This window comes from Anaerostipes stercorihominis (genome assembly GCF_057535655.1).
This window is the reverse complement of record NZ_BAAJCL010000002.1, coordinates 53,945-111,615: the sequence shown is the minus strand read 5'-3', so window position 1 is coordinate 111,615 and position 57,671 is coordinate 53,945. Positions and strand designations below refer to the sequence as shown.

Here is a 57,671-nt window from a genome sequence, read left to right as displayed (position 1 = left end):
TTTCCTGTTCATCAAAACGCTCCTTTGAGATCTCAATTCCCGCAATCCTTCGGGAATATGCCATAATGCGAATGCCCAATTCTTTCAGAACCTTCGCTGCCACAGCGCCTGCCGCAACCCTTCCGATGGTTTCCCTTCCCGAAGACCTACCGCCGCCTCGATAATCCCGAAATCCATACTTCATATCATAAGTATAATCTGCATGTCCCGGCCGGTAAATATCCTGAATATTCTTATAGTCTTTGGATCTTTGATCTTTATTATATACGACCATAGAAATCGGAGTTCCGGTTGTCTTTCCCTCAAATACTCCTGACAATATTTCCACCGCATCCGTTTCTTTTCTCTGCGTTGTGTATCTCGACTGTCCGGGTTTTCTGCGATCCAAATATTTCTGCACATCTTCCTCACAAAGAGACAGTCCCGCCGGACATCCGTCAATTACAACTCCGACGCCTGCTCCATGGGTCTCGCCCCAGGTGGTAATCCGAAAATTTGTGCCAAAACTTGATCCTGCCATGTGTCATCCTTCCTACAAATTAATTTTTGCCAGCAGATCGCCAAGACTGGTTCCTGCTGCTTCCTCAGTATACTCTACACCGACTTCTTTTGCTCTCTCCGCTGCCTGTGCATCTTCTTCCAATGCCTTCATGCTCAGGCTAACTTTGCCATTGGAAACCTTGATAATCTTTACTGTAACTTTCTGTCCTTCTTTCACAACCTCTTCCGGAGTTTTCACTCTTTTCTGGCTCATTTGTGAAATATGAATCAATCCGCTGATTCCATCTCCAATCGCAACAAACGCTCCATAAGGCATCAGATTTTCCACCGTACCCTCTACAACTGTTCCGACTTTTAAATCGTTGATCTTCTTTTCGCGCTCCATACGCTCTTTCTCTCTTGCTACGGCTTTTGCGGACAATACCAGACGTTGATTTTCCGGTTCCACGGTAATAATTTTAGCCTCCACTTCTTTTTGAAGCCAGGTATTTAAATCTTCCACATATTTTGTAGATAATAAAGACGCCGGGATAAATCCGCGGATTCCCTCTACATAAACGATCACTCCGCCGTTTACAACGCCTCCCACAGTCAGAGACAAAATATCGCCGTTTTCTTTCATCTGTTCCAAATGTGCCCAAACGGCATCTTCATTTGTTTCTGCTTTTTTCAATGATTCTTCCAATTGTTCTTCAAACTGCTCCATTGTTTCTTTTACTTCTTCTGCCATAATCTTCACTCCTCCACACTATTCAAATACATACATGAACAGTATTATAGCATAGAATTCCAAAGATTATAACCTTGTTCTTTTCTTTTTTATCATTCCAACCAAAAAAATAATGGAGAAACACCCCAGCAGCCAAGCAAAATCATTTTTCTCCTGCCTGTCTTGTTTTTTTGCAGAAGCCGAGTCTGTCTTATTTAAAATCTCCTTCACCGGATCTGGAACTGCTCGGGTTACTGTAAACCTTATCCGCTGTCTCAAAACGTTTCCTGCCTCATCCACAGCTTTGATAAAGAACTTATGATCCCCCGGCTCCAGTCTCCTGAAAATCGCTTTATTGTTTGAAATCTCTGCCTCTGCGCCGTCGATTTTCACAATCCGGATACGATCTCTCCGGTTTTGCAAAGATACTTCCAGGGTGGTTCCATATTCACATGCACTCTTTTGATCCAGCCCTCGAATGACCACGGAAGGTTTCTTTCTATCATAGATTAAATGAATTGTTTCTGAAGATTTTTTTGTCCCGTTGATGTCTTTTAAATGAAGCTGTACTTTGTAGACTCCGTCATCTTTCACCGGCTGTAACGTCGTAATCTGCTTTCCTTTCCACATATATTCTACTTTTTTGCCGTTTAATAAGAAACCTGCCACCTGCACCGGCTCCAGACTTTCGACAAGAAATGTCGGCTTTAAATTATCACTGGTTACATATTTTCCCTTTTTACCTTTCTCAAGAAACTGAATTTGGATTCCCTTTTGATTTAAAGTAAAATTCCAAGATTTTTCCTTTTGATTTCCTGCCAGATCCTTTGCAGTAATTTTTAAATGATAATGCCCATCTTTACGAATTTTTTGAGGTTTCCACCTTTTGTTGTTTAGAAAAATTTCTGTCGCCTCCGAATCCAAATGGTCATCTGAAATTTTTATTTTAAGCTTCATTGCTCTTTGATAGGACATTCGATGCTTCACCCCCGCTACAAATATTTGCGGCTTTATCAAATCCGTCTCAAAATTTTTTCCTTCCTGCTTTGTCTGATTCCCTGCAGCATCCTCTGCCTGAATTTCAAGATGATGTTTTTTATTTCCTTCAAAAAAAAGTTCTGTCACATAACCGTCCCCCTGTTTTTTCCAGGAACCTTTCCTCCTTCCCGTCGTATCCATCTGAATCTGTTCTGCATTCAAATTGGCATCGAAAATCCAAATGGCTGCTTTTTGACGCTTTAATATATTGTTCTTAGGAAATGCCTTCTCATACTCGATAGAGATCCTTGGCTTTTTTGTGTCTACGCAAAAAAGATACGAAACTCTTTCAGAAGCATTGCCCGCCTGGTCAACGCTCCATGCCAAAAGTTTATAGTTTCCATCTCTTTGAATCTTTGGTATCTGATTTATTTTCGTCCACTGATCCTTGGATGATAAATCCAGCAAACGAAAATATACATCTGCCGGCGGTCCCTCCCGGTTTTTTGAAACTGTAAAAGAAAGCTCCGGATTCTCTTGATACCAATATCCTTTTTTAGCGATTTGTTTGCAAATAACCTTGGGTTTCCCTGGAGATTTTCTCCACAATTTTACCGGAATTTTTAGAAGTTCTCCCTCCCTTCCTGCTTTGGAAACCGCACGCACAGACACCAGTTCATCCATATTTTCACAGAACGAAATTTTTGCCTCTTTCATTGTGTTCCATCGTCCGCTTCCAACTTTGTACTCATATTTTTCAATTCCGGAAACCGCACATGAGCCATAAGCAGAAATACAAATCTCATCTCCACTCCAGCTTCCGGGACGATACTTCCCCAAGCTGACCTTCGGCACTATCGGATTTTTTAATTCTACGATCGCCTCCTGCAGGTATACACATGTTCCTTTATATTCTATTAGAATCTGGTATTTTCCCTCTTCCTTACAGTAAACTTTTGCACGTTCTCCATACTTCCATTCTCCTTCCCACTGTCTTTGATTCACAAAGATCTTAAGATCCCGATGTCTCACGTTCTCCTGTAACGAAATTTCGAGAATTGCACTTTCCCGAAATATATGCTCTCTGCCCTCTCCGATCCATTCCACTTTTATAGGATTCGGATTTGCAAAAGTATCTTCTTTTTGAATCCACACAGCAGAGATCAACAATATTCCAAAGACCAGTAATATCATAGCTTTCTCTTTCATAACCCTAATTTCCTCCTCAATCCTTCAGCCTGTTCCCCCATTAATTTCGTATTCTGCCTTCCCTCCTGAAACACTACTTTAGCTTTCTCCCATCGCTTTTCTCTGCACAAATAGATCACATACTCCAAATAGCACTCAGGTACATTGGAATATTTCTTTAGAAATTCCTCATAATATCTGTCGACCTTCTGATGTTTCTCATCAAAATACAATATTTTTCTCCGATATAATTGCCATGCTTCCAAAGGGTCCATTGTCTCATGCAGCGGACGGCTTGTTTCCTGAAGAAACTCCTGCGCTTCTCCCTGTTTTGCGCGGTATTCATAAAGTTCCAAACGCTCCTGCTGCCAGAGCCGTCTCTGTTTTTCGTCCTTCGCAGTCTTCTCCATTTTGCACAGAAGTTCCCATGCCCTTCTCCATGACTCTTTTTCATCCGGCATCCGATCTGCCCAAAAAATGTATTGCCCCATAAAAAAACGCATCGCCCCTATGGATTTTGCATCTTGCTCACAGTATAAAAGATCCTTCCACATCTGCTCTCCTTCTGCTATGTTTTGTCTCCGAATTCCTTGGAGAATCCGAAGGTATGCACTTTCTTTCTCATCCGGCTTTCTTATCATTGAAAAATATTGACAGGCCAGATCATAATCTGCCGGTTCTCCATTCTCCCCAAACAGATAAGAAGTTCCCTTCTTTCGCAGCACACGATTCTCCCGTTGATTTTTCACAGCCTTTTTTTCTGCAACCTCCACCCCTCGCTCCAAATGCCTGCTTTGTTCTCCCTTGTAAAAAACACACGAAGCCGCAGCAAGAATTCCTACCATTCTTCCGGTCTTCTCCAGTTCCATCCAAAAAAACCTCTTTCTCAGATCATTGATAAGCTCCCTTACTGATCCATATCTTTCACCGGCGTCCTTCCCGGTACACCGTTTTATCATCTCCCTCACTCTGCCGGAACAAGCTTTCCCTCCGCAAAATTGCATCATCTTCCCAAGGCTGTATATATCCATCCTTACATCGGCACTCACCCCTTTTTTCCTTTGCTCCGGAGCTGAAAAGTCTTTTGTGCCATAAGCTTCTATCTCCTCCCCAATTTGTGCGGAAATTCCGAAATCAATAAGAAAGATCTCTCCTTGCGGCTTTATCAGCACATTTTCCGGTTTTAAATCCATATGAACCATTCCACAGGCGTGGACGTTTCCAACAATCTCACAAATTCTCAGCATCCATAAAAATAATTGCCGTTCTCCCGGAATTCCCTTCTGCATCATCCATTGCCGGATCGATGTTCCCTGAATATACTCCATTACCAGAATCCAATATCCCAGTTCTTTTCCGCTTTTCAATATATTAGGAATTCCCGAATACTGCATCATTTTTTCCAAAACCTGTTTTTCGCGCCGCCAGTGTTTCTCTTCCGAGACCATCTTCATTACCAATTTCTGACCGGTCACACAATCCGCGCAAAGGCAAACGGTTCCCATGCCTCCTTCTGCCAGTTTCGTTAACATTTGATATCGTCCAAGCCATAAATGATTTATGATTTTTCCGGTATCTTCACCAGAATGCAGGACAGATTGTCCAACTCTCCTCTTTCTTTTACTTTTTGAAAACAATTCTGCACCCACACTTTCATCTGCTCTTTTGATGCCTCCACCTGATAAATTTCTTCCTCCTCCAAATGTCCATAAAATCCATCGGTACACAATAAAAATTCCATGCCCGGCTTTAGTCTCCCCTGATAACAGTCGACACAAATATCCTTTGTAACCCCGACACACTGAATGAGAATATGTCTTCTAGGATCAGTCCTTGCCTGCTCCTTCGTTAAATGCCCTGCCTTCACTTCGAGCTGAACCAGAGTATGATCGGTTGTTACAAATTTTCTCTGACGGTCAAACCAATAAGTTCTGGAATCTCCTACGTTTAACACAAAAAATTTCTCTCCGGCTACAAAAAGTAAAGTCAGGGTGCTTCCCATAGATTCCTCTGTTCCCTGACTCATTAATAAAAGATTATCATTTATTTTTTGAATTAATTGTATTAGATTTTTCTGAATTTCATCTATATCCTTTTCTTTGAGCCCGGCGCAAAGAGTGTCATCAAACCACTGTTTCAATACTTCAATAATATAATGACTGGCAATCTCACCTCTGCGCAGTCCTCCCATTCCGTCACAAACCGCAGCCATCAAATATAGCTTCCCCCTTTCCTCTTTCTGGCGCATTAAATATGCATCTTGATTCGATGAACGTCCATTCCCAATGTCCGTCATTCCAATTGTATCTATCATATCTTCCTCCCTGCCTTCATCTTACTGAACAAAAATTTTTCATTTCGCAGCCTTCTCCCGTACATCATGTGCATCCCACAAAGCGTTTTTATAACATAGGGAAGTCAGAACTTTCCTAGTATTATAAAGAAAGACCCTGCAGCTCATCCTGTGCAGGGTCTTCTTTCTATTCTTCTGTATCATCGTCCAGCGGTTCCTCACCGTCAATCTCTTTTTGGAGCACCTCAATATCTCCGCGAAGTTTTTCAATCAGATTAAACAAATCAATGTAATCTGCCTGTGGATAATCCATCTGGTCTTCAAAATATTTTTCTCCCACCTGGCGATACAGATCGTTCAACTGTTTTTTTGCGATCCGAAGATCATTGTGACGTTTCGCAGAATCTGCAACCTCTTTTGCCTTCTGCGCCGCTGCCTTTCCCGTGGTAGAAATTGTCTCCTCAAGCCTTCCAAAAAAATCTTTTGACATATACGCTCACTTCCAATCGTTTTTCTTTAGTATACCTTACCTGAAGATGCAAGTCCAGTGAAATTGTTATCCTTTCCTGCGACATTTTCTATAGATAAAAAATCCCATTCCCGTTCCCGAAATTGCAAAGAACAGCCACCATTTCTTCTCTCCTGAATCTCCTGTTTGAGGAGCACCTGTCGCAGAGCTGTCGGGGAGATCTGCGGAACCCTTCACCCCCTCATCTCTCTTTGCAATCTGAATGGTCTGCTGTGCTGATACCGGATCTGCGTTATCTGCTCTGGATTTTGCCGTATTTTCGACCTTTTTCCCTGCAAGCTTTTTGGATTTTACTTTCGTTTGATATTTGACCGTAATCTCCTCGTCATAAGAAAGATGTCTGTTGGTCGCAATTTGAAATGCCTGGTCAGTCAGCTGGATGGAACACTGATCTGTAATATTTTTTCCGTCCGGTCCGATGACTTTTATACCATTTCCTAAAATCTCCACTCCTTTCTGTGAAAGCTGGTCTTCGATGACCACCTTCTTTGCAACTGCATCTTTCACTGTCTGCGTCACTTTCAACTGATAATCGCACACATCACCAACCTGATAAACTGTCTGCGCAGTTTTTTTCATCATCGAGAGCCTTGGAATCACCGTTTCCATCACCACAGTACAGTCATCTCTGCACGGAGCTGTATCTTCACTGGAAGCCACTGCCGTATTTTTAATATCTCCGGTTATCATCTCTGCAAACTTCACTTGATAAACCACGATAATTTCATCTTGATCACTGAGGTCCTTTCCCGTGATAATCTGAAATTGCCGATTTCCTTCTTCCATAAGAATCTCACATTGGCTTGTGATATTCTCCCCATTATATTTAACGCGAATTCCTGAAATTTCCATCCCTTCTTTTTCAAAGGCATCCGCAATGACAACCTGATGCGCCGTCATTCCCTGATTTTTCTCTGTTACACGAAGCTCATAGGTTCCGATCTGTCCTTCTTTATATACTTTATGATCCGATGATTTCAAAAGATTCAATACTGGAGGTTTTAAAACAATGATATTTTCATCCTGATCCTGAGGAGTATTTTCACTTTGTACCACCGCTACATTTTTTACGGCACCGTCTATTTTTTTCTCAAAAAACACTCGATAGCTGACTTCTAAAATATCATTTTCACCTAAGTCCTTCCCTGTCTCGATATTAAAATGATGATTTTTTATCTCTATCTTACATTCCTTCGTAATATCCTGCTCATTAAAAAAAACTTTTAAATCCGTAATCCTCATTCCTTCTTTTTCAAAGGCGTCGGTTATCTTTACATTTTTTGCAGTTAACCCTTCTTTCTTTTGCGTAATTTGAAGTTGATAGGTTCCGGTTTCTCCCACACTGTAAATTTTTTTATCCGATTGTTTCAAAATCTGAAGCTGCGGCGCCTTCACTTTGACCGTTTCCAGTGCTTCTCCTCCTCCGGACGGAATTTCCGGGTCATCTCTGATTACGTTCTGATTGCTGTTCTTTGTTGCCTCAGCTTTTACGATATTTTCAATTACTTTTCCCTCCAGGCCTTCCTTCTCTATCACCGCCTGATAACTAACCTCAATCTTATCTGTCAGAGAAAGCTCCTCGTAGTGCCCCGTTTCCTTCCCAAAAGAAGATTCAAGAGCCGGAATTGCTCCATTTTTCAATTCCAGCGGGGTCCTGATCTTATAGCTGCGCCCGTCATCTCCAAATGTAATCTCACAATTCTTTGTGACATCCAACCCGCCGGAAACTACGCAAAGAGTTCCGGGAACTATTCGGACACCCGCTGTTTTCATTTCGTCTCTGATCACCAAATCTCTCATAAAGGTCCCTTTATTTTGATTGGTCAGCGTAATTTGGTAAGAAATAGTATCTCCCTTTTTATAAATCTTCTGAGGCGCATTTTTTACCACATCGGTTTTCGGTGAATTGATGTATACCTGTTTCTGATCTTTGGTGTCCGGAACCCCTGCTGCCCATGCGGACGCCTCATTATCTATAAGAGTTCCATTGGATAAAACGCTCCCCCTCACCGTATAGGAAATCACTACTTGGTTTCTGTAAGGCAGTGCATAATCTCCTCTGGACTTTAAAATCCATCCATTTTTCTCCTTCTTCAAAACATAATTTTCCTTCTCTATTCCGCTGACTTTCACCGAACTCAGATCCAGCTCTGCTGCTTTCGGCAGAGAAAGATCCTGAATTGTAAAATAAGCAGTCTCCGCCTTCTCATTTTCATTCTTTACTGTAACTTGATATTTCATTTGATCTTTCACCTGATATTCATAGGCTTCCACCTGTTTTTTTATCAACAGACCGGGGGAATCCCCCTTCTGTTTCGGCAGTTCTATTTCACAGACAACTTCATTGGTCGGCATATTTTTACCGTCAACGATCGTTTCTCCCTGATTTTTCTCTGTTATCACCGTTTTTACTTCATTATAATGCCCATGCTCCTGCCATTTCTTTCGCAGTACATTCAACTGCTCCTTTGTGGCATTTTCCGGAATATCCATGCGCACTTTTATGCGCAGCACATATTCTCCTCGCTGATAAAATTCTGAATCTTTCGGATTTTTAAGCGTTGCCTTCACCAGATTTCCTTCCTTGGAAATATCAAATTCTCCGCTGACATCACTGCCATCTCCATAAACTTTTGCTTCTAGAATTTCCAGACAGGATTCTACCTGATCCCGAAATATGAAATTTTCATAGTAATGAGCCTGCGGAATACCGTCAGCGATGGTCTGTCGAACTTCAAAATCCCATATTTCTGCCAAATGTTTTGCCGTATAATGTTCTGTTTCTGTCCCCTCCGGCGTTCTAATTACTTTCTCCGGAGCCGAAGTATCAAACCGCACCATATTCTGTCCTGATCCCACATATTGTTCCTGCCCGGTCGGCACCCTCTCCAGCTTTCTTCCAAACGTATACTCAAAGGAATCTGACACAAACGTAAATCCGACACAAGTAAAATCCTCACTGGAATAATTTTCATCAAAGTCCGCATAGTAAACACTGGAGGTTCCTGACTTCCCATAACTGAGCTTTGTATTTTTGGAAACATATTCTCCATGAATCTTATCTGCCTTCATACCAACATACTGTCTTGTGTCAAGATCCTTTAATGTGATATTGCTCCGAATGGTTACCGGCGTATTTGTTCCCGCTTTGTAGAAATGACTTTTCATCGTCATTTCCTCAATTCCCACATAGGCACACCCGCAGACGCCCGTTCCAATTGCAATATAGCCATCCTCCTGATGATATTTTTCAAAATCTGTTACTGTCATAACCAGATCAAGCTTCTCCCAACGCCCATTGCTTCCATCGGATTCACATTGATAAATCAGCAAATTGGTTTTACGAATTTGGATTTCTCCCGGTGTATTATTTTGTGTTTGAAACCATGTGTATTTTTTTAAAAATGCCGGCATGTTCACTGCCGGAGGTTCCTTGGAAGCCGTTCCTTTTTCAATCCTTGTTTTGGTCTGCTGCGTTTCTTGAATCTTAAATCCATACGCAGCATCCACTTTGAGCGCCTTCGTATCATCAAATGATGAAAATTTATGTGTCTCATCAGCCCATCCGCTCCCAATTGGCACTGCGTTTTGAACGCTTAATTGTGCAACTGCTTCTCTGTGACACAAGATCGAAAACAAGATCGAAAGCATCAAAGAAATCGCTGTCCAAAATAACAAAGACCCTCTTTTGATTTTCCTCATAATTTACTCTCCTTGTCTTTTCATATCCATCGGTTTCCCCTCATTCTCCAACAGACAAATTGTCTCATAGCCTCCCGGCTCCCCTCATTCTGATGACAGGCTGCACTCACCTCCATGACCATGCAGAAGTCTCATTATCATATTCTTTTATCGCTCCCCGCTGCAGATAACGGCTCCTGGCGGAATATGTCCTTTCGGAATGTATTGAAAAATGGTCTTATTCAGTTGTCAAACATATTTGGATCATCCATCGAATCATTAGAATTGGTTATAGAATCATAAAGCAGAGTTGTTTCTTTAAAATGTATTTATTTCCAATTATTTCCTATCTTAATTTTAATATAGCATGAAAACACAAAAAAAGCAACCCACTTTCATGAATTGCTTTTCTCAGAATATTTGTCAAAATTTAAATATTTAAAATTTTCTTTACTTCATCTTCCATTGCCGCAGTTTCACATACGGTCTGATGAATCACCGGAGCTGTCCTGATTTCTTCAATTGCCTTCGGGATTTCTGTTTTTGAAATCACCTGAAGCTCGTCCACCAACTGAAAATCTGTTTTTTCATCATACTTCGGATCAATTGCATTCATCACACTTCTGGTAAATTTATACGGACTGGCTGTGGATGCAATCACAGTCGGTGTCTCGTCCTTAGTTTCCTTCACATACTTATCATAGGCAACTGCTGCAACTGCCGTATGTGTATCCATGACATATCCTTCTGATTGATAAACTTCCTGAATTTTCTCTGCAGTTTCCTGTTCATCGCCATAAGCTCCGTAAAACTCTGAAAGCTCGTCTTTCATTGCCTCTGTGATCGTATAAACACCTTCTGCTGTCAGAGCCGTCATAAACTCCGCACATTGCTTCGGATCATTTCCTGCAATACGATAGATCAGGCGTTCCAGATTGCTGGAAATTAAAATGTCCATGGATGGTGAGGTTGTCACATAAAAATCACGGTTTCTGTCATAAGTTCCGTTTTGGAAAAAGTCGAACAGTACTTTATTTTTATTGGAAGCACAAATGAATTTGCCAATCGGAATTCCCATCTGCTTTGCATAAAATGCCGCAAGAATATTTCCAAAGTTTCCCGTTGGAACTACAACATTCATCGGTTCTCCTGATTTTACCGCCCCTGATTTTAATAGATCAGCATATGCTTTCACATAGTAAACAACCTGGGGAACCAGCCGTCCGATATTAATAGAATTGGCAGAAGAAAATTGATAACCGCTCTGATTCATAACCTTCGCCAGCTCTTTATTTGAAAACATCTTTTTAACGCCGGTCTGTGCATCATCAAAATTGCCATGAATTCCAATTACATATGTATTTTGACCTTTCTGCGTTACCATTTGCTTTTCCTGAATCGGACTGACACCAGATTTTGGATAAAATACAATTATTTTTGTTCCCGGCACATCAGCAAATCCTGCCAATGCCGCTTTCCCGGTATCCCCGGAGGTTGCAGTTAAAATTACGATCTCATTTTTCACCTGATTTTTTCTTGCGGAAGTTACCAGCAAATGCGGAAGAATGGATAATGCCATATCTTTGAAGGCAATGGTTGCTCCGTGAAACAGTTCAAGATAATATACATTCCCTATTTTCTTCATCGGCGCTATTTCCGACGTGTCAAACTTACTGTCATAAGCGTTCTGAATACAGGCTTTCAATTCTTCCTCTGTAAAATCTGTAAGAAATTCTTTCATCACTGCATATGCAATTTCCTGATAAGACATTTTCGTTAATTCTTCCAGCGTCACCTGAAGCTTCGGAATTTCATTGGGTACAAATAATCCTCCGTCGCTGGTCAAACCCTTTAAAATTGCTTCTGACGCAGTGGCTGTTTCTTCTCCATTTCTTGTGCTGTGGTATACTAAATTCATATTTCCCTACCTTTTCTTCTATGGTTTTATGTACTTTGTTCTCCGGTGGCGCGCCGCCACAGCAGCGCCTCCCATTTAATTTCTGATTATATCATATGTTTTTTTCTGCTACAACTGATTTTCTTGCTCTATATCTCATACATAGGCAAAAACCAACATTAGACGCAAACCTGCGACGAGAGCATCTTCATTGAAATCAAACTGCTCATGATGATTGGGATATCCTTCTCCGCCTCCCACAAAGGCAAAGCATCCGTCCATTTCCTCCAAATAATTTGCAAAATCTTCTCCCAACATCATCGCAGGAACTTTCACCCATTCCCAAGGTTCAAAAACATCCTGCGCTCCCTTTAACACTTGACTCACAACTTCCTCGGAATTTACCAACGCCGGATGACTGGACGGCTGAAAATCAACGGAAATTTCTGTCTGATACATTTTCTCTGCCGCCTGTGCAATTTCTTTCATCCGTCGCTGCACCAATTCCTGTGCTTCTATGGAAAAAGTTCGTACGGTTCCTTCCAGCAGCGCTTCCCCTGCAATTACATTTCGTGCAGTTCCCGCCGTCATCTTTCCAATGGTTAGAACTACAGGCTCCAGCGGATCCAAATTCCGACTGATAATGTTCTGTAAATTTATGACCAGAGAGGATGCAGCGACCGCTGCGTCCGCACATTCGTGAGGTTTCCCGGCATGCCCTGATTTTCCGGTAATCCGAATGGAAAACCAATTGGTTGCCGCCATTCTTCTGCCCGGCTCCAAAGAAATCCTCCCAGCCGGAATTCCGGAAAAAATATGCAGACCCAAAATTTTTTTGACATCCTCCAGCAAACCTGTTTTCAACAGCATTTTCGCGCCCTGTGCGATTTCCTCCGCCGGCTGAAACAGCAATAAAATTCTTCGGTTCAGTTCTTTCTCGTGCTGCTTTAAAATCTTTGCGGCTGCCATCAAAATCGCCGTATGTCCATCATGAGCACAGGCGTGCATACAGCCATGATTTAATGATGCGAAATCAAGACCGGTTTCCTCTTCCACTTCCAGTGCATCCATATCTGCCCGCAGCGCAATTGTTTCTTTACCTCCGCTTCCAATCGCTGCGATGATTCCTGTAGGGTCCAACAGTCGATATGAAATTCCCCATTGTTCCAGATGCTCTCTGATGTATTCCATCGTCATCATTTCATGAAAGGCAGTTTCCGGGCATTGATGCAGCGCCCGCCGAAACTCCTCCAGATCTTCCCGCATGCCATTGGCCTCTTGATTAATATCCATTGCCGCCTCCTTCTATCTTTCTCTCCAACGTCCAATTAGATAAATGACCAATCCAATTGCCAAAATTGGTCCTAAAAACATAAAAAATAATTTAAACACGACAAATAAAATCAAAAGCAATAGAATTCCCACAAGAAAACATCCTATTTTCAGACCTCTGGAATTTACCGTATAAACTCTGTTCTTTCTATATGACGTTTCTGCTTTCACATCCCCGGAAGCATCATCATAGTATGTCTGCTCTTCTGAAACTGCATCTGCCTCCGCTGCATCCACAATGGTTTTTGCAATTAATCGCGGACTTCCCAGCTCCCGAAGAATCTCCTCCTGAGATCTTCCATTCTTTTCCTGCTCCCAAATAAATTTTTCATAGTACTGTACATTTTCTTTCACCGCCTCTTCCGGTATCATACCTTCCAACGCCAGTCGAAGTTCCTCTAAAAATTGTTGTTTTGTCATATTTATCTCCGTGATCTCTAGATTGAATAGAAAATTCTTGACTCTTCTATTATGCGATACTTATGATCCGCAATTTCTACAATCGTCACTCCACAATTTAATTGTCTCGGCTCATGCCAGAAATCTTTGATTTCTCTCTGATACATATAAGTAAGCATCCCGTGAATCATAGCTCCATGAGAAAAAACTGCAATATTTTCATATTTTTTCTCATTTGGAAGGATTCTATCCTTCAAAAACTCTTTCCCTCTTAAAATGACCTCTTCGTGGTCTTCACATCCCCCTGCCTTCACAAATTGCTCCGGCGCATCAAAAAATCTCAAAACAGGATCTCCTTCTTCAATTAAATCGGCCTCTGATTTTCCCTCATAAATTCCAAAATCGACTTCCGCAATTCTCTCATCTTCATAAAGGGCAATATTTCTTCCTCCTAATACAATTTCCCCTGTCTCTCTGGCTCGTTTCAGAGGACTTGTATAAGCAATATCAAATGGAATTTTCCGCAATCCTTCTCTGGTAGAGAATGCTAGCTCCCTGCCATATTCATTTAAAGGAATATCGGAACTTCCCTGTATCCGTCTGGATTTATTCCAATCGGTCTCACCGTGTCTGATTAAATATAGCTTCAAACCATTTTACCTCCGTTTTTAGGACATTATACCATAATTTTTCAAGAATTATGAAAAAACTATGGTATTTTTATCGAACTTTGCTATACTATGGATATGATATATTATAAAAAGTTTGATTGGAGAAAAGTATATGAACATTCATGTTGGAGATGAAATTGTACTGACAGAACAGGTCGTTCCGGAAAACACTGCTGAGAAATGGGGAAGCGGCAGTCTTCCTGTCTATGCGACACCCGCTATGATTTCTCTTGTTGAACAGGCGGCTGTCAACCTGCTTGCCGGAAAACTGGATGAAGGCACAACTACCGTAGGAACAAATTTAAATATTGCTCATGTCTCTGCCACTCCGATTGGAGGCACCATTCAATGCCACTGCACCTTAACTGAAATTGACCGCAAACGTCTTGTCTTCCACGTGGAAGTCACAGATAACAAAGGCCGCGTCGGAATCGGTACACACGAGCGTTTTATCGTGGCTTCAGAACCATTTATGGAAAAAGCCAAGAAAAAATTAAATGATGCATAAGTTTTATTTTCCACTCACCAAACGTGATAAGAGGCAGATGACACCATATCATCTGCCTCTTAGATTTTTTAACGGTTGGTTCCTTTTAAAATCGGTGAGATTCTTTTGTATATAAAAAACGTAATCACAACACTGCACATTCCTTTGATAAACGTAAACGGCATATTAAACCATATGAGTGCATCCCACAAGCTGGTTACATTCTTATTGATTGCCTGATATGCACCAAGAATTGCCTCCATCGGCATAAAATTGGTGTAAACCGGATATACAATAAAATAATTGGAAAAGACACTCAGCACAGACATCAGCACCGCTCCAAACAATGCGCCAAGCATTGCTCTTTTCTGTGTCTTTTTCTTCTGATACAACAAACCGGCAGGCAACACAAAACACACGCCTAAAATAAAATTTGAAAGCTCTCCGACTCCGCCGGTCTGCGTGTGAAGCAGATTGATCGCATTCTTAATAAAGCATACTGCAATTCCCGACACCGGTCCCATAGAATATGCCGCCAACAGCGCCGGAAGTTCCGAAAAATCAAACTTAATAAACGGTGGAATCAACACCGGAATGGGAAATTCCAAAAACATCAAAATTGTCGCCAATGCCCCCAACATTCCAGTCATTGCAATGGTTCTCACATTCACCTTGTTTGTCTTCATTGTCATTGTTTCTCCTGCCATCATCATATTCTCCTTTTTAATTTATTTAAGAACAAAATGTTCTCAGAAAATGAAAAAGACCTTATCGTTTACCGAAAACGACAGGGCCCAAAACCTAGATGATGCACCATTACATCACCCGCTACTTCTTTCATCCAGACTATACTGTTGGTTCGGGATTCTAACCCAATCAGCTTGCGCTCGCGGACTTATCCTTTCAAAAGCATCACCGCCAGTCGAGAATTGATATTTGAAAATATCTCACTCTGCCCTGAAGTTGGAGAATTTTTTCTCTACTTCAATATTCAATTTTACAGAAAATGAAAGTGTTTTCTGTTTACGTTCTTATTATAGTCCTTCTTTCTTCCTTTGTAAAGCAATATTTCACATTTCCTTTCTTTACACCAACATTATAATTTGTTAAACTATAAAAAACTAAATACTTTACTTGTATGAATAAAGGAGAGAGAAACTATGGGAATGCACAGAGTTGCCAAGATGCCTTCTCCGGAGGAATTAAGGGAAGAATTTCCTCTGAGTGAAGGGGCAAAAAAAATAAAAGAACAACGAGATCTCGAAATCCGTAATATTTTTACTGGAAAGTCAGACAAATTTATCGTCATCATCGGACCTTGTTCTGCTGATAATGAATCTGCCGTTATGGATTATCTCGGACGTCTCGCAAGAGTTCAGAAGGACCTTTCCGATAAACTTTTAATAATTCCCCGCATCTATACCAATAAACCACGCACCACTGGTGACGGCTATAAAGGAATGATTCACCAGCCCGATCCTGAAAAAGCACCGGACATGGCAAGCGGTCTGCGTTCCGTCCGCAAACTCCACATGGATGCTTTGGAGGAATTTCATATGCCTGCTGCCGATGAGATGCTTTATCCAGGAAACTGGCCATATATGGAAGATATCTTATCTTACGTTGCCGTCGGCGCACGTTCCGTAGAAAATCAACAGCATCGCTTAACCGTCAGCGGATTTGACATTCCTGCCGGCATGAAAAATCCAACAGGAGGAGATCTGACCGTTATGATGAATTCCATCACTGCCGGTCAGCACCAACATGATTTTATTGCCAACGGATATGAAGTCAAAACAGATGGAAATCCTTTAACCCATGCCATTCTGCGTGGCTCTGTCAACCGCCATGGAAATAATATTCCGAACTATCACTATGAAGATCTGACTCGTGTTGCATACATGTACGAAAAATTTCAATTGAAAAATCCCGCTGTCATTGTAGACGCCAATCACTCCAATTCCGGAAAACAATGGGATCAGCAGCCGCGCATCGTTCAGGAAGTTCTTCACAGCAGAAGCTTTCTTCCGGAAATCCGCTCTCTGGTCAAAGGAATCATGATTGAGAGTTATATCGAAGACGGATGCCAGTCCATCGGAAATGGAGTTTACGGGCAGTCCATCACAGACCCTTGCCTTGGCTGGGATAAGTCTGCTGCTCTGCTCTATCGCATGGCTGATTATGTATAACAGTTAAATTTTATTTTAATAATTTCAGTACTCCGGACATGATGCTTGGATTTACAAAACTTTCCATGACACATCCAAGGACTACAAATATAATTTCAAATTGCACACTGTAATTGCGAAAGAAGGAATGTTTTTCATAATACAACATTTCTTCTTTTTCGTTATCCCGAAGATTTCTGCGAAACATTAAAATTCCGGAAACCCCATAGCACAGGAAGTGCGGAAAAAAGCTAAACAATACCAAAAGCATTCCTTTTAATCCTGTCTGAATCACCTGAAGAGACAAAATAGACCCCAAAAAAAATGCCATGCAGAACATTCCACCGTACAAAAACACCAACGGCTGCAGCAAATATCCTGCCAGAAATGCAATTCCATATTGTTTTCCCCGCTTAAATAATATGTACGGAAATAAACTGGCGCTGGAGACATAGAGATCCTGATTGCTGAGAACCAGAGAATCCATCTGTCCTCCATACGCCAGATAATCCTTATATACAAAATTAGTAAAGATGCTTCCCAAAATCAGGCCTGCCATCACAAATAACCCGGTAAAAAATTTTTTTCGATCCAACGTCCGCTCCTCTTCTTGTTTTTTATATTCCGATTTAGTTTATTCTATGCGGCGCTTGTCTCATTTATTCATTTCCCCAGAGAATACTTGTCCATATATCCCAAAATACCGGAAATTGTTTTGGCGTCTACAATTTGTCCATCAAAGATCATCTCTCTGACGATCTGAAGAGAATACTCTTTCACATCAATAAATTCATCCTCGTCCAGATGCTGATCTGACGGCTTTAAATCAGTTGCCACGTAAATAGGAATTTTCTCATTGCAGAAACCTATGGCAGTAATGATCGTCATCAAATGCTCCATGTTCCCAGCCCGATATCCTGTCTCTTCCTCAATCTCTCTCCTAACACAATCCAGCGCGGTTTCTCCAGGCTCAATTCCCCCTGCCGGAATCTCCAGCGTATCACAATCTAAAGCATTGCGGTACTGTTTCACCAGAAGCACCGTCCCTCTGTCTGTCACCGGAATCACCGCAGCAGCTCCTCTATGCTTCACCAAATCCCATGTGACGACTTTTCCATTGGGAAGCTTCACAATATCCTCGTAAAAACTGACCACCTTTCCTTGATGAACTAACTTTTGTTTGATCTTTTCATAACCCTGCATCACTGTCTTTCCTTTCTCTGATCCATCTAAAAATAATCCTGTTCACAGGACTCTGTGCCTTTGGCAGGACTCCAAAGCGGCAATCTTTCACTCCGCAGCAGCATGATCCTCACAATGCGTTTTTGCGATATGGAAAAAAAGTTTTCCTGTATCGTTAAAAAAACGATAGATTTCTCTATCGTTTTTTGTTATTTCGCATAATCTACAACTCGTGATTCTCTGATTACATTGACCTTGATCTGACCAGGATAATCCAAATTTTCTTCCACCTGATTGGAAATATCTCTGGCTAATAAGATCATATCGTCGTCACTGATTTGCTCAGGAACTACCATCACACGAATTTCCCGACCTGCCTGAATTGCAAAAGTTTTATCAACACCTTGAAATGAGTCTGCGATCTCTTCTAATTGCTTTAATCTCGTTGTATAACTCTCCAGCGTTTCGCTTCTCGCACCAGGACGAGCTGCAGAAATCGCGTCTGCCGCCTGTACAATACAAGCGATCAAAGTTTCCGGCTCAGCATCCCCATGATGAGATTCTACCGCATTGATTACCACTGGATGTTCCTTATACTTCTTACATAAATTAACACCAAGCTCCACATGAGAACCTTCTACTTCATGATCGATCGCTTTTCCTATGTCATGAAGCAGTCCTGCCCGCTTGGCAAGCCTTACGTCAACTCCGACTTCCGCCGCCAACAGACCGGAAAGCTGTGCAACTTCCATGGAATGCTTCAGCGCATTCTGCCCGTAGCTTGTCCGGAACTTCATCCTTCCAAGAAGTCTGACGAGCTCCGGATGAATTCCGTGAACGCCAAGCTCTAATGTTGCAGCTTCGCCTTCTTCGCGCATCATAGTTTCAACTTCCTTCGTGGCTTTCTCAACCATCTCTTCTATGCGCGCCGGATGAATTCTTCCGTCGACAATTAATTTTTCCAATGCAATTCTCGCAATTTCTCTGCGCACTGGATTGAAGCTTGACAGCACAACAGCTTCCGGGGTATCGTCAATAATCAATTCTACTCCGGTAATGTTCTCGATCGAACGGATGTTGCGGCCCTCTCGGCCGATAATCCTTCCTTTCATCTCATCGTTTGGAAGCTGTACAAGGGAAATTGTCGTCTCTGCCACATGATCTACCGCACATTTCTGAATGGCAGTTACCACATATTCTTTGGCTTTCTTTCTTGCCTCTTCCTTTGCCCTCGTCTCCATCTCCTTGATGTACATTGCTGTCTCGTGTTTCACATCTTCTTTTACTGCTGATAATAATTGCTCTTTTGCCTGTTCAGAGGTCAAACCAGAAATTCTCTCCAGTTCCTGTAGATGTTTTGACTGCAGTTCCTGCAGCTGAGCTTTCTCTGACTCGATATGCTTTTCTTTTGCTGTCAAAGATTGTTCTTTCCTTTCCAGCGCAGTTGATTTTTTATCTACCGCCTCTTCTTTTGAAAGAACTCTCTGCTCATACTTCTGCAGCTCTGCCCTGCGTTCCTTTGTCTCTTTTTCAAAGTCATGTCTCGCCTTTATAGTTTCTTCTTTGACTTCCAAAGAAGCTTCCCGCTTTTTCGCGTCAGCCGCTTTGATTGCTCCATCTATAATATCTCTGGCTTTATCTTCTGCATTTCCAATGGTAATTTCCATGGCTTTCTTGCTTCTTTGATTGGCAACATAAGCAGATATTGGAATTGCAATGACCAAAGTTGCGATAATGGCTATTATTATACCAAAATCCACAGGTCTCCTCCTTATTCAATTTTTTGTGCTTTTACACTTCTTTAATTTTATATGTTTTTTACTGAAAAGTCAAGAAAGGGATACCTCTTCTGTACGAATCAGCCTTGCCGTTTTGGAAGGAATCAAAAGTCCTCCTCCAAAATCTATGGTTTCTCCCGTTATCAGATCCATACCGGTCCCTGCCTGCGCATCAAAATGAGCTGTAAATGCACTCTCTCCGCAATTTACAGCAAAGATCACCCGATCTCCCTGTCCTTTTCTCTGGAACACCAGAACCTCCGGTGCAGTTGCCAGCGGAAGATAATCTCCGTATTTCAAAGCCGGACTTTCCTTTCTGATCTTTGCAAGCTTTGAAAGATATTGCGTCAACTCATTTTCTTTCAAATCCTCCACTTTCACTCTCGGACGCAGACTGTCGTCGCTTCCCTGTTCCTTTTTTCCTTCGATTCCCCACTCACTTCCATAATAAATCCCCGGAATTCCCGGCATTGCAAATTCCATAGCATAAATTAGCGGCAAGTGCTCTGCATCCTCCAGTCGCGTTGCAATTCTTTCCACATCATGGTTATCCACAAAATTATACAATGGAATGCCCCGATATAAGGCCCACTCTTCCGGTCCGAACTGCCGATTCAGAGAGTATCCGATCTCATGCATATTATGGGTGTTAAAGCTGGAATACAATCCTTTATAACACTCATAATTTGTCACTGAATCCAGAAGTTCCGGATTCGCAAGTTCGTTGTAATCTCCATGGAGCATTTCCCCGATCATAAAAAATTCAGGATTTTTACGATGCACAAACTCTGCCAGTGATTTCATAAAATTTCGATTGAGCATATACGCAACATCTAGGCGCAGCCCGTCAATTCCAAATTCATTCATCCACATACCCACCGCATTCAGAAGATAGTTGCGAACTTCCTCATGATCCAGATTTAACTTTACCAATTCGTAATGCCCTTCCCATCCTTCATACCAAAAGCCATCGTCATAAGGACTGTTTCCATCAAAATGAATATAAAACCAATCTTTATACGGGGATTCCCATTTCTTTTCCAAAACATCCTGAAATGCCCAAAACTCACGTCCCACATGATTAAACACCCCGTCTAAAAAAATGGCAATTCCTTCTTCCTTTAGTTTTTTACACACTTTCACAAAATCTTCATTTGTTCCAAGCCGTTCATCAATCCGACGAAAATCTTTTGTATCATATCCATGATTTGAAGAAGAAAATATCGGTGAAAAATAGACCGCATTCATTCCCAATTTTTTTATATGGGGAATCCATGTCTCCGCTTCCAAAATTCCATGAGATATTGTTCCGTCAGAGAAAGCTCTCAATGGGAAAATCTGATAAATCATTAATTCATTTATTTTCATAGTTTTTGTTCTTCCTTTCTACTCTGTACTTTTTAACGATTCCACCATATTAATTTTGCGCAGTTGAAAATACATCAGTATATTCACAAATACAGCAAAGCCGATGGTTAATAAAGTGCTGTAAATATAGCTTGGAACATAAATACTTCGTCCAAACATAATCAAATCCACTTCTGTGGTGAAAATAACATATCGATGCAGCGCCGTCCCCATGATAATTCCTGCCAAAATTCCCAGGACTGTGAGCAGAACATTTTCTCTGTACACATAAGCATGCACCTCTCCATCGTAGAACCCCAGAACCTTCATAGTCGCAAGTTCCGCTCTCCTTTCCGCAATATTAATATTATTCAGATTAAACAATACAACAAAGGCCAGCAGTCCGGCGGAAACAATCAATACCACGACGACAATGTTCAGGTTATCTACCATATCTGACATTGTTTTTGCCTCATCACTTGAAAACGTAACAGACGCCGCTTCCTCCCTTTCAAGAATTTCTCTCCTAATCTGATTCATTCCTTTTTTGGAACCATCCGTTTTTACACAATACATTCCGCTTGCAGAAGCTTGTTTTCCATAAAGCTTTTCATAAAGAGTCTTGGTCATATATACCTTATGCATCATATAGTTTTCAGTGACTGCACAGATTTTTACTGAAACTGTTTTTTCTCCCGATTCCCTGATCTGAATTTTGTCACCTGCTTCCACACCCAAAAGCACAGCAGCTTTTTCCGTTAACACAACGCCTTCATCGTTCATGGAAAACGAATTGCCTTTGACACGGTCTTTCAATGTAATGTATCCTGAAACGTCTGACTGTGATATTGGCACAATTCTGGATGCTTCCTGCTCCTCATTGTTTGCGCAAATTGTCACCGCAGCTTCATTTACTTCCATCGTTTTTTTAAGATCTGATCTCTCTGATATCCAATGTTTTAATTTTTCTCGATCTTTCCTGGCAGCGCCATCTTTATAGGCAACTGAAAAATCATATGTTATAATTTTTTTATATTGATTTTCAGAAATTGCCGAAATTGAATCTTTGATTCCAAATCCCACAAGAAGCAACGACATACAGCCTCCGATTCCAAAAACAGTCATAAAAAATCGCTTTTTATATCGGAAAAGATTTCGCATCGTAGCCTTCCAGATAAAGCTCATTCGATGCCAAAATACCGGTATCCGTTCCAACAAAATACGTTTTCCTTCTTTCGGTGCCGTAGGGCGCATTAACTGCGCCGGTTTCTCCCGAAGCTCTTTGTAACATGCCGATAATACTGCTGCTGTCACAACACCTACTGCCAGACATGCTGCCATGACAGAATATTCCAGATCAATTGGCGTTTGGATCACTCCAAGTCCTATATACATCATTTTATAAGCGGTTATAATAATCCACGGCAACAGCTTTTCTCCAATCACAACCCCCAGTATGCTTCCCGATACGGTTGCTGCCAATGCATAGCTTACATATTTTATTGCAATGTCCACACCACGATATCCCAAAGCTTTGAAGATGCCAATTTGGGTTCTCTGTTCTTCCACCATTCTGGTCATTGCAGTTAAACTGACCAATGCGGCAACCAAAAAGAAGATAACCGGAACTACTTTACTCAATGCCGCGATACGTTTGGCTTCCTCTCCGTACTCTACATAAGATTGTGTCTTTTCCCGATTTAAAATATACCATTTCCCGGATTTTAAATTTTGTATATCTTTTTTAGCATCTTTTATCTTTTTTTGTACTGCTGACAACTCTTTTTTTACTTTCTTCTCAGAACTCTGCAGTTTTTTTCGACCTCTCAGCCATTCTTCCTGTGCGTTTTGAATCTCTTTTTTTCCTTCTGTAAGCTGTTTCGCACCGGATTTTAATTGCTCCTCTGATCGGTTTAAATTCCTCCTTGCCTGCTTTAATTCTTTTTCTTTTAGAGCTATTGTCTCTTTTGCGGCAGCAAGACTGCTTTTCGCTGTTTTGATCTCCTTTTTTCCTCTGGAAATATTTTTCTTTTGAGAAGCCAGTTCTGTTCTTCCTGAAGACACTTGCTTTTTGGCTGCCTGCATCTTTTGATACTCCCGGTTCAGAGTTTTTTTTCCCTCCGCCATCTTCTCTTTTCCCGTCCTCAGCTGCTCTTTTAACTTCTGCACAGTCGGATGATCTGATCCAAGACTTTGTTCATAGCTTTTTATCTGATCTTGCAGGTCTTTTAATTTTTCCTCCTGCTGTTCTAGTTTCTTTTCCTCCTGTCCAAGCTTCGTTTCTGCCTCTTTGATTCGGTTTTCAGAAACAGTCAGCTTCCGATTTGTTTCTTTCCATGTTTTTTCCCCTGTTTTCAGCTTTTTTTCCTGGGCAGCAAGTTCTGTTTCAGAAGAGGATATCTGCTGTTTCGCTTTCTCCATCTCCTGTTTTCCCGACTGATACTGCTTCTTCCCACTTAAAAGTTCTCTCTTTCCTTTTTGCAGCTGATCCTCATTTTCTCTGAGCTCTTGTTTTGCAGTCTCAATTTTTTGCTTTGAAATTTTTAAATCTTTTTCCGCCTGATTTAATTTTTTTTGTGCTTTTTTTCGTTCTTTCTGATATTTTAGTTCTTGTTTATTTATTTCCCTTTCTGCCTCATTTTTCACTTCCGCAAGCCGTACCGCTTTTTGTTCCTTCTGAATGCTTTTTAACTGCTTTTCCAATCGAGAAACCTCTTTCTTATAGGCTTCTCCATAGGCTCTTTCCTCTTTAGCATTCTTTGCGGTCATATAAATTTCTGTATAAACCTCCAACCGAAATTCTTCTTTTGAAATTACCAAAAATCCATCTCGGTTTCCGGAGCCCATATCCGTACTTCCTCGGGATCTTGAAAGATATTCCGAAGACTTTCCGATTCCAACGACCTGATACACCGTATTTTTCAAAGTTTGCTTTAAAGATTCTTCCTCATCGGAAGATAATGTCAAAACATCACCGATTTTTATTTGATGTTCTTTTGCGAACATCTCGTCTACCAGACATTCCTTCCCTGACCTTGGAAGTCTCCCCTTGACAATCTCGATTTGATTCATCCTCTCCAGTGCTGACCGAACCTGTACGACATACTCCTCCTGCTTGCCCTTTATCTGACAGATTGTATCTACCGAATATCCCCCCTCTGCATCCTCTGCTGACGGAAGATTTTTCAAAGTTTTCAGATTTTCTTCAGATAATCCCAGTGTTCCCAGCAATTTCACATCCATAAGGCTGCTTTGATCAAATTGGTGATCCGCTGTTATATACATATCCTTTTCTGTCACACGAATTCCGGAAAAGAAAGCAACTCCCAGAACAACGATAAAAAAAATCGACAAAAACCGCGGCAGAGTCCTGCGGATCGTCCGACCTATATCTTTGTGCAGCGCTGTTTTTTTCATATGTATCTCCTACCATTCAATCATATCCACTGGTTGCGGGTGATCGTTGATTGTTATTCTGCTGATTTTCCCATTTTTCATTTCAATCACTCGATCTGCCATTGGTGCAATCGCCAGATTATGCGTAATCACCACAACCGTTTTTCCTTTGGTTCTGCAAGTATCCTGTAAAAGTTTTAGGATGGCTTTTCCGGTTTGATAGTCTAATGCCCCTGTGGGTTCATCACATAGTAATAACTTGGGATTTTTTGCCAACGCCCGGGCAATGGAAACTCTCTGCTGTTCTCCTCCGGATAATTGTGCCGGGAAACTATCCAGCCGATGTCCAAGACCAACATCTTTTAATACCTCATCTGCATTCAAAGGATCTCTGCTAATCTGGAGAGCCAATTCCACATTCTCTCTCGATGTAAGATTTGGAACCAAATTATAAAACTGGAACACGAACCCAATGTCATCCCTTCGATATTGGGTCAGCTGCCTCTGATTCCATTTTGAGATATCCTTTCCATCGACAAAAACGGCGCCACTGGTAGCAGTATCCATACCTCCTAAAATATTCAATACGGTGGTCTTTCCTGCTCCACTGGCGCCAATAATCAGAGCAAATTCTCCCTGTTCTACTGTAAAATCAATCCCATCTACAGCTTTTGTCAAAATCTCCCCTGACTGATATATTTTTTTTACATTTTCTAACCGAATCAATTCCATATTGCATTCTCCTTTTAAGAGAATTTTACCATAAATTCAGTCATTCGGCTAGGCAAAACAAAGCCGCTTTCGCTCTTTGATCTATCGAAATTGGTTGCTTTTCTCCTGATATTCATATCCGATCGATCGAAGCTGTTCTTTCACTCGATCCCCGTCAATCTCCAAGTCTTCACACAGCGATTTATAGTCTGCGTAAAAATCACGAAGTTGTGTATTTATATAGCTTAATAATATCACCGGATCTTTTGGCAGCATACAATTCCTCCTAAAAGATATTTTGCAGTGAATTCAAGGAAGAACCCGCACTGTTTAATAAAGATGAAAATACAAATTCTTTTAACACAAAGTAACTGACAAACGCTGAGATCAACAGGGTAATCAATGCAACATAGGCAACTGCATCTTTTTTTACTTCCGGATAACTCATCAGTGCAACGACAAAATAAATAAAGCCAAGTACAGATCCAAACAAAATGGCAAGAAGCGAAAAACTATATAATCCCAAGAGCAATCCCAAAATTCCCAAAATCCATCCAAGAGAAGCTCCTATTCCTTTGATTCCCGCAATCTGACAGCTTTGCAGCCAATTCATCCGGGCATGCCCCATCGTCCTCATAAATCCCAAAACCAAACCTGAAATCACCAACGATGTAATCATTGTCAGGACGATTCCATACATCAAAAAGCTTCCTGCGGAAGGCGCCTGAGAGGCTGCTGCAGAGGTCCCGGTAAAACTTGAAAAACCTGACATCGTGGCAGAGATCAGTTTGTTGACTAATAAATATAAATAAAGTCCGGATAGAACAGCCTCAATTCCCATCATAATCAGCCCAGTCTTACTTGTCTCATCCTTCACGGTTTCTGCCAAAGCACTGGACGGTCGTTTGATCAGATCGAAAACCGTCTGAAACAGATTCTTCGCTGCAGCAGCTGTATCCTGTTTCTTCTTCTCAGTATCTTCTTCGTACTGGACTTCTTCCCTGGTCTGTTCTTTTTCTGTTGTCTCCTCCGCGAAAGTACACGGACAAGGCTGTCCCTCAATTAATTTTCTCCCACATTTTGTACAAAAGTTTGCCATAATCTTTCCCCTTTTCTTTTTTCTAGTAATAGTAATATGAAACAGAATCAATGACCCATTTGCCATTTTGTTTCACCATTTTTGCGACACCGCTAATGGTACAAGTTTGTTTTTGGTAACTTCCTGACCATGTTTTATACTGATAATCTCTGGTTCCTGAAACAGAAATCGGAATTCCATCTGCAAAAGTCGCATAGCTGGATGTAGAAGCCACTGCCTCACACTTGGTGACATTGACACTGCCAAGACTCTTTGCGTCAGATCCTGCATAATATGTATAACGACATAAACTGGTTCCGTACGTATTTGCTTTTTGCGCAGAGCTGAAATATGAGGTCAGACCGGAATTCCCGCTGTTCTTAATTCTTGCCTCTGTAATTGCCGGCAAATATCCTCTCAATGCCTGAGCTGCTTCTGTTTTTGCTTTGCTGGAGTACTGAATTTGACTGATCAGATTATTATTTTTTGTGTCAAACAAATAACTGTCTTTTTCAAATAAACCATCCGCTCCCTCAAATGTCACTTTGTGAGTTCCAGCGAACATCTTTGTATAATATGTACTTCCCGTCGTATCGCTTGGCGCTTTTGCCTCGATTCCATCCACCTTCATCGTGATTCCTTTCACATTTGGCAGACGAACGGAAGTTGTCATAAGATCAGTGTCGGCAACACTGGTCACTTCGTATTTATCAAAAAATAAGAAGTTCTTTTTCGTCGATTTATCTACACTGATTATCACAGTTCCTGAACCCTTTTTCGCCCGGTATACATAAGGAGCTCCAGAGCTGCTGTAGGCACCGGTCTGCCCTCCTGTTGGCTCCGACAACGTCTGAATCTCACTCTGATCCATAGTTTTCTCGAAAGTCTCTTCATTAATAAAAGTATCTTCATCAAAATTATATAAATCGTAGATTTTATTCCATTCTTTATTATTATAATCTTTTACAAACTGACTGGCTGCCGACTCCGGATTGCTGCTTCTGCTTCCAAAATAGTAAAAAGCCCCGATTAATACTGCTAACACTGCCACCTGAACAGCAATAATTTTTTTTGCCTTTGGACTCATCCCCCCTGATTTTTGCTTGGATGCATGCTTATTTTTTGATAAATCCACTTCGGCGGTTTTCTTTGGCGTCTCACCTTCCGTCGCCTTTTTTTCCTGGGTCTTTGTTTGATGTTCTAATGTAATTTTTTGACCGCATTCTCCACAAAACAAATCCCCGTCGTTGATTTCTTTTCCACAATTTGGACAAAACATTTCCATTCGCTCCTTTCTATCTGGTACCTCGTTTTTTTAATTCAGATGCTAATACGTCTACATTTTTCTTTTCATACGTATTTAAGGATATACTTTCCTGATCATCTACCGCTGCACGATACCATTTCTTCTTCTCAAATCGTTCTTTATTTTCCTTTTTTGAAAATTTCAGACCGTGTCTTGCATAAATCTCATTGATCGCATATTGTAGTTCTGCAGTTGACATTTTTGATAAATCCGAAGTGATATACTCTGTATCAGAATCAGGAAACATGTATCCATCGCTGGCATCCATAACACTTTGATCCGATTTTTGGTTCTCTGCCGCCGGTTTCGATTTTGTATCCGACGACGGTTCCTGAGCAACCGTATCTGAAGAAGCCGTATCTGTTTCCCCAGACTCTGCGGCTGTGTCCGAATCTTCCAACGTTTCTTCCTCCACAGCTGCTTTCAGACGATCCTCTGTTTTTGTATCATCTCGATTTTTTATCATTGCGATGCCAAATATTACAGCAAACACTGCAATCACTGCAGAAAGCGCAAGAATCATCTGTTTTTCATTTTTTTTCATCCTTTCCTCCTTCTCTTTGGTAATATCTATCAATACCATCTGCAATACCTTTCGCAAGATGAATTTGATACTCGCTGTCACATAATTTTCGATCTTCCTTTGGATTGGACATAAATCCCATTTCTACGATTGTTACAGGGATCTTACTCCAATTGATGCCCGTCATTTCATCGGTCTCCACAATTCCTCGATTTTTTGTCCCGGTGCTGCTGCACAATCCATTTCCAATATCTTTTGCCAAGTCCATACTTTGTTTGATAATTTTCCTGCAGTATTGGTTCGTCTCTGACGGACACATTGTCAGCGCTCCAGATACCGTGGAATTCTCTGCACTGTTGCAATGAAGACGAATCAGCACATCGGCTTCACTCTCGTTTGCCATTAAGGATCTTTCTTTATTGCTTAAAAAAACATTATGAGTCTCCCGGATCATATAAACATCATATCCCCTGGCAATTAATATCTTCTTTAATTTTAATGAGACTTCCAAATTCACCTGATATTCCGGAACCTTCGTCGCAACTCCTTCGGTACCGGAGGATACCTTCTGTTTTGTCTGAGACGCTCCGGGTCCAATGGGTTCTTCCTCTGTCATCTGCTCTTTTTGATGCCCTGCATCAATGGCAATTTTTCGTTTATATTCCCGCATTTTTAGATTTTCAATTTTTTCTTCTGTCAACATTCCCTCTTTTTCTGCCGCTGTCTTTCCTCCAGAGGTTTTTTCTTTAATAATCTCCGTGCGTTTCTGGGTGGAAGCTTCCTTCCACTGGACCGCCCCCTCATCCTCACAGCCCCAAAGGCAACAACAGCAGACAAAAAACAGCAAACCTGCCATTCCAATTTTTTTCATTCTTTCATCCTCTCTCTCTTTCAGATCAACCTCTTTTATTGTATCACAGCAGATCTTACTGCTTCAATCTTTTTCAATTTTTCATAAAAAACCGAAAAAGGTACAGACAATTCTTTTACCAAGAATTTCTGTACCTTTTTTCCTTTACGGAACAACCACGGTCAACTCTCCGGTCACGGAATCCATAACATATCCGGAAATTTTTACATCATTGGGAATCAGGGGATGCTTCCGAAGCAACTCCACCGAATCCTCGACGGAACGCTCCACACAATCAAATCCTTCCAGCCATGTATCAAAATCCACTCCGCAATGACGAATTAATTCGATTTTTTCCTCATCAATTCCCCGCTCCATCATTTTCTGTATCATAATTTTGCTATTGATATGTCCAACCCCGCAGTCCGTATGCCCGATCACCATCACTTCTTCAATTCCCAGCTCAAAAATTCCCACTAGTATGCTTCGGACAACACTTCCAAAAGCGTGACTCACAACCCCTCCCGCATTTTTAATAATCTTCACGTCTCCGTTTTTTATCCCCAGGGCAGCCGGAAGAAGCTGTGTAAGACGAGTATCCATGCAGGTTAAGATCGCTATCTTTTTATCCGGATATTTACTGGTCTTATACTGTTCATACTGCTTATCATCCACAAATTTCCTATTATATTCCAGAATCTCATCAATCATTGGTCTCTCCTTTTGTCATTATAATTGCTTCCATCCTGCCATTGCAGGCTTCTAAATAATCAACCGGCGTTAATTCTATCTGAATTCCATTTTTCCCGCCGCTGACAATGATTCGGTCTTGCCTTGAAGCGCTTTGATCTAAAACCGTCGTATAATTTTTTCTCATTCCGATGGCAGTACATCCGCCTCGGATATATCCGGTAATTTTATTGATATCCTTCACATGAATCATTTCCACTGATTTCTCACCCACAGCTTTTGCTGCTCTCTTGAGATCTAATTCCTTATGAATCGGAATCACGAATACAAAATATCCTCCGCTCTTTCCAGCCGTCACCAATGTTTTAAATACTCTCTCATATGGTTCATGAAGCATATCTGCAATGGCGATTCCATCAATAAATTCCTTACATTCATAGCGATGGACCTCATATGGAATTTTCTTTTGCTCTAAAATGCGCATGGCATTGGTTTTTGGTTCTTTTTTTGCCATTCTTTGTTCCTCCTTACTATAATTTTATCAAAGAAAGCTCCGTGAGTTCAAGTAGACCCTGAAACTCTATTTTATCTGGCAGGCAAATAATAAATCAAAGAAATCGCATCTTGCCCTGCACCTTATCCAAAAGCAAACATATACTACATTAAAAGATTTCTGGAAGGTTTTTTATGCCGGAAACACCTCAAACTGATCAAATCGATCAGGGTCAGCTGAAAGTGCAAGTCACTTCCAGTCTTGCATCTGCTCCCATTGCCGATGCCAAGATTGAAATTTCTTATACCGGAGATCCTGATTCTGTGATTGAACAAATCTCAACAAATGAAAATGGCCAAACCGAAATCATTGATCTTCCTGCGCCGCCATTGGAATATAGTATGGCACCCAGTGATAATCAGCCTTACGCGGAATATACGCTTCGTATTACCGCACCGGACTACGAAACGGTCACCATTGCTGGCGCTCAAATTCTCTCTGCCGTTGAAGGACTGCAAAACGTTCAGATGCTTCCTTTGGAAACGGCACCGGCAGAGTCTCCGATTGTGATCGGACCGCATACTTTGTGGGGCGATTATCCTCCCAAAATTGCAGAAGCAGAAATAAAGCCAGTGAACGAAACCGGTGAAATTGTCCTAAGCAGAGTCGTTATTCCCGAATATATTATTGTCCACGACGGAGCCATTGGAGATACCACAGCCAGAAATTATTATATTCGATATAAGGACTATATTAAGAATGTAGCAGCCTGCGAAATCTATTCAACCTGGCCCAGGGCAACCTTAGAAGCAAATATCCTAGCCATTATGTCTTTTACCTTAAATCGAGTTTACACAGAATGGTATCGAAATAAAGGACACGATTTCACCATTACTTCCTCCACAGCCTATGATCATAAATGGATGAGCAATAAAACAACCTATGATTCCATCAATCAAATTGTGGATGAAATTTTCGCAGATTATCTGTCCAGACCCAATGTCCGACAACCTATTCTAACACAATATTGTGATGGGAAACGGGTTTCCTGTCCCGAGTGGATGACCCAGTTGCAAGAACCTATGTAGTAAAAAGCACCCGGAAAAAGGGCGTTTTTTCAGACATTTAAAAACTTTCATGGGTCTTTTTACAGGAGGATAAAGCAAAATGAACAAAAGACAAAAGATTTTAATTGCAGACAGCCGAGAAATGGAAGCAAATCAACTTGCAGATCAATTAAGAGAATATTACGACATTGTATCGGTTGTTCACGACGGTCAAAAAGCCGTGGAAAATATTCAAAAATTATGCCCAGATCTGGTTATTCTGGATGTACTTCTTCCGCTGATCGACGGTCCCGGCGTTGTAGAGCAATGCAGAAATAAATTCACCTGCGCTCCGCCGCTTTTTATTATTGTAACATGCATCGGTTCTCAAAAACTAGTGGAATTTGTAGACCCGGTTTATATTGATTACTGTATTATGCGTCCATTTCATACCGATCTGCTCATTCATCGCATGGAGCAGCTTACAAGGCTAAGCCGTCTAAACGAATCCATCCAAACTCTTTCCATTCAAAATTTATTCGGAGCGCCGGATACGTCTTCCGATTCTGAACAGATAAAGCAAAATGTCACAAAGCTGATTCACTCCCTCGGAGTACCGGCAAACATCAAGGGTTATCAATATCTTAGGGATGCCATTCTTTTATCAATTGAAGATATGAATTGTGTAAACTATATTACGAAGCTTCTTTACCCAACCATTGCCAAGAAGCACAAAACAACTTCCAGCAGCGTAGAGCGCGCGATCCGTCATGCCATTGACATTGCTTGGAATCGTGGAAATATCAAACTTTTAGACGATTTATTTGGATATAACCTGCACTCAAACAAGGGCAAGCCAACCAATTCCGAATTCATCGCTTTGCTTGCTGATAAAATGCGATTAAATTATTAAAGAAATACCGGGGAAAATCCCCGGTTTTTATTTTTCATTCATGTATTTTTCCACACAAAACGTAATAAATCCGTTTAGCGACATTCCTAGTCTTTTCGCTTCATTGGCATATCTTTCTTTATTTCCCTTTTTCACGCTGTACGAAATCTTATCATATGCTTTTGCATTATATCTATTTTTCACTTCTGCACTTGTTTTTCCCATGTTACTTTTTCCTCCTATATATTGTAATTAATACTGCAAGAATACAAATTTGTCCAACTACAACAATTTTATTTGAAGTCGAAAGAAAGATTGTACTCATAGCAATTTCCAAGGCTATAAAAGCTAATACCCATTGATTTTTTTTCATAATTCCTTATAATTGAAGATAGAAGGGAGCTTAAGCTCCCTGCTGTTAACTTTCTTGATCGTCATCATTATCTTTTTTATAAATCTTATATGCTATGTAAGTTGTGATTACAGTGCATATTGATGAGATAATGGTGGCGGTTGCATTTATCAGATCATCTATCTTCAACTTCTTTCCTCCTTTCTTAATTTCTATATTTATTATAGCATACTTGTATAAGTATGTCAATACTTTAAATAAAAAAGCCCAGAGAAATCTGGGTTTTTTTCTATTCTTTTGCTTCTAATTTTGGTTTAATATTCACGAAATCAATTTCATTTCCAAGAGGAATCTTTGATTTCATTTCAAGTTCCGTCCCCTCCATATTTATGTTGTATTCTACATTCTTTTTCAGCAAAATACCATTTTTAAACACCAGCAAGACATCTCCCGCCATATAATTCAGTTCCTCTGGGATTGTAACTTTCTGTGTTTCCTCCTGAATTTCTACACTTTCTCTATACTCCATATCCATTTGCTTTTGTATGCCTGCATACCATGTATGAAATATTTCTGTCCATTGAGCGAATAAGGTACTGGAATCTAAAAATTCTATCGCACCCGTTACCCATCCACATTTGTCCGTTCCTCGCATATCCGTGATGTTAGATTGCGTAATTGTTTCGGCTAATTTCTTCACATAAACCATAGCAAGACACAATTCGTTTTCTTCGATTTCAGGATACACCGGATCCCCCACCGCATCCTCGCCATCTTTTGCAATCAGCTCACAACTTCTTCCATTTTCATCCAATCTCACCACAATCGCTGTATACCTGTTTGTTAAAGTATCCGACTGACGAACCTCCACTTGCTGACTTTCATTTTTTACCTCAAGATATTTTCCCTTGATATACGCTTTTCCGGTTTTCACTGCAACCGCCATTCCGTCTCCCGCCGTCACCATCAAGCTATTTTCGTAACCATGTAATACACCATCATGAATGATTCCTTCGTAGTAACTGCTCATATCATCTGCATTATACGTCCGATCTCCATTGACGCTGTTAAAAAATCCGCTTCGTACCATTTTGTTCTACCTCCCACGTTTCAAATGTTGGTGTGACTTTTTCTCCTGTCTCATCCCAACTTTCTATGACTTCTATTACTCTTGTGTTCGCTCCTATCTTAAATTCATTTTCTACACTCACCTTATCTCCCATCGCATAATCTTCATTTAGTCGATACGTGGCATCGTTTTTTACATCCCCGCTCATGCCTTCCTTTATTTTATATTCCTGCATTTGCGTCTCGCCATATTCTTTCAGCATCTGTAAGTATTTCTCTTTTGTGATGATCTCTCCGTTTGATGTAACTCCTGATCCGTCAATTTTAACTTCTCTTCTGCGAATCCCGCTTTCCGTTCCTACTGCAACAATCCTTTGACTGGTCCCTTCCCCTTCTCCAAATACAAGACCGGCATTTTTATATTCTTCCTGATTGTATGTGTAATCACTGCTGTTTAAGTTGTCATACTCATTGGAAAAGACAACCGGAATATTCTCACTTTGCCCGACACTGCGGTCCACCCCCTTATATAATTGAAATATGAATTGATTTTTTGTTGTCAGAATCACTCGAAATCCTAATTTTGTCGTTTCGCAAATAGACTTTACAACATCTAACACGGTATCTCCTGCGCTTTGTATATCAAAATCTTTTAATTCCTCTGCATATCCTCCCTTCTCGTCCAGCACGAAATTTTCTATTTTCCTCTGCTCCTCTTTGGGTGAAATTATATTCTCTTCTATTAATTTTCTAATGCATTCTTCCGCATTTCCAGTCATTGTAGTTTGATTCCACACAATTCTCCTGCTTAAAATGGCGTCCGCCATTTCTGCGGTGATTTTTAAGATCGCCCCCGATTCTTGGCTGGTTGTAATTTCCTTCCCCGTTATGATTGCCACTTCACCATAACCTTCTTCTGTCATTTTATCTTCCCGGACCAAATAATAGTTCTCTCTCAACATTGCAATTGTCTCAAGATCTGCTTTAATTTGAAGCTCTGCGTCTCCTTTGTCGTAGTATCTGGTGGTCCATATTAGGCTTGGATATTCATCGACAGCGCCGATAAAATTATAATTATCATCCATAATATACAAAATCATTCTAAACCCCCTGATATGCCACTCTCCGGCGGAAAGACACATTAAGATGCTGCGCTCCTTCTTCTGCCGTTACTGTAAATAAATTATCTCCCGGCGGCAGTTGAAACCACTCTGCCGGTTTTTTTAATTTCCCGAAATAATTTTCTTCTTTCTGTTCATAAATTCTCACTGCGCTTTTTTCTCCTCTCATTGTATTTACTCTGATCCTCTCATTTTCTTCCATTTCACATAAAAAACCAATGGCTCCATGTGTTTTTGCAGAATAAACAATGGGATTCTTCACTTTTCCACCTTCTGCATAAAATTCCAGAATCATTCCTGTTTCAATCTCTCCGTCATTTTGTACATTAATCACGTCTTTTGCTTCCAGAATTGAAAGCTCAATTCCTTCTTGTGGTATCGAAAACGGAAACTCAAACATATTTTTAATTACTAAGCTGTTTTCTTCTCTTTCTTCTACCTCTAGTAAATGCGGATTCGTGCAGAGTATACTAATTTGCGCTTTCTGCGGATTCTCACCATGATCCAATTGAAATGTTTCAACGACTCCATCTATAAATACTTTCCTTGCTCCTTCCGCGTATACTCTTACCTTCCTTTTCGTTTGAAAAATCCGATATAAATTTAATCGGTTCTCCTCTATATTCCCCTGAATAACCGACGTAATTACAATGTTTCGATTGTCAAGCCTTGTTCCGTTTAATGTTGTTCCATCATAATTTCCTGCTGCCGTCGTATTAATTACGGCATTCACGGGATTGAACCCCGTGAACGTCGTTTTGTAGCGTGCTTCATCTGTGACATTTAGTTTCTCTCCTTTTTCATTTTCAACTGTGATTTTTAACATTTCCTCCCCCTATCCTTTTGCATAGCTTAACGCATTATGTGTCTGTCGATAAATTTCCAACGGAGTCAGCGCTTTTGGGCTGTAATTATTTTGCGTGAAGTTCTGGTTTACTACCTTTGTTTGATTCATATAGTTCTGCGTATTGGATGTTTTAGAAACATAACCTGCTGCTTCTCCAATCTGGCGCATCGGGATTGCCTGTACCATATCTTTTTTTAGCTTTCCAATCTCTTCCACCCACCCGTTTACATATCCGAGTCCTGAAAATTCTCCTAACTTTGCAAACCGGACCGACGGACTGTGAATTTGCAGTTCCTTTTTAAAATTATCAATCATTGCATTGGCCAAATTTCTAATTTCTGCCGACATATAACTTGTGCTTGTTTTTAACCCACTCAAAAATCCCTGCATTGCCTGTTTCCCCAGCTCCTCCAGCTGTTTCGGCAGTTCTTTCAATGCCTGGTTTACTGCATTTTCGTATTCTTTTTGTACTCCTGCAATATCATCTTTATAAAGTTCCTTTGCAAGTTCCTCGGAAATCTGCATTTTTTCTTGATAGGCTTTGTCATAGGCTTTCAGATCCTGTTGATTCATAGACAGGAGCTGATCCATAAACGCTTTCCCTTGCTCCATATCGTATGAAGCGATCTGATCAAAAAGTTCCTGCGATACCATTCCCTTGATCTGTTTTAGTGCATTGGAATATTCTTTGATTTCATTGGTTTGAGCTTTGATATCGTTGATTGTCATTACTCCTGCTGAAGATACCTCAAACAATTCTCCGGCGCTTTGCAATTTCGTGATCAGATTGTTTTGTTTCTCAATCAAAGCGTCGTATTTTGCCTGATATGTATCCGATATTCCATTCATGGTGTTCATCACCAGTTCTTCCGCCGCTGACTGATACTCGCTCATCGCACTTTGAAATTCTTCCAGCATTTTAGAAGAAGCTTCCTGGTATGCATCCTTATATTTTTCCTGATTTTTAATGAGTTGATCGTACTTTTTATTGCTATCCTTAATCTTTTGATCCAGCTTTTTCTGATATTTGTCAATATCCTTTTGGATCGCTTTTTGCTTCTTCTTATTCTTCGTTCTTTTCTTTTTATCTTTTAAGTCGTCAATTTTATCTGCCAGTTTGCTTTTAGTTTTTAGCTTCTTTTCTGCATCCGTTTTCTGTTTTTCCAGTTTTGAGATATTCGTGTCAAAAGAATTTATCTTTTGCTCATTTTGGTAGCTGATTTTTTCATTCATAAAACTGATGGTACTTTCCATCTGTTTTGTAAAAACTTGCGTTGCTGACTGCGTCACCTGGGAAAAATTAAAATTATTTAACTTTAACATTTCCTTTACGACGGCACTGACCATATTTTGGGCTGTTCTGACAGCATTTTTCTCCATGCTTGCAATTCCGTTTACAAATCCTTTGGTAAAATTTACTCCTGATTTGTACGTAACGGCAGACGGAGAATGGATTTCTAATTCTTCATCAAGCTCTTTGGATGTTTTTTGTCCCATATCTCCTGCGGTTCTTATAGCATTTCCAATCATTGAAAGAATTCCATTTACATACCCTTCTCCAAAATATCTTCCAGATTGTGTTGTTAACTTTGACGGTGATCCTTCTTTTTGCCCTTTCTTTAATCCACTCCAAGCATTTTTCGCCAAATTGTACGCCGCAGTCCATGCCTGATTTACTAAACTCCCAATTCCATTTATAAATCCATGCGAAAAGTTTTCCCCGGATGATGTTGTTTTTACTGATTCCGCCCCTGCTTTTCCTTCCTTTGCAATATTGGTTCCCGCTTTTTTGTTCTCTTTTTTAGTAGAATTTAATCCAGAAGCGTGTTCTTTTCCTTGATCTTTCCCTGTTTTTTTACCTTCTCCCCCTTCCATTCCGGAATCGCTTGCATTTTTTACATTTTCACCCGCTTTTTTATTCTCGTTTTTGGTAGAGTTTAAGCCGGAGGCGTGTTTTTTTCCTTTCTTCTTCCCTCCTTCTTCTCCTCCTTTTGTTTTTTTCAATTCATTATCTACCGTTTTCGTTAATAAACTTGCTGCCTTTTTCACACTGATTTTCCCGGACGCAATTCCCTCTCTTAAGCTCTTTGGAATCGCAATTCCGTTCTTCTTCGCTTTCTTAACAATGTCGCTGTTGTCAAATTCTGCTACTTTCTCCAGACTTTTTATTGCCTGCTTGGCGCTGATCTTCCCGCTGCTGATGCCCTGCGCCAAATTCTTCGGAATTTTTACTCCGTCTAACTTCGCTTTTTTCGCCATGTCATGAAACTGAATCAGATTTTTCATGCCCGATACCGTCTTAGGAATCTCAAACTGCCCGGACCGAATTCCATCCGATACCGCTTTGGGAATTTCTACGGATTTTTTCCTGCACTTTTCCGTAATCTCTGCCAGCCCCTGCTCGATCTGCGCCGAATTCACCATTTTCTGCGCATATTTGTCCGCATTGCCATATTCCGTATTTAATTCCTTCAGTTCGCGTTTATTTTCTTTGATTGCTTCTTGTGCTTTCTTATGAGCCTCTCCTAATTTAGTTACTTTTTGTGCAGCTTTATCGTATGCCGCCTTCTCTTTTGAATAGTTGTTCCCTAACCCTGACTCTTCCCACTTTTTACGAGCTTTTGCGGCTTCCTCCTCCGCCTTTTTCAGCTCCTTGTTTGCTTTTTCTTCCTCTTTAATTAATTTGATCTGCTCTACTTCTTTCGATGCAATATCTGAAGCAATGCTCTCCATATTTTCCTGGGATGCTTTTGCCAGTATTAGGTCTTTTTGTGCTTCTATATTCTTTTTAATGGCTTCAGTGCTTTGATTTAACTTATCTTTTTCCTCATCGTATTTTAAATTCAATTCCGGCATTACCGCATTTAATTGATCTACGACGCTTTTGATCTGGGCTTTCTGTCCCGCATCCTTTTTCTGTACTGCCAACAGCTCCGTCAGTCGTTTATACAGGTAATCTGCTTTGACCCCCTCTTCTTCCGTACTTTTTATATTGTCCTGACGGTTCTTTTTGTGTTCCTTGATTTCCTTACTAAGTTCTTTGTGCGCTTCGATTTCCTTTTCAATTGCTGCCACCTGTTTATCCGTTGCGGATGTCGCTTTTTTGGTTGTTGCAGTATACACCGCAATCCCGGCTACCGCTCCGACAATCGCCGTAATCCATCCGACCGGAGTTGTTGCCATCACAATCCCCAGCCCCTTTACGGTCAATGTTAAATTTTTCAGTACCGTAATAAATCCTGAAACGCCTCCGGTTAATGTTGCAATCGTGGTTCCGATTTTAAATACCGCAAATCCCGCTCCCAGAGAAGCAAGCAGGGATAAAATAATCGGAATGTTAGAAACAAACCAATTTAAAAAGTTATTTAATCCCGGCAAGACTTCCATTGCAATAGGCTGCAGAATATCTGTTTTAATGGTCCTGCCTAACGTTGCCAGCTGACTTTTGGCATTATCATAGCGTACAGCGTCCACCTGTTCCATTGTTCCTTTTACATTTGCAAAGGTTGTTCCCACGCTGGATAAGGATGTAATAAATTTTAAGTTTCCATCTTCTGCCATAGTTCCGAAGGCTTGTGCTGCCATATTCATGGCATCCTGTTCATTTTTACAGTCTGCAATATCTTTTACAATGGATTCAATAACTTCTTTTTGTGTAGCGCCTCCCTTTTGCCAATCTTTAAATAAATTTTGTGTATTCTTGCTGTATAACTTTAAGCTTTTCTCAATGGTTCCGTCTGCAAGGCGTGTTGTCACTTCATTGATTGCATCGTTGACCTTGTCCAGATTATAGGCTCCATTTTGTGTTCCATTTTTCAGTAACTGGAAATATTCTTTGGATGAATACCCTGCCTGTTGAAATTTTCCGGCATATTCTGCAAGGTTATCCCCCAGTTCGTCTGTATAGTTCAGCCCCTCCTGGCTTCCCTTGGCAATCAAATCAAAAGCTTCTTCTGATGTCATTCCCCACTGATACATTAAGCTGTTGGCTCCCCGTACCGTTTCATTTAAATCGGAATCAAACGTTTCTGATAATGTCATGGCATTTTTCGTCATTTCTTTCAGCTTTGACGGATCCGTTTCCTTGGTCTGCTGCTTTACTTTTGCCATTGAGTCCGCAATATCTTCAATGCTCTCCCCATAATTATTTTTATACAGGTCGTTCATTTCTTTACTAAATTCACCCATTTCAGAATTCGTCGTTCCAGTGGCGGCTTGAAACCGGTCCATTGCATCCTCTCCCTCTTGTGCAAGTTCTCGTACTCCCTGCACCAGTGCTTCTAAACCATCTTTCAATAATCCTGCAATCGCGCCTTTTACAACAGTAAAACCTCCCTCCATACTTTCAATACTGTTCCCAGCGTCCCTTGCTTCGTCTGACGTTTCCTGTAAATCTTCATTCAGCTGCTCTAACTGATTGGAATACTGCCGAAGATCCCTCTCTGTTCTCCCAACTGCCGCCTGCTGGTTTAAAATGGTAATCCTCAACCGGTCCGCTTGTCTTGCACTCTTATCCTCTTCTTTTTCAATTTCTGTCAGCACATTTTTATATGTTTTCGCTTCCTGACTGCTTGCCCCATACTGCTGTGCCGCCTGCTGATACTTCCGGCGCATCTCCTCGGCTCTCTGTGCATTTTCCCTTTGTGCGTTCTGCGCTTCTTTTAATTCTTCGTTATATGTATCTAATTTTCTTTTTTGCTCTTCTAATACTCCGTTTAGCTGCCGGATCTTTGCTTCTACGCCTTCGCTGCTCCGGCTCCAATCATCCATCCCCGCGGTTGCCGCTTTAAATTCTGCATTATGCAGCCGAACCGCCTGATTTGCCGCTTTAATATTTTTTTCAAAATCCGATATATCCAATCGGTATTTTGTCGTAATATCTTCCGCCATTTCCTACTCCTTTCTTACCACCATCCAGAATTATCACGTGCCTTTCTTTCAATGACTTTCTCTCCGGTTTCAATCTCCCGTAATTCTTTTAAATTGTCATTCATTTTGCATGTATCCACAAACAATTCAAACACCTCGACCGCTTCATCTTCATTCAGCGTCAGCGGAGTCATCGCAGGATATTCTTTGCATAAGTAGTACGAAATCTGAAATATTATAAAGTTTAAGGACGGCGGCTCCATGCCGCCGCCCTCATTTAGTTTTTTGATTTCGGTAACCCGCTGATCTGTTCTTTCACGAACCATACCATCTCTTTCATAGTTGGGACCAGATCTTCAAAAATATCAATTTCATTGATTTCTTCTTGCGTAATCCCCGGAAATGTTTTCATGAGAAATTTATCAATATTCCCTTCTGCCATAAGCTTCATTGCCATACTGCCCAGCTCTTTATCATCGTTGATCCTATCCACATCGACCAGCTTTAGAAACTCTTTTACACTTCCCCATTTAATTCTCATGGTTTTGGTTTCGTAAGTTTTGACAACATTCCCCTGCTCATCTCTAATCCTTAACTTCATTTTTCCCCCTAAAGACTCAAGCCTTCTTTCGCTCTTAATTCGTCAATCAGTGTTACTTTATCGAAAAACCCTTCTACATTCGCCAGTCCAAGACTAACATCCACGTTGATTGCCTTCGCAGTCTTCCCTGTCTTTTTATGACGGAATGCAGTATTAATTCCTGTATATGTAATCTCCTGATTTGTAGAATCGGTTCCGCTGTCCTTCGTATTATGTTCATCCTCCGGAATCGAGAACGTACCTTTGTATCTCCATACATACATCGGGCTTCCATCATCCTTTTCCGCAATGTACCCAATGGCAAAATACCGCGTTTCTCTTTCTCCTTCTACTAACATTCCGGTTGCTTCATCGTAAAACTGTCCTGTAATATCTGCCAGTGTTTCATTGTCCAGCACGGATACGGTAAGGGTTACCTCATCCGGTCCGGTTGCTTCAATTACAATTGCCGGAATATTATCATAATATTTTGTGTCAGAAGACGTTTCTGTCTTCTTGGAAATCTTCTGTGCCCCGGAAAGCGGTTTCACTTCTCCATAGGTCAAACCACCCTCTGCATTTTCATCTTTTGTCAATCTTGCATAAACTAAACCGCTGATACCTCTCCACTCTTTATATTTCATTCTTCTTCCTTCCTTTCTGCAACGCATATGCTCAACATTTTTCCAATATGTGTCTGCACGTCGCTTCCTACATCAATAAATTCCTTTTGTATTACAATATTTTTTGTCTTTTCCAGTACGTTCTTGACTTCCTGCTGCCATTTTTGCATCTCTTTTGGTGATGCATAAACATAAATCCATACATAATGCAGCATTTTAACCGAACAATTATCATAATGTATCGTTTCACAATTATGCTCCCAGAAAGTCAAAAACACTTCTGGATATTCCTGATCTATCGTCATGCTGCCCTGTCGATACACGTCCAGCCCCAGCGATTCCAATATTTCATATAATTCCTTCAAAGCAATTCCAGCCTCCTTAATTCTTCATACAATACGTTCTCTTCCGTCTCCTTGATCCGTTTTCTGGTTGAAGAACCGAAAAAATCGTTGTATAGTTTTCGGTCTGGGTCCATTTTCGGCGTTCCATAGAGCAAAAAGACAGAGGCTAATCCCTTTCCTGTTGCATTGTCTATTTGAAAACCAACTTTTACATATGCCGTCTTCCCGATCCAGTTCACCTCTGCAGTATCTGCAATCTGTTCTTCTGTCTCTCCTGTCCTGTGATGTTTCCCCATATCCGCATGGATACGCTGCGTTACATCCTCATGCACTTTGGTAAGCGCTTTACTTGTAATTTCTCTGGTATTTCCCTGCAATGCATGAATTCTTCGGAGCAATTGCCCAAGTCCTTCCATCTCTATATCAATCCTTGCCATCATCTTCCCCCTTTGATTCGCTTCACTTTCATTTTCATGAAAATGTGCCGCTCCTCAAGATCTTCCGGTTCTCCTATCACCTCATACATCTCCCCGGACTGCGCCAGCTGTATTCTGCTTTCCGAAGTCAGTTTAGGATTGTACCATGTTTCGATCTGGGCAGTGTCTTCGATCGCCAGCACTCCGTTTGAGTCTATCGGCGTACCGCCATAAGTTGCAAATGAACCGAAAAAAGAGGTCGGCTGTTCTTTATAAATTTTTACAACGCTTCCCTGTATCTTTTCTTTTCGTTCGAGTTCGTAATGGAGCAATGGAGTTGTGAATTTTTTTCTCGGTCGGTACATTTCATTCCCCCTCCGTCAAAGCCAACTGTATTGCACGCTCTTTAAAATAATCACTTAAACCGCTTTGCTCAAAATAAAGGTCGGAAACGCCACGCGCTACTGCTCCCGTAATTCTATCACTATTCATTATCTTCTCTGATACTCCTGCGTCATATAAATACCCGATTACATCATCAAAAATAGGTCTTAGAACCTCGTCGTGATAGTTACCAACAATTCCGCAAGCTGCTTTTACTGCATCAAACATTTTTTCTTTCTTTTCTGCATCCATGGCGTTCCCTCTTTCTTATTTTTTCAATTTAACAACCCCGGCATCCAAAAGCAGCATACTTCTTTCTGCGTCTGCTTCCTGTTCTTCCCCCGGTTCCATCATTTTCCCCAGCGCAAGATCCTGATATCTTTCTACTGTTACCAACCGGAATCTTTTTTCTTCTGTCTGCCCCTTGGTTTTTGTTTCTTTTTCTTCTTGTGCAGTCTTTCTCCTTGTTTCACTCATTTTGATCTCCTCCTCTTAAACCTGCAATGTTTCTGCCGCAGGGTCTCCTTTTTTAATAATTAAAAATCCATATGGATTGGCAACCTTTCCATCCGCAATCAGGATGCATTTATTTTTGATCTTGTTTGTGTCATGATCTTCCCATTTTACTGTTTTCATTTGCATATTGCTGTTAATGATATAGTTTTTCAGATCACCGAAGATCGCTACTACATCTCCTTTTTCCGCAGTATCCCACGGCTTAATGACATCATCCTCGACAATTTCAACATTTTTTCCGGCAAATCTGTATTTTTCTTCTCCGTCAATTCCGTAATTGACTCTTCCGATCGGCTGACCGTTTTTGTCCACCATTCCGTCAATGTATCCGTCAAAAGTTCCCTGCGCCATAATAAACTCACCGGCTCTGTATGATTTTTTCATCTTTGCAAATACGGCTTTTTTCCAATGGCTCCAGCTTCCCACATCTCCTTCATTCAGAGTGATAACATTTCCTTCCGGAATCCTTGTTTCTTTTGTAATTCCAAGCATCTGTCCTGATCCGGTTCCATTGACAATTCCAATGTCCAGCGCTTTGATCATTGCTTCTGCTGCCAACTGCGGAAACAACTCCTGAAACATAGATAAGGTGGTCACAGATGCAAGGAGGGTCTGTGCAATCTTGCATTCCAATCCATAGTAGCTGAAGGAAATCGTGTCGTTTGCTCCGATCTTCTGGTCTTCGGACGGTTTTGCTTCTGTAATCCACTTTGCTGTCGGAACCAGATCCAGAATCGGAATTTCTACCCCTCCCTGCACATTCAGTTTCCTTACCTTATTGTACAGATTTCCATAGCTTTTCATCTCCCGAATAATTTCATTTAAAATCGTGGTCGGGATTACCGCTCCTGCATCTGCCGTCGTGGTGATCTGATCCTCTCTATACTCTGCCGGAATCGGTACGCCGCGGCAAACATATTCCATGAACGCACTTCTGTACTCTTCTGTATCATAAGGATCGTTGCTTTTGGTTTGATTTCCCATTCCCATTCCATAAGCGCCTCTTACCTGCCCTCCTCGAAGTTCTACTGCTCCATTTTCAGGATTCGCCGCGCGTCCTTCATCTCCTGTCGGATCGTCCGGTCCTTCCGCACCTCCGTCTCCACCATTATTTTGTTCTTCCTCCTCTAGCTGCGTCTTGGCATCCTTTAATTCATCCAGTACAGAATTTAAGGTATCCCCAAGGCTTCTCACTTCGTCTGCGGTGGTTGCTTCCCTGATTAATTTTCTCAACTCTGCTGCTCTTTCTTCCTTTGCTTTAATTACATTTCTCAAATAATCTAAAATTCCCATATTCCCTCCTAAATTCCATATAAATATTTTGCTTTTTCTTTCTCCAGTTCCAGTTCATCTTCGTTCACATCCTCCGATGTTTGACCGTTGCTCCTTGCGCTCTCCAGCGCTGACCGTGCATCTTCAAGCGTCCGCTTACTGTATGCACCCTCGCTCCGTACTCCAATTTCTGTTCCTTCATATGCCGGAAATGTAACAGCGCTGACTTCCAACACCTGTCCAATCCCGGTAATGTGTCTCTTTGGATGTTCTGTTTCTAAATCTTCCCATTCCTCCGAGTCTATATTAAACATAAAGGACATTCCGGTAATGTCTCCACGTTTAATTGCACTATACAAGGCTTTTGCTTCATTATTGTTTTCTATATCCAGCGTCACCCGGATTTTCATTCCTTTTTGATCCGGTATTAGCTGCATGGTTGAATTCTGGTTATTTCTCCTTGATCTGGCAAGCGGCACCATGTCAATATTATGGTTTACCAGAAAGCGCACATCTCTTAAATCCGTTTTGTTCAACGCTCCCGGTTCTATGATTTCATCAAACCATCCAAGATCTGTCCATTCACCATACACAATGGCTCTTCCCTCAATGATGCCTGAACCATCTTCTCCCTCGCTTGCCCGAATCGAGAAACGATACTCTCTTTGCTCTATGTTATTCTTCTCCATTTTTTTCTCCTTTTTGCTGTGTCTGATAGGTATTTGCTATCTTTGTATCAACATAATTCAGCGATTGCTTCCGCATTCCTTCCAGCTCCGGCAACGGCGCCAATCCAAACAGCTTTCTTTTTTCATTTTCCAGCAATGCGCCGGAGTCTCCCAGAATCCGTGCAATTTCAATTTTTTGTGAAACCGTTACAAACATCATTTCCTCGGGGTACACTTTTATGGCATCCCCATAGCTTCTTTGCCATGGCGTAAATAATGCTTTTGTAAAACTCTGTCCGAGACGAATCGCCAGAGGTTCTAATGTTGTTTGATAAAACGCCTCATACTCTTCTTTTGTATATTCTCCAATTAAAATTTTTGTTGATGTTCCAAAATTTCTCAAGATTTTCGTATCAATAAATTCAACCGTTTTCTCGTCTAGCAATTTTATATCTTTTTTAATCGGTATGTATTCACTTTTTGCATCAATTCCCAGAATCCCGGAGGCACTTTTTCTAATTTCCTCTTCAAACAGCTTTACGTCTGCTTCTACTTTGTCTCTGGAAACAAGACTTCCGTATTTTACAATCCCATTGATTGCCATGGAAGCTTTGGTTGCTTTCCCCACTGCGTCCAGGATATTTTCATTAATCCGCAGTGTCTTCAGCAGCGTATCATTATCCGGTCTTCCAAACGCATTCCCGCCCATGTAATCATTCCAACTAAACTGCAGTCTTACATGAATGACATCTTCATACGGAAGCGTCATTTCAAATCCATTGTAAAACTTCATTTTCACAAACAAAGTTCCCGACTTGTCTTCAATAAATGTTACTTCCATCGGTTTCACCGGATAAAGTTCTTTATAGATCCGCCTTTCGTTCTTCCCTTCGTTCCAAACTTCGTATACCGGAATTAAAAACGCATTGTAATCACTGTATAGGTTCCATATCGTTTTCTCCAGTAATTCTCCTGTTGTCATAAGGTTGTTTGGATGATTTAGCATTTTTTGTACACTGCTGTTTCCTACCGGAGCCTCGTCTTTTGCGATGGTTCTTACATGAACCAGATTTAATTTTGAAACTTCCATTGCAATCCTTTGAATCGCCTGTTTTACCACATCGGATGCAAAAATGTCCTTCCCGAACATCGAATACACCGGAATGCTCCCATTTAACATCCCTGCGTAGATTCCTCCGGCATCCTTCTTTGTTCCTACGCTCATCAACTTATCAATCCAGTTCATTTTCATCCTCCGATTGCTTCTTTCAATTCCTGTCTGTGTCTGCGATACATCTCATACAAAATAATATTTGTGACCGCCCCGTCAATTTTTTCTTCCTTCGTCTTTTTTACACATAGTCCTCTCCCCTGTTCGTCAACTTTAATCGCCGCATTTTTAAAGCACCACTGATCTACCGGATTTTCATTATAGTTTACTATCCTGCTTTTTAAATCTGCCTCCAGCAACTTCATCGCATTGTCCAATGTTTGTGCATTCTGTAAGATAATCTCTAATTCCCCTGCCGCCTTCGTCCAACCATAGTCTTCCATTCTGTTAATCCATGCTTTCGCGAACTTCTGGTCATATCCGCATGCAAAAAGCGTAATATCATACTCGACTTTCAGCAAATAAAACCAGTCCGCTACAATACTCAAATCAATATCATTTCCTTCGCTGGTCGTTATATACCCCTCTTTCGTCCATTCCCGGTAGCGTGCTCCTGCATTTTTATCCTCCTCATTTTCCACCTTTGCCTCCGGCAGAAAATACATCGTATGAATATATTTTGTGCGGTCCCCCGGTTTCATCAGTAAAACTTTTGCACAGGTTAAATCTGTTGTCTCTGACAAATCCACAGCCCCAAGACAATATGCCCCTCGAAAATCTTTCAAGTCATAAGTTGCTTCATAATCATAGTCCTCCAAGTTTAACCAGCTCTCTGCGCTGTTCTGTTTGATGTTAAAATCCTTTGATAAGGTAAAAATGCGGTCTGCCTTATTGGTTTTTGCCTTGTCAATTTCTTTGTCTAAATAACTCCATTGCTTTACAATCCCCAGCGTTGGATTGGCTTTTACCCAGCTTGCCCGGTTCTGCCACACTTCTTCTTCACTGTCCTGCGTATAAAGCCATGGAAGCAATACTTCTGCTGCCGGTCCGGTTTCTTCTTTCCATAATACTTTTCTTGCAAACTCAAGCTCCTGATCTAAATATCCATCTCTTTCAAACCCTTCCGTTGTAATATTAAAAAACTTCGGAGATTCTTTTAGGGACTGACTTTGTTCGATCGCTTTCCCTATGATGTTCTCTTTCATCTCATGGGTTTCGTCCACAATGGCAAAATCAATATTTCTACCCTCTTTATTTTTTGTCTTGTCCGACAGCTTAAAAATCTTACTTCCATTATTTTTATTTTTCATAAATCGCTGGTTTTTTCCGGTATCTTGCCCCTTCGGGTCCACCAGAAGCCGCATTGTGTCAATGGCATCATATACAATACTTGCCTGATTATCATCGTTGGAGCTGCATACAATGTCTTCCCCCTCATTTCCAGTGATAAACTCGGCCAACCCTAATGCGCTGCAGGTTTCACTATTATGAGTCACTGTATTTTTTTCTCCGCACAAAAATAATCCTCTTTCATTGTCGACCGTAATACATTTTGTATCCTGATTCTCCACTCTTTCAATCTTCACAATTGACTTATATTCCATTCTTTTTGATAAATTTTGTTTTAACTTATCAATTTTTCTTTGGTATCTAAAACATGGATTGTTTTTATCCACAAAAAAACCTATATAGTTCACATATCCACAATCTTTTCCATTACATATTGCTTTCCTTTGTTTCACATTATGTTTTATTCCAAGACTTGAAAGAAGCTTGGATACATCCCTTGCTAAATTACCATCTTTTTGACTAAACATACATTGACCCGCTTTTGAACACGTTCCATCTGTATCCATCAACCCTTTTAGCAACTCCCACCTCTGTTTTACACTTGCCGTTAAATATTCCTTCGGTATTCTTTTATTTTTCCATATTCCCATTCTCCTAAATTCTTCTCTTACTGTGTTCCTTCTTGCTTTTGTTTCCCCAATCCTTACCTCATATTTATCTCCAAAGACTTTTACAGAACTAACTTTCACATTTTCTTTTTTCAGCTCTTTCAGTAATGTCTCAAGATCTTCCTTTCCTGTAGATATTCTGTTGTCATGCTTGTCTCCATCTCCGAGCCACAGCCCCAGCACATACGGACTAAATAGTTCTTTTTCCTTATATTGCACCGCTTTTGATATGGGAACCCTATATTTGTATTCTGTTCCTTTCCCGTCTTTCCTTTTTCTTTCATAATCTTTTACCATATCTGATGTTGTAATTGTTATACATCCATATGCATCAATTTCATTGTACTTTGTTCTCTTCCTTCCTGTTTTCGGAACATATTTTTTTGTACGCCTGCTTTCTTTTGTTTGCACTGTCCATTTGTGATTTTCATCAGCGACAATCTCTTCTCCATCTTCAAATATCACCTTATAACAAGTTCTATTTTTAAATACTTCCGATACAGAGAGTACCTTGATCGGAATACCTTTTTCACTAAACACATAATCTCCAACTTTTATGTCTCTTATAGTTCTGTCTCCAAATAAAGTTGGTATTCTTGTATTTAATGCAAGAGCTTTGGTATTCTTCCTGGCAATCAGTAAAATAATCTTTTGGAACTTATCGTATCCCGTTTCGCATCTCTTAAAGCTGTACGTTGCTTCAATCAGCGCCTTCTGCCAGAGCATTAACACCATCGGCTGATTATAAAAAGGACTTTTCGTCAATCGTACACAATGTTCCATAAAATTCATTCTTAAATTTGCTGTTTCCGTATCGTAATAATACCGATCATCATATTTTAAGAACTCTTCGAGGTTTTCAAGGTTCTGCCACATCTCCTGTCCGACAATGATTTTTCCGTATTCAATTTCTCCTTTATATTTGAGCAGAAAAGAATTATCCGGCGTCCAGATTGTTTTATTTTGTATTAACATCTTTTAGTTTGTTCCTACAACATATATCCCAAACTTTAATGGCGGTGTGTCCGCATAAGTACTTATACTCATAAGTTCTCCTTTAATATTTATCTTCATATCATATTGTTGTACAATATATCCATCAATCCAAAATGCAAATTCCGAAAACCCAGACCTACATTCGATTTCTATCATGATGGCTACCGTATGTCGAAATATTGATACATCCTCACTAACTATGTGGTAATTTGTCTGTGGATTCCCACTTGCTGTACATTTTACATATGTATATTTCTTTGTTTGCAGTTTTATTTGATCTGTAAGTTTTGCCAACTGATCCCATGTCATACTTGCCGTTGCTCCATTGCCAATAGCGGAGGCAAGTTTACTTTTTCCGTCATTGGCAAATTGAAAAGCTTGGTTTGCCTTTTCCATCGCTTGGTTTGTTAGACTCAATACTTCGTTGGTAGCTTCTACCAGATTTTCTTTTTGGGTTGTATCCAAAAAAGAAAAATCTCCGATTTCCCTTTTATTTTTTTTCGCATCTATTCCATATATTATGTCCCCTTTAATCCCTCTGTTGCTTATTGTCAGACTTCCTCCATTTGCAAAATCTTTGCTTTCTTTTTCTCCTTCAACCATGACTCTAAGATATAATTCATTCCCGCTCGGAATGTTAAATGTATGGCTCTCCTCAAGCATCGGCGTTGCTCCATCTACCTTCAAAAGTTTATCCTTATCATATATAAAAAACATAGCATGGATTTTCCCTGTCCCCCCTTCTTTTTTCAAAATACATTCCCCTTCACGTACTTTGATTTTTTCTTTTGTATAAAAATGCGGTGCTTCTCCTTCTTTATTTTCTCCCGGAATTCCTGTTTCTGTATCGATTGTTCCGTTTACCCAGATCGAATCCTCCCACAGTTCCATCTGCCCCATAGTTCCCTCTCCTTTCCTCTACTGATCCGTAATCCATGTACCATGCAAACACAACCATGATCCTTTCGGAACCTTGTTACTCATGGTAGTATTATTTGAATAACGATTCGCAAGACATTTTCCATCTCCCTGCACAGTTAATAAAAAACGATTGCTCCCACTTCCCTGACATATAAAATGCTTATAGCGAGACGGTCTATATCCACTCGGAATCGTAATAATGCTATTATGTCCCGTCCATTCTGTGCTGTTTGTAACAACCGCATTCAGTTCCACAACTTTTCCACATCTTCTTACTGCCCCCTGTGGATAACCGCTATATGTAGAAATTCCATTTCCATAGCTTACATTGTTCCATCCGGTATCATAACGATTCACTGCATCCGTTCCCGCCGGCAGCGATGTTGCAAATTCATTTTTTAATGCAATGGTGACATTGCTCATATATCCAAATGTTTTTTTAATATCCATAACCGTCATATATTCATAAGCCTCTGCCTTTTGAACATACAGGTCCCATGTTCCTGCTGCCGTTTTAACCATTCGGACTAAAAATGATTTTCGATTTTCATATTCAAACAAAGACAATCCGGGATCCATACTGTCCGAATTGGAAAAGCAAATAATGATACGTGTCAGATCTAAATCTCCACGCCGCAAAATTTCAAATATTATCGGAACATTTGCATACGTCGATGCAATCTTAATTGTTGCAATTTTCAGGTATCCCGCTTGTCCTGATCCGGCATTATGCCTTGATACATTGAATCCTTTTTGTAAAAACAAATTTCCACTTACAGTTCCTCCGGCTTTCGGCAGGTAATTCTCCATTTTCTCCAACAGCTCTTTTTTATCATCATCTTCTTTCTGGTAAAGTTTTCCCAACGTCATGTCCTCGTAGCATTGTCCCAGCTTATAAATTCCATTTTCTATGCGCATAAAAAGATTTTCTGTTCCCGCGAAATCTTTTTCTGTGCTAATTACAAATTCTTTACTAACCCCATTGGATGTCACAACGCATTTTTTATCACCTTTCGTTAGAATTTTATTGAGAACTTCCGCTCTATGGTCCCCTGCTTCCATCGGTACACTACTTCCATTGATTGACACTGTCGCATCATCTGAAATATTTGTAAATGTAAGATAACATTTTGCTTCTTCATTATTTACATTAGATAACAACATCAACTTCCATTGTGAAAAATCTATCTTAATGTCAATTTTCATCTCCTGCTCCCTCTTGAAGATACCTTTTATATTCCGCTGCCCACACTCTTAACGGGCTTTCTTTATCATCATTCTCCGCTTTTGTAATTCCCATGAGTATTTTTAAGGCATTGGTATACTGCTGAAAAACATCTTTATATTGCTTTGACGCCGCAGTAGCTTTTTGTCGTACCGGATTACTTTCATCCGTCTTTAAAAACGGTAATTTTTTCAATTCACACAGCCGATTTTCTAAAAAGATAACGTTTTCTACAAGATTTTTTGTCATTTCCGCAGTTTCTTCCCCATACCTTTTTATAATTTCTTCCAGCTCTTTTTTTCTCTCATGATGTTCCATTTTCTTTCACTTCTTTCAAATTTCATTTTGAAAATCTCATTTTTTTCGGTTCTGTGCAATTCCTCACCCTTCCACAGTCTTCCTTGAGTATACAAATTTGATGATCCCGGGGGTATCATCAAAACAATTGTCCAATCACAATCCCAATGAGTCCGCTGGCAATCGCCGTAACAATCGCTCTCTTTGCCGCATCCCAGCTTTCTCCCGGTTTTTGTTCCAGCTTATCCAACCGGATGCCCTGTGCTTTCAGTTCTTCCAGCATTTGAGCCATATTGATCGCCATCTCTTTGACAGAGATCACAAGGTTCTGAATCACTTCATTTTGTGCATCCTGCTTGCTCATTCGGATCTCCAAGGAACGAATGTCCTTTTTACATCCATGAATTGCCACCAATATTTCTTCATCTGTCATTATTTCCCTCTCCTTCTATTCGTTTGGTCTATATTTCTCCCACCAGCCAAGTATGAATCGTTCGTAGTCTTTTTGTTTCCTCGCATCTTCCAGACAATAAATTCTCTCAAGATTCTTTTCTTTCTCTATCTCTACATAAATACATTCAGCTCCTAACTGTTTCTCCAGTCTCTGTCTCTCTCCCTGCAACGGATACCCGCCAATGATATAAGCATTGTGCCAGAACCCTCTCCTATATTTCACATCCTCCAGAATCTTGTTCCGTACATCAAATACAACTTCTTTCAATGCATTCGGCTTATTGTATCTTTCCAAGCCACTGACACACTGCCAAATATTATCCATATCTAAAACCAAATCCCCGGCTGACATCACGCTTTTTACGTATGTCGTTTTCCCGGAAAGCGGCGGTCCGTATACGATATACACCCTTTGCTGATGGCATCCAAAACGTTCATGGATATCGTTATGGCATTTATGATGCACCAGATCAATCAGATCCGGATTCAATGATATGTCAAAGGCATTTACATTTTGTTCCGTCAACTCCACTTTGTGATGTCCGATACAATCATATTTCTTTAGAATCGGCTTCCCGCAATGTGCACATATCAACATCCCTTCTTTATTTGTTCGCTCACTTTTTAGATTCTTTACAAACTTCTGCCACGTTTTTGATTTCCTGAATGTTTCCAGTGTATACACAACTTATTCCTCCGCCTTACCAATCAAAGATTCCATGCGCTTTTGCAAGTAACTCCGATGCTCTAAGCCTGTCCCGGTCTTTTGCATTTTCATCATTCATGATTTCCGTCCAGAACTCTTTGATCTGTTCTATGGTTGCGATCCTTTCGTTGACTGTTTCTTGTGTAAGATATTCTATATAATCTCTTACACGTTTCCGTTTTATGATCTTATACGCATTTCCCCTTGCGTATCTTTTACTGTATCCTGCTTTGATTGCTGCCATCTCCGCATTCCCCAGACATTCCCCGCAATAGTACTCCGCTAAGCTTCGCTCCCTCTCGCTTAAATTAAATACTTTTCCTTTCACATATTGGTTTCCCTCCTATTTCTTCCGATTCTTGTACAATGCTTTGCAGGTCTTTTCTCCTGCGTAAGTTCCCTTTTTCCATCCAAGCTGTTTCCAATAATCTTCTAACATCTGCTGCGTCTTACTTCCCCAGATTCCGTCTGCTGCCAAATTTGAAAGTTTCCCGGTGTAACATGCATTCAATTTCTTTTGAAGCCACTGAATCGCTGTTTTTGAAGATGTTTTTTTGATTGTGTAATACGGCTGCGTACCTTCCACCTTTGCCGTTGTTACATTTTCGCCAGTGATTCCTTGCGCGATTGCTTTTGCAATCTTTTTATATCCAAGTTTTTTGTATAATTTCTCGTCGTCTTTATCATCTACAAAACACACTTCAATTAAAATTGCCTTGTTCTTCGTATGGTTCAGATAATAAAGATTTTTGGTTGTTTTAATTCCTCTGTTGGTGAATCCCAGTTTTTTCATATTTTTCAGGATTCTATCCGCCACTGTCTTCTTAATTCCTGATGCTTCTGTACACCAAATTTCACAGCCTGCAACCTTTTTATCCCCTTTTTTGTCATTTCTTCCAGAATTGAAGTGAATGGATATATCTAACTTTGCAGCCCTTTGATTGCATTTGTCGCAAATCTTTTTTAAAACATCCGTTTGACTTTTCCCGTTATTACATGTGCAGTCGTATGCTTTATGCCCTGCTGCCTTTAAAAGTCGAATCACTTCCTTGCATATCCGCCGATCTTCTTTGCTTTCATCCAAAAACCCTGTCGCTCCACAAGCTACTTTCCCGGATGGATTGTGCCCACCATGTACGTTATATACTGCCATCGCTTCTCCTTTCTATCAGCTTTATTTCTCTAATTGTTTCTTTACTTCGTTATAGTTCACTGCTGCTCCCGCTGCTAAAACCCCCTGAATAATTGCCGTAAACAGTGCTGCGGCGTTCATTCCTTCGGCTCCAAATACATATAGCAATGCTAAAGCAATGCCTAATACGTTAATCACCGTCGGAATATATTTATTCGGTACAGTTTCAGACTTTTTGATTGACTGCCCTAAAAAATATAATGCCGGAATTAATACCAACAGTTCTGGTTTGATATACTCTACAATTTGTTCCATAACGCCCTCCTAAATAAAAAAATCGTGATAGTTTCTGGTATTTCCATACCTTCTACTACCACGATACCACAAACGTTGATCCGTTTTGTACATTTTTAATGTTTCCAACTTGACAAATCTTTTTCTAAGTCAGACTTTAATTTTTTAATCCCCCTGCTTATAGCTTCTGTTCTATTCACATTTTTATTTTCGCAATATTCTTCTAATATTTGTTTATCTTCATCACTAATGCGAATGCTGAGTTTATTCGGTCTTGGATTGTTCGTTGGTCTGCCCATTTTCTTTTTTTCTTTTTCTACTTGAATCACCTCTTGACCTTGCCTTTATCCCCAATCTGTGCTATGGTTTATTTGGGTACAGGCGGTGGCAAGTACCGCCTGTTTTGTGTGTTCGGCTTTGCTTATTTATTAAGCAAAGCTTTTTTAATTTTGTTCTTTTGCCGTTGCGATTTTGTCAAGCAATTCCAATATTTCATCTCTTGTATACTCCGTTTTGTCTCCATTAGAAATAATCAATCGAAGTTGATATAACGTTGACATTTTTACTGTCTGCATTTCTTTTTCTGTCATTTCGTTCATAAGCCCTCCTTTCTGGTCTATGCTTGCCTACCTACTCGTTAAGTTCTTCCTTAACTGTAATTATATTATACACTTTTGTCTGGCATATGTCAATACTTTTGCCCGACAAATTTCAAGAGGTTTTTCATTTTTCCCACCCTACCTATGGAATTTTAAGTTGTGTTCCTCCTTTCTGGCACAAAAAAATCGTGATAGTTTCCGGTATTTTCATACCTTCTACTACCACGATATCACAAACGTTGGTCCGTTTTGTACATTTTTAATCTTTCCAACTTGACAGGTTCTTTACTTATTTTTTCGATAAACTCTTGCACTATTTTTTTAAATCATTCCTTTCATCGTACCTTATCCAATTCATTAAAAAATTTTCTTCTGTATCCATAGAATACTGTCCTTGACACTGAAATTCTCCCCAATTCCTTATCATATTCGATTTGTTCATATGGTATATTGTTTGCAACACTTTTTAAAATATATTGATAAATTTCCGGATTCGCTTTCATAGCGGCTTGCTCCATGAGCTCCAGATCTCTCCTATATTTTTCTCTATCCTTATGTCCGTTTTGTATTTTACTTCTTTTTTCATTATATTGTCGGCAAAACGCTTTTAACTCTTCCAGCCGATTTCTGCTTATGTCATAATCTTCCCAGCTGTTTCTCCATAGCGTCCGTTTTTCCCTCCTGCTGCCTTGACAGTTCATTTTTTTGCCCTCTTACTGCCTGCCTTCTGTATCATCCTATATCGTTTTAATGGGATTCCTTTCATTTTCCTTTGATTATTTCCTCTATTATAAAGAAATCTTTGTAATTTTTTTGCAGATTTTTTCTCTATGGAAATTTCAAGCGTGATCTCTTTCGGTTCTGCTGCCATCGGCTTCTCTACCTCCGGCATTTTTGGATATACTTCTCTGATCGGCATCTTCATCTCTTTGTTTGTTCGCTTCTGTATGTATTTTCTGATTCGCTCTATTATCCTCACTGTTCTTTCCTTTCTACAAACTCCTGACTTTCTACTACGACCTCTGTAGTATATACCTTGATTCCATCATCCCTTATATAGCTTCCTGTCTGTACTCTCCCTTCTACCGCAATTTTTATTCCCTTTTTCAACCATTTCTCTGCAAATTCCGCTCCTTTCCCAAACACAATGCAACTTACAAAATCCGCCGGCTGCTCTTCCTGCTTTTTGATTCTTCGATCCACCGCCAGCGTATATCTGGCAATGCATAAATTTTCTTCGTTCCAGCTAATTACCGGATCTTTGGTTAACCTGCCCATTAATATTACTTTATTCATCTCTCCTCCTAAATCTGGTAAACTTCATTTTTTTGAATTTCCATATCTTCCAACGTTGCAATCACTCCTATGATCTCCCCAGTTTCCCTGTCGCGCACCGTTATAATTTCATTCCCATTCTCAAGCTCTACCATTCCATAAAACACTTTCCCACCAAACTTTTTTAAACATTCCTGCCAAATCCACACTTTTTTCTTTTTTAGATTGATCACCGCATTTGCCGTGTGCTTTCCAAAGGTTATAGCTTCTTTTATAACCTTTGCATTTTCTTCCTTTTCTTCTAACTCCAAAGGGTCTAATTCTTTCAATCTTTCACTTTTATCATATTTTCTTTCGTCTATCAGCAATTCCCATACATATATGTAAACCCCATACATTCCATTGGTCAACAATACAACATCCTCATACTCCTCTATTTTGTAATCTTCTTTATTTTTTATTGCATCCATTTGTATTTTTTCTTTCATTGTCAATGCCATTTTATTCCTCCTTAACATCTCCTAACAAAATCCCCCTACCGCTCTAAGAGAAAGACCGGGCGAACGCCAAAAGAGAGAGAAGCGTCGCCGAAGTCCGCATTACCGAAGTTGGTGACACCGGCGAAAACGGAAGTGTGTTCCTTATGACGATTCATAAGCCAGTACCATTCCCAAGCACCCTCTTTGCCTTGAAAAGCAATACGATTTCTTTTCTTTTTCATAGACTTCCAGCGTTTGACTTTTTCCGCTTCTTCCTGTCCATAGACATTCTCTCCAAAGATTTCCCGCTCTGTAGGAATCCGAAGCATATCTCCCTCTGCGTTGACTGCCACCATGCGGCTTCTGATTTCTTCCGGGAATCTTGCGAGGATTTCTCCATTCAGCTTTTTCCGCAAATCAGAAGTCATGTAAGAGATTTCGTCCTCATCCATGCTGTCAAGGTCCTCAAACATCGGATATTCTTTTGTAAGACAGTCGACCAGCACGAACAGTATCCCTTTGGGCGTCTCTTCCACCGCCATAGCCTGTACCTTTTCGCCGTCTGTCAGCTTAAATTTGATCATATCTCCGACCTCATAAATCCTTGTATCTATTTTCATGTTTCTTATCACTTTCATTTTGACTCCTTTCTGCCCGCCGCAGAAGCGGCAGGCTCTCATGTTTGTTTCTTATGCGTTTCACAGGACTGTCAATAGTTTCATCGTGGTATATGTCCTGTAGGTGCTTTATTTAAGTTCTGCTTCTACGACTTTGCCATCAATCAATTGGTACAAAGTATCTTCTTTTATTGTTTTTCCATCAACCTGTACCATGGCTGCACATGCAAAAGTCCATGTATTTTCATCCCAACTACAACCTCCATTACTTTTCCATTCTGCAAGAACTAGCCAAGAACCTTTTACACCTTTCGCTTTGGACTCTGGCCCCCATGCGACGGCGATACTGTTTTGATGTCCAGCTCTTGCAGTTCCGCGATACCCGGTGTTACTGGACACTCCGCAGTTCCCGGTGTTACTGGA

The 57,671-nt window shown here is 40.5% G+C and carries 60 protein-coding genes, 2 pseudogenes and 1 riboswitch (1 of these 63 cut by a window edge); of the genes and pseudogenes, 4 read left to right on the top strand and 58 right to left on the bottom strand.

The genetic code is table 11. The features are described from left to right. The 11 genes from aroC to AC27EF_RS02600 all read right to left on the bottom strand — a co-directional run. Positions 1-520, bottom strand: the start of a protein-coding gene (gene aroC / locus AC27EF_RS02650; protein ID WP_487108675.1) for a chorismate synthase. Its footprint begins 578 nt before the window's first position; only the first 520 of its 1,098 coding nucleotides appear in the window; it begins with the start codon at positions 518-520; the stop codon falls past the left edge of the window. A 12-nt stretch (positions 521-532) separates the two neighbouring features. Next, complete coding sequence (locus AC27EF_RS02645) at positions 533-1,231, bottom strand: S1 RNA-binding domain-containing protein (RefSeq protein ID WP_487108674.1); 699 nt, start codon at positions 1,229-1,231, stop codon at positions 533-535. A gap of 66 nt (positions 1,232-1,297) precedes the next feature. Beyond that, on the bottom strand, positions 1,298-3,397 hold the full coding sequence (locus AC27EF_RS02640) for a hypothetical protein (RefSeq protein WP_487108672.1): 2,100 nt from the start codon (positions 3,395-3,397) through the stop codon (positions 1,298-1,300). Next, positions 3,394-4,908, bottom strand: a complete 1,515-nt coding sequence (locus AC27EF_RS02635) for a serine/threonine protein kinase (protein ID WP_487108671.1) — start codon at positions 4,906-4,908, stop codon at positions 3,394-3,396. The genes AC27EF_RS02640 and AC27EF_RS02635 overlap by 4 nt, the downstream gene beginning before the upstream one ends. A 26-nt stretch (positions 4,909-4,934) precedes the next feature. Next, positions 4,935-5,690 (bottom strand): PP2C family protein-serine/threonine phosphatase, encoded by a 756-nt coding sequence (locus AC27EF_RS02630; protein WP_487108670.1) that lies wholly within the window; start codon positions 5,688-5,690, stop codon positions 4,935-4,937. Positions 5,691-5,856: 166 nt separating this feature from the next. After that, positions 5,857-6,159: a hypothetical protein gene (locus tag AC27EF_RS02625; RefSeq protein ID WP_487108669.1), complete on the bottom strand. Its 303-nt coding sequence runs from the start codon at positions 6,157-6,159 to the stop codon at positions 5,857-5,859. Positions 6,160-6,225: 66 nt separating this feature from the next. Beyond that, positions 6,226-9,900, bottom strand: a complete 3,675-nt coding sequence (locus AC27EF_RS02620) for an isopeptide-forming domain-containing fimbrial protein (protein WP_487108668.1) — start codon at positions 9,898-9,900, stop codon at positions 6,226-6,228. Positions 9,901-10,309: 409 nt separating this feature from the next. Continuing rightward, positions 10,310-11,797 carry a threonine synthase gene (gene thrC, locus AC27EF_RS02615; protein ID WP_487108667.1) on the bottom strand — a complete coding sequence of 496 codons (1,488 nt, stop codon included), beginning with the start codon at positions 11,795-11,797 and terminating at the stop codon, positions 10,310-10,312. A 135-nt stretch (positions 11,798-11,932) separates the two neighbouring features. Next, positions 11,933-13,069, bottom strand: coding sequence for a M20 metallopeptidase family protein (locus tag AC27EF_RS02610; RefSeq protein WP_487108666.1), 1,137 nt, complete (start codon positions 13,067-13,069; stop codon positions 11,933-11,935). Between the two features lie 12 nt (positions 13,070-13,081). Then, positions 13,082-13,528: a DUF1700 domain-containing protein gene (locus AC27EF_RS02605; RefSeq protein WP_487108665.1), complete on the bottom strand. Its 447-nt coding sequence runs from the start codon at positions 13,526-13,528 to the stop codon at positions 13,082-13,084. Positions 13,529-13,545: 17 nt separating this feature from the next. After that, complete coding sequence (locus AC27EF_RS02600) at positions 13,546-14,157, bottom strand: histidine phosphatase family protein (RefSeq protein WP_487108664.1); 612 nt, start codon at positions 14,155-14,157, stop codon at positions 13,546-13,548. 133 nt (positions 14,158-14,290) lie between these two features. Here AC27EF_RS02600 and AC27EF_RS02595 point away from each other — a divergent pair, with 133 nt between their 5' ends. After that, positions 14,291-14,686 (top strand): thioesterase family protein, encoded by a 396-nt coding sequence (locus AC27EF_RS02595; RefSeq protein WP_487108663.1) that lies wholly within the window; start codon positions 14,291-14,293, stop codon positions 14,684-14,686. Between the two features lie 68 nt (positions 14,687-14,754). Here the strand turns inward: AC27EF_RS02595 and AC27EF_RS02590 are convergent, their stop codons facing one another. Continuing rightward, positions 14,755-15,372 carry an ECF transporter S component gene (locus AC27EF_RS02590; protein ID WP_487108978.1) on the bottom strand — a complete coding sequence of 206 codons (618 nt, stop codon included), beginning with the start codon at positions 15,370-15,372 and terminating at the stop codon, positions 14,755-14,757. 118 nt (positions 15,373-15,490) lie between these two features. Then, positions 15,491-15,634, bottom strand: a riboswitch (FMN riboswitch). 191 nt (positions 15,635-15,825) lie between these two features. On the opposite strand from AC27EF_RS02590, the gene AC27EF_RS02585 reads away from it, so the two are divergent. Beyond that, on the top strand, positions 15,826-16,854 hold the full coding sequence (locus tag AC27EF_RS02585) for a 3-deoxy-7-phosphoheptulonate synthase (RefSeq protein ID WP_487108662.1): 1,029 nt from the start codon (positions 15,826-15,828) through the stop codon (positions 16,852-16,854). A 10-nt stretch (positions 16,855-16,864) separates the two neighbouring features. Here the strand turns inward: AC27EF_RS02585 and AC27EF_RS02580 are convergent, their stop codons facing one another. The 13 genes from AC27EF_RS02580 to ybaK all read right to left on the bottom strand — a co-directional run bounded on the left by AC27EF_RS02580 (position 16,865) and on the right by ybaK (position 30,208). After that, positions 16,865-17,428 carry a hypothetical protein gene (locus tag AC27EF_RS02580; RefSeq protein ID WP_487108661.1) on the bottom strand — a complete coding sequence of 188 codons (564 nt, stop codon included), beginning with the start codon at positions 17,426-17,428 and terminating at the stop codon, positions 16,865-16,867. A gap of 68 nt (positions 17,429-17,496) precedes the next feature. Continuing rightward, the gene (locus AC27EF_RS02575; RefSeq protein WP_487108660.1) at positions 17,497-18,036 is read right to left on the bottom strand and encodes an NUDIX hydrolase; all 540 of its coding nucleotides are present in this window, start codon (positions 18,034-18,036) and stop codon (positions 17,497-17,499) included. 188 nt (positions 18,037-18,224) lie between these two features. Beyond that, positions 18,225-19,775 carry a ribonuclease Y gene (gene rny / locus AC27EF_RS02570; RefSeq protein WP_487108659.1) on the bottom strand — a complete coding sequence of 517 codons (1,551 nt, stop codon included), beginning with the start codon at positions 19,773-19,775 and terminating at the stop codon, positions 18,225-18,227. Between the two features lie 69 nt (positions 19,776-19,844). Beyond that, positions 19,845-21,161 (bottom strand): alpha-amylase family glycosyl hydrolase, encoded by a 1,317-nt coding sequence (locus AC27EF_RS02565; RefSeq protein WP_487108658.1) that lies wholly within the window; start codon positions 21,159-21,161, stop codon positions 19,845-19,847. 18 nt (positions 21,162-21,179) lie between these two features. After that, on the bottom strand, positions 21,180-24,557 hold the full coding sequence (locus AC27EF_RS02560; RefSeq protein WP_487108657.1) for an ABC transporter permease: 3,378 nt from the start codon (positions 24,555-24,557) through the stop codon (positions 21,180-21,182). 9 nt (positions 24,558-24,566) lie between these two features. Next, the gene (locus AC27EF_RS02555; RefSeq protein WP_487108655.1) at positions 24,567-25,268 is read right to left on the bottom strand and encodes an ABC transporter ATP-binding protein; all 702 of its coding nucleotides are present in this window, start codon (positions 25,266-25,268) and stop codon (positions 24,567-24,569) included. Positions 25,269-25,349: 81 nt separating this feature from the next. Further along, positions 25,350-25,523 (bottom strand): DUF4250 domain-containing protein, encoded by a 174-nt coding sequence (locus tag AC27EF_RS02550; RefSeq protein ID WP_487108653.1) that lies wholly within the window; start codon positions 25,521-25,523, stop codon positions 25,350-25,352. A 10-nt stretch (positions 25,524-25,533) separates the two neighbouring features. Further along, on the bottom strand, positions 25,534-26,346 hold the full coding sequence (locus AC27EF_RS02545; RefSeq protein WP_487108652.1) for a hypothetical protein: 813 nt from the start codon (positions 26,344-26,346) through the stop codon (positions 25,534-25,536). Between the two features lie 22 nt (positions 26,347-26,368). Then, on the bottom strand, positions 26,369-27,604 hold the full coding sequence (locus AC27EF_RS02540; RefSeq protein WP_487108650.1) for a zinc-ribbon domain-containing protein: 1,236 nt from the start codon (positions 27,602-27,604) through the stop codon (positions 26,369-26,371). 16 nt (positions 27,605-27,620) lie between these two features. After that, positions 27,621-28,175, bottom strand: a complete 555-nt coding sequence (locus AC27EF_RS02535; RefSeq protein WP_487108649.1) for a YARHG domain-containing protein — start codon at positions 28,173-28,175, stop codon at positions 27,621-27,623. Continuing rightward, complete coding sequence (locus AC27EF_RS02530) at positions 28,162-29,025, bottom strand: N-acetylmuramoyl-L-alanine amidase family protein (RefSeq protein ID WP_487108647.1); 864 nt, start codon at positions 29,023-29,025, stop codon at positions 28,162-28,164. The genes AC27EF_RS02535 and AC27EF_RS02530 overlap by 14 nt, the downstream gene beginning before the upstream one ends. A gap of 144 nt (positions 29,026-29,169) precedes the next feature. Continuing rightward, positions 29,170-29,715, bottom strand: a complete 546-nt coding sequence (locus AC27EF_RS02525) for a beta-class carbonic anhydrase (RefSeq protein ID WP_487108645.1) — start codon at positions 29,713-29,715, stop codon at positions 29,170-29,172. Beyond that, positions 29,708-30,208, bottom strand: a complete 501-nt coding sequence (gene ybaK, locus AC27EF_RS02520; RefSeq protein ID WP_487108643.1) for a Cys-tRNA(Pro) deacylase — start codon at positions 30,206-30,208, stop codon at positions 29,708-29,710. The genes AC27EF_RS02525 and ybaK overlap by 8 nt, the downstream gene beginning before the upstream one ends. Before the next feature lie 173 nt (positions 30,209-30,381). Here ybaK and AC27EF_RS02515 point away from each other — a divergent pair, with 173 nt between their 5' ends. Both AC27EF_RS02515 and spo0A read left to right on the top strand, forming a co-directional pair. Beyond that, positions 30,382-31,275: a carboxypeptidase regulatory-like domain-containing protein gene (locus AC27EF_RS02515; protein WP_487108641.1), complete on the top strand. Its 894-nt coding sequence runs from the start codon at positions 30,382-30,384 to the stop codon at positions 31,273-31,275. A 79-nt stretch (positions 31,276-31,354) separates the two neighbouring features. Continuing rightward, complete coding sequence (gene spo0A, locus AC27EF_RS02510; protein ID WP_487108640.1) at positions 31,355-32,146, top strand: sporulation transcription factor Spo0A; 792 nt, start codon at positions 31,355-31,357, stop codon at positions 32,144-32,146. Between the two features lie 27 nt (positions 32,147-32,173). Here the strand turns inward: spo0A and AC27EF_RS02505 are convergent, their stop codons facing one another. The 33 genes and pseudogenes from AC27EF_RS02505 to AC27EF_RS02345 all read right to left on the bottom strand — a co-directional run. Further along, the gene (locus AC27EF_RS02505) at positions 32,174-32,350 is read right to left on the bottom strand and encodes an antitoxin (RefSeq protein WP_487108639.1); all 177 of its coding nucleotides are present in this window, start codon (positions 32,348-32,350) and stop codon (positions 32,174-32,176) included. A 416-nt stretch (positions 32,351-32,766) separates the two neighbouring features. Further along, a complete protein-coding gene (locus AC27EF_RS02500) occupies positions 32,767-33,567 on the bottom strand; it encodes a hypothetical protein (protein WP_487108637.1) in 801 nt (266 codons plus the stop codon). Continuing rightward, positions 33,545-34,645 (bottom strand): siphovirus ReqiPepy6 Gp37-like family protein, encoded by a 1,101-nt coding sequence (locus tag AC27EF_RS02495; RefSeq protein ID WP_487108636.1) that lies wholly within the window; start codon positions 34,643-34,645, stop codon positions 33,545-33,547. Before AC27EF_RS02495 ends, AC27EF_RS02500 begins: the two co-directional genes overlap by 23 nt. Position 34,646: 1 nt before the next feature. Beyond that, a complete protein-coding gene (locus AC27EF_RS02490; RefSeq protein WP_487108635.1) occupies positions 34,647-35,492 on the bottom strand; it encodes a phage tail domain-containing protein in 846 nt (281 codons plus the stop codon). 9 nt (positions 35,493-35,501) lie between these two features. Further along, positions 35,502-40,403 carry a phage tail tape measure protein gene (locus AC27EF_RS02485; RefSeq protein ID WP_487108634.1) on the bottom strand — a complete coding sequence of 1,634 codons (4,902 nt, stop codon included), beginning with the start codon at positions 40,401-40,403 and terminating at the stop codon, positions 35,502-35,504. A 14-nt stretch (positions 40,404-40,417) separates the two neighbouring features. Continuing rightward, on the bottom strand, positions 40,418-40,708 hold the full coding sequence (locus AC27EF_RS02480) for a hypothetical protein (RefSeq protein ID WP_487108633.1): 291 nt from the start codon (positions 40,706-40,708) through the stop codon (positions 40,418-40,420). Further along, positions 40,660-40,983 (bottom strand): hypothetical protein, encoded by a 324-nt coding sequence (locus AC27EF_RS02475; RefSeq protein ID WP_487108631.1) that lies wholly within the window; start codon positions 40,981-40,983, stop codon positions 40,660-40,662. The genes AC27EF_RS02480 and AC27EF_RS02475 overlap by 49 nt, the downstream gene beginning before the upstream one ends. Positions 40,984-40,991: 8 nt before the next feature. Then, a complete protein-coding gene (locus tag AC27EF_RS02470) occupies positions 40,992-41,606 on the bottom strand; it encodes a major tail protein (protein ID WP_487108630.1) in 615 nt (204 codons plus the stop codon). Next, entirely contained in the window at positions 41,603-41,950 is a 348-nt protein-coding gene (locus AC27EF_RS02465; RefSeq protein WP_487108628.1) for a hypothetical protein, read from the bottom strand. The genes AC27EF_RS02470 and AC27EF_RS02465 overlap by 4 nt, the downstream gene beginning before the upstream one ends. Then, positions 41,947-42,366: a hypothetical protein gene (locus AC27EF_RS02460; protein ID WP_487108627.1), complete on the bottom strand. Its 420-nt coding sequence runs from the start codon at positions 42,364-42,366 to the stop codon at positions 41,947-41,949. The genes AC27EF_RS02465 and AC27EF_RS02460 overlap by 4 nt, the downstream gene beginning before the upstream one ends. Next, positions 42,366-42,710 (bottom strand): hypothetical protein, encoded by a 345-nt coding sequence (locus AC27EF_RS02455; RefSeq protein WP_487108625.1) that lies wholly within the window; start codon positions 42,708-42,710, stop codon positions 42,366-42,368. The genes AC27EF_RS02460 and AC27EF_RS02455 overlap by 1 nt, the downstream gene beginning before the upstream one ends. A 1-nt stretch (position 42,711) precedes the next feature. Continuing rightward, positions 42,712-42,981, bottom strand: a complete 270-nt coding sequence (locus tag AC27EF_RS02450; protein WP_487108623.1) for a hypothetical protein — start codon at positions 42,979-42,981, stop codon at positions 42,712-42,714. Positions 42,982-42,996: 15 nt separating this feature from the next. Next, complete coding sequence (locus AC27EF_RS02445) at positions 42,997-43,206, bottom strand: hypothetical protein (RefSeq protein WP_487108622.1); 210 nt, start codon at positions 43,204-43,206, stop codon at positions 42,997-42,999. Positions 43,207-43,221: 15 nt separating this feature from the next. Beyond that, on the bottom strand, positions 43,222-44,538 hold the full coding sequence (locus AC27EF_RS02440; RefSeq protein WP_487108621.1) for a phage major capsid protein: 1,317 nt from the start codon (positions 44,536-44,538) through the stop codon (positions 43,222-43,224). An 8-nt stretch (positions 44,539-44,546) separates the two neighbouring features. Next, entirely contained in the window at positions 44,547-45,206 is a 660-nt protein-coding gene (locus AC27EF_RS02435) for an HK97 family phage prohead protease (protein WP_487108619.1), read from the bottom strand. Beyond that, positions 45,193-46,431, bottom strand: coding sequence for a phage portal protein (locus AC27EF_RS02430; protein WP_487108618.1), 1,239 nt, complete (start codon positions 46,429-46,431; stop codon positions 45,193-45,195). Before AC27EF_RS02430 ends, AC27EF_RS02435 begins: the two co-directional genes overlap by 14 nt. 2 nt (positions 46,432-46,433) lie before the next feature. Beyond that, positions 46,434-49,229, bottom strand: a complete 2,796-nt coding sequence (locus AC27EF_RS02425; RefSeq protein WP_487108617.1) for a terminase TerL endonuclease subunit — start codon at positions 49,227-49,229, stop codon at positions 46,434-46,436. Positions 49,230-49,232: 3 nt separating this feature from the next. Beyond that, positions 49,233-50,003: a hypothetical protein gene (locus AC27EF_RS02420; RefSeq protein ID WP_487108615.1), complete on the bottom strand. Its 771-nt coding sequence runs from the start codon at positions 50,001-50,003 to the stop codon at positions 49,233-49,235. 165 nt (positions 50,004-50,168) lie between these two features. Beyond that, positions 50,169-51,377, bottom strand: coding sequence for a hypothetical protein (locus AC27EF_RS02415; protein WP_487108613.1), 1,209 nt, complete (start codon positions 51,375-51,377; stop codon positions 50,169-50,171). Next, complete coding sequence (locus AC27EF_RS02410; protein WP_487108611.1) at positions 51,367-51,714, bottom strand: hypothetical protein; 348 nt, start codon at positions 51,712-51,714, stop codon at positions 51,367-51,369. Before AC27EF_RS02410 ends, AC27EF_RS02415 begins: the two co-directional genes overlap by 11 nt. 118 nt (positions 51,715-51,832) lie before the next feature. Beyond that, positions 51,833-52,126, bottom strand: coding sequence for a hypothetical protein (locus tag AC27EF_RS02405; RefSeq protein WP_487108610.1), 294 nt, complete (start codon positions 52,124-52,126; stop codon positions 51,833-51,835). Between the two features lie 15 nt (positions 52,127-52,141). After that, positions 52,142-52,831 (bottom strand): hypothetical protein, encoded by a 690-nt coding sequence (locus tag AC27EF_RS02400; RefSeq protein ID WP_487108608.1) that lies wholly within the window; start codon positions 52,829-52,831, stop codon positions 52,142-52,144. Between the two features lie 16 nt (positions 52,832-52,847). Next, a complete protein-coding gene (locus AC27EF_RS02395; RefSeq protein WP_487108607.1) occupies positions 52,848-53,180 on the bottom strand; it encodes a terminase small subunit in 333 nt (110 codons plus the stop codon). A 15-nt stretch (positions 53,181-53,195) separates the two neighbouring features. Next, on the bottom strand, positions 53,196-54,005 hold the full coding sequence (locus AC27EF_RS02390; RefSeq protein ID WP_487108605.1) for an N-acetylmuramoyl-L-alanine amidase: 810 nt from the start codon (positions 54,003-54,005) through the stop codon (positions 53,196-53,198). A gap of 21 nt (positions 54,006-54,026) precedes the next feature. Then, positions 54,027-54,299: a phage holin family protein gene (locus AC27EF_RS02385; protein WP_487108603.1), complete on the bottom strand. Its 273-nt coding sequence runs from the start codon at positions 54,297-54,299 to the stop codon at positions 54,027-54,029. Positions 54,300-54,394: 95 nt separating this feature from the next. Further along, a complete protein-coding gene (locus AC27EF_RS02380; protein ID WP_487108602.1) occupies positions 54,395-54,607 on the bottom strand; it encodes a hypothetical protein in 213 nt (70 codons plus the stop codon). Between the two features lie 114 nt (positions 54,608-54,721). Then, entirely contained in the window at positions 54,722-54,877 is a 156-nt protein-coding gene (locus AC27EF_RS02375; protein WP_487108601.1) for a hypothetical protein, read from the bottom strand. Positions 54,878-55,212: 335 nt separating this feature from the next. After that, positions 55,213-55,578: a hypothetical protein gene (locus tag AC27EF_RS02370; RefSeq protein WP_487108600.1), complete on the bottom strand. Its 366-nt coding sequence runs from the start codon at positions 55,576-55,578 to the stop codon at positions 55,213-55,215. Continuing rightward, positions 55,575-55,856: a hypothetical protein gene (locus AC27EF_RS02365; protein WP_487108599.1), complete on the bottom strand. Its 282-nt coding sequence runs from the start codon at positions 55,854-55,856 to the stop codon at positions 55,575-55,577. The genes AC27EF_RS02370 and AC27EF_RS02365 overlap by 4 nt, the downstream gene beginning before the upstream one ends. A 5-nt stretch (positions 55,857-55,861) precedes the next feature. Next, positions 55,862-56,173: pseudogene (locus tag AC27EF_RS02360) on the bottom strand (single-stranded DNA-binding protein); the annotation flags it as partial. 8 nt (positions 56,174-56,181) lie between these two features. Beyond that, the gene (locus AC27EF_RS02355; RefSeq protein WP_487108597.1) at positions 56,182-56,652 is read right to left on the bottom strand and encodes a hypothetical protein; all 471 of its coding nucleotides are present in this window, start codon (positions 56,650-56,652) and stop codon (positions 56,182-56,184) included. 35 nt (positions 56,653-56,687) lie between these two features. After that, positions 56,688-57,269: a DUF6273 domain-containing protein gene (locus tag AC27EF_RS02350; RefSeq protein WP_487108595.1), complete on the bottom strand. Its 582-nt coding sequence runs from the start codon at positions 57,267-57,269 to the stop codon at positions 56,688-56,690. 108 nt (positions 57,270-57,377) lie between these two features. Then, positions 57,378-57,671 (bottom strand): annotated as a pseudogene (locus AC27EF_RS02345) (DUF7666 domain-containing protein); the annotation flags it as partial.

Excerpts from the sequence above, each read along its gene's own strand:
- AC27EF_RS02405 (WP_487108610.1), bottom strand. The coding sequence starts at position 52,126 with ATGACAGATGAAGAAATATTGGTGGCAATTCATGGATGTAAAAAGGAC.
- AC27EF_RS02640 (WP_487108672.1), bottom strand. The coding sequence starts at position 3,397 with ATGAAAGAGAAAGCTATGATATTACTGGTCTTTGGAATATTGTTGATC.
- ybaK (WP_487108643.1), bottom strand. The coding sequence starts at position 30,208 with ATGGCAAAAAAAGAACCAAAAACCAATGCCATGCGCATTTTAGAGCAA.
- AC27EF_RS02590 (WP_487108978.1), bottom strand. The coding sequence starts at position 15,372 with ATGGCAGGAGAAACAATGACAATGAAGACAAACAAGGTGAATGTGAGA.
- AC27EF_RS02375 (WP_487108601.1), bottom strand. The coding sequence starts at position 54,877 with ATGAACGAAATGACAGAAAAAGAAATGCAGACAGTAAAAATGTCAACG.
- AC27EF_RS02450 (WP_487108623.1), bottom strand. The coding sequence starts at position 42,981 with ATGGATGCAGAAAAGAAAGAAAAAATGTTTGATGCAGTAAAAGCAGCT.
- AC27EF_RS02610 (WP_487108666.1), bottom strand. The coding sequence starts at position 13,069 with ATGGATATTAATCAAGAGGCCAATGGCATGCGGGAAGATCTGGAGGAG.
- AC27EF_RS02445 (WP_487108622.1), bottom strand. The coding sequence starts at position 43,206 with ATGAGTGAAACAAGGAGAAAGACTGCACAAGAAGAAAAAGAAACAAAA.
- AC27EF_RS02535 (WP_487108649.1), bottom strand. The coding sequence starts at position 28,175 with ATGAAAAAAAATGAAAAACAGATGATTCTTGCGCTTTCTGCAGTGATT.
- AC27EF_RS02605 (WP_487108665.1), bottom strand. The coding sequence starts at position 13,528 with ATGACAAAACAACAATTTTTAGAGGAACTTCGACTGGCGTTGGAAGGT.
- AC27EF_RS02645 (WP_487108674.1), bottom strand. The coding sequence starts at position 1,231 with ATGGCAGAAGAAGTAAAAGAAACAATGGAGCAGTTTGAAGAACAATTG.
- AC27EF_RS02485 (WP_487108634.1), bottom strand. The coding sequence starts at position 40,403 with ATGGCGGAAGATATTACGACAAAATACCGATTGGATATATCGGATTTT.
- AC27EF_RS02595 (WP_487108663.1), top strand. The coding sequence starts at position 14,291 with ATGAACATTCATGTTGGAGATGAAATTGTACTGACAGAACAGGTCGTT.
- AC27EF_RS02475 (WP_487108631.1), bottom strand. The coding sequence starts at position 40,983 with ATGAAGTTAAGGATTAGAGATGAGCAGGGGAATGTTGTCAAAACTTAC.
- AC27EF_RS02620 (WP_487108668.1), bottom strand. The coding sequence starts at position 9,900 with ATGAGGAAAATCAAAAGAGGGTCTTTGTTATTTTGGACAGCGATTTCT.
- AC27EF_RS02545 (WP_487108652.1), bottom strand. The coding sequence starts at position 26,346 with ATGGCAAACTTTTGTACAAAATGTGGGAGAAAATTAATTGAGGGACAG.
- AC27EF_RS02575 (WP_487108660.1), bottom strand. The coding sequence starts at position 18,036 with ATGCAGGGTTATGAAAAGATCAAACAAAAGTTAGTTCATCAAGGAAAG.
- AC27EF_RS02430 (WP_487108618.1), bottom strand. The coding sequence starts at position 46,431 with ATGAACTGGATTGATAAGTTGATGAGCGTAGGAACAAAGAAGGATGCC.
- AC27EF_RS02585 (WP_487108662.1), top strand. The coding sequence starts at position 15,826 with ATGGGAATGCACAGAGTTGCCAAGATGCCTTCTCCGGAGGAATTAAGG.
- AC27EF_RS02385 (WP_487108603.1), bottom strand. The coding sequence starts at position 54,299 with ATGGAACAAATTGTAGAGTATATCAAACCAGAACTGTTGGTATTAATT.
- AC27EF_RS02415 (WP_487108613.1), bottom strand. The coding sequence starts at position 51,377 with ATGAAAATTGACATTAAGATAGATTTTTCACAATGGAAGTTGATGTTG.
- AC27EF_RS02555 (WP_487108655.1), bottom strand. The coding sequence starts at position 25,268 with ATGGAATTGATTCGGTTAGAAAATGTAAAAAAAATATATCAGTCAGGG.
- AC27EF_RS02470 (WP_487108630.1), bottom strand. The coding sequence starts at position 41,606 with ATGAAATATAAAGAGTGGAGAGGTATCAGCGGTTTAGTTTATGCAAGA.
- AC27EF_RS02530 (WP_487108647.1), bottom strand. The coding sequence starts at position 29,025 with ATGAAAAAAATTGGAATGGCAGGTTTGCTGTTTTTTGTCTGCTGTTGT.
- AC27EF_RS02625 (WP_487108669.1), bottom strand. The coding sequence starts at position 6,159 with ATGTCAAAAGATTTTTTTGGAAGGCTTGAGGAGACAATTTCTACCACG.
- AC27EF_RS02500 (WP_487108637.1), bottom strand. The coding sequence starts at position 33,567 with ATGGTACGAAGCGGATTTTTTAACAGCGTCAATGGAGATCGGACGTAT.
- AC27EF_RS02425 (WP_487108617.1), bottom strand. The coding sequence starts at position 49,229 with ATGTTAATACAAAATAAAACAATCTGGACGCCGGATAATTCTTTTCTG.
- spo0A (WP_487108640.1), top strand. The coding sequence starts at position 31,355 with ATGAACAAAAGACAAAAGATTTTAATTGCAGACAGCCGAGAAATGGAA.
- AC27EF_RS02565 (WP_487108658.1), bottom strand. The coding sequence starts at position 21,161 with ATGAAAATAAATGAATTAATGATTTATCAGATTTTCCCATTGAGAGCT.
- AC27EF_RS02460 (WP_487108627.1), bottom strand. The coding sequence starts at position 42,366 with ATGGCAAGGATTGATATAGAGATGGAAGGACTTGGGCAATTGCTCCGA.
- AC27EF_RS02455 (WP_487108625.1), bottom strand. The coding sequence starts at position 42,710 with ATGTACCGACCGAGAAAAAAATTCACAACTCCATTGCTCCATTACGAA.
- AC27EF_RS02525 (WP_487108645.1), bottom strand. The coding sequence starts at position 29,715 with ATGATTGATGAGATTCTGGAATATAATAGGAAATTTGTGGATGATAAG.
- AC27EF_RS02350 (WP_487108595.1), bottom strand. The coding sequence starts at position 57,269 with ATGAAAGTGATAAGAAACATGAAAATAGATACAAGGATTTATGAGGTC.
- AC27EF_RS02355 (WP_487108597.1), bottom strand. The coding sequence starts at position 56,652 with ATGGCATTGACAATGAAAGAAAAAATACAAATGGATGCAATAAAAAAT.
- AC27EF_RS02515 (WP_487108641.1), top strand. The coding sequence starts at position 30,382 with ATGCCGGAAACACCTCAAACTGATCAAATCGATCAGGGTCAGCTGAAA.
- AC27EF_RS02635 (WP_487108671.1), bottom strand. The coding sequence starts at position 4,908 with ATGTTAACGAAACTGGCAGAAGGAGGCATGGGAACCGTTTGCCTTTGC.
- AC27EF_RS02490 (WP_487108635.1), bottom strand. The coding sequence starts at position 35,492 with ATGTTAAAAATCACAGTTGAAAATGAAAAAGGAGAGAAACTAAATGTC.
- thrC (WP_487108667.1), bottom strand. The coding sequence starts at position 11,797 with ATGAATTTAGTATACCACAGCACAAGAAATGGAGAAGAAACAGCCACT.
- AC27EF_RS02540 (WP_487108650.1), bottom strand. The coding sequence starts at position 27,604 with ATGTTTTGTCCAAATTGTGGAAAAGAAATCAACGACGGGGATTTGTTT.
- AC27EF_RS02440 (WP_487108621.1), bottom strand. The coding sequence starts at position 44,538 with ATGGGAATTTTAGATTATTTGAGAAATGTAATTAAAGCAAAGGAAGAA.
- AC27EF_RS02435 (WP_487108619.1), bottom strand. The coding sequence starts at position 45,206 with ATGGAGAAGAATAACATAGAGCAAAGAGAGTATCGTTTCTCGATTCGG.
- AC27EF_RS02560 (WP_487108657.1), bottom strand. The coding sequence starts at position 24,557 with ATGAAAAAAACAGCGCTGCACAAAGATATAGGTCGGACGATCCGCAGG.
- AC27EF_RS02630 (WP_487108670.1), bottom strand. The coding sequence starts at position 5,690 with ATGATAGATACAATTGGAATGACGGACATTGGGAATGGACGTTCATCG.
- AC27EF_RS02370 (WP_487108600.1), bottom strand. The coding sequence starts at position 55,578 with ATGAACTGTCAAGGCAGCAGGAGGGAAAAACGGACGCTATGGAGAAAC.
- AC27EF_RS02480 (WP_487108633.1), bottom strand. The coding sequence starts at position 40,708 with ATGGTTCGTGAAAGAACAGATCAGCGGGTTACCGAAATCAAAAAACTA.
- AC27EF_RS02495 (WP_487108636.1), bottom strand. The coding sequence starts at position 34,645 with ATGATTTTGTATATTATGGATGATAATTATAATTTTATCGGCGCTGTC.
- AC27EF_RS02410 (WP_487108611.1), bottom strand. The coding sequence starts at position 51,714 with ATGGAACATCATGAGAGAAAAAAAGAGCTGGAAGAAATTATAAAAAGG.
- AC27EF_RS02390 (WP_487108605.1), bottom strand. The coding sequence starts at position 54,005 with ATGGCAGTATATAACGTACATGGTGGGCACAATCCATCCGGGAAAGTA.
- AC27EF_RS02550 (WP_487108653.1), bottom strand. The coding sequence starts at position 25,523 with ATGCTGCCAAAAGATCCGGTGATATTATTAAGCTATATAAATACACAA.
- AC27EF_RS02505 (WP_487108639.1), bottom strand. The coding sequence starts at position 32,350 with ATGGGAAAAACAAGTGCAGAAGTGAAAAATAGATATAATGCAAAAGCA.